General features: G+C 56.7%; 54 protein-coding genes (2 of these 54 running past the window's edge). 20 read left to right on the top strand and 34 right to left on the bottom strand.

All coding sequences use genetic code 11. The features are described 5' to 3' along the window. Positions 1 to 340, bottom strand: the start of a protein-coding gene (locus tag BTJ39_RS08325) for a YdgA family protein (RefSeq protein WP_078002219.1). Its footprint begins 1,157 nt before the window's first position; the window shows 340 of its 1,497 coding nt (coding positions 1-340); its start codon is at positions 338 to 340; its stop codon lies beyond the left edge, outside the window. Positions 341 to 463: 123 nt separating this feature from the next. Next, positions 464 to 1,639, bottom strand: coding sequence for a mannose-6-phosphate isomerase (gene manA, locus BTJ39_RS08320; protein WP_078002218.1), 1,176 nt, complete (start codon positions 1,637 to 1,639; stop codon positions 464 to 466). A gap of 195 nt (positions 1,640 to 1,834) precedes the next feature. Between manA and fumC the strand changes: the two genes are divergently transcribed. Continuing rightward, entirely contained in the window at positions 1,835 to 3,232 is a 1,398-nt protein-coding gene (fumC, locus tag BTJ39_RS08315; RefSeq protein WP_078002217.1) for a class II fumarate hydratase, read from the top strand. Between the two features lie 43 nt (positions 3,233 to 3,275). On the opposite strand, the gene tus is transcribed toward fumC, so the two are convergent. Next, the gene (gene tus, locus BTJ39_RS08310) at positions 3,276 to 4,205 is read right to left on the bottom strand and encodes a DNA replication terminus site-binding protein (protein WP_078002216.1); all 930 of its coding nucleotides are present in this window, start codon (positions 4,203 to 4,205) and stop codon (positions 3,276 to 3,278) included. 133 nt (positions 4,206 to 4,338) lie between these two features. Next, entirely contained in the window at positions 4,339 to 5,607 is a 1,269-nt protein-coding gene (locus tag BTJ39_RS08305; RefSeq protein WP_422386032.1) for an MFS transporter, read from the bottom strand. Positions 5,608 to 5,699: 92 nt separating this feature from the next. Here BTJ39_RS08305 and BTJ39_RS08300 point away from each other — a divergent pair, with 92 nt between their 5' ends. From BTJ39_RS08300 to bioD, 3 genes are all read left to right on the top strand, one after another. After that, entirely contained in the window at positions 5,700 to 6,599 is a 900-nt protein-coding gene (locus BTJ39_RS08300; protein WP_078002214.1) for a LysR family transcriptional regulator, read from the top strand. A 118-nt stretch (positions 6,600 to 6,717) separates the two neighbouring features. Further along, positions 6,718 to 7,935, top strand: coding sequence for a sugar metabolism global transcriptional regulator Mlc (mlc, locus tag BTJ39_RS08295; RefSeq protein ID WP_078002213.1), 1,218 nt, complete (start codon positions 6,718 to 6,720; stop codon positions 7,933 to 7,935). A 118-nt stretch (positions 7,936 to 8,053) separates the two neighbouring features. Next, positions 8,054 to 8,707 (top strand): dethiobiotin synthase, encoded by a 654-nt coding sequence (gene bioD / locus BTJ39_RS08290; RefSeq protein WP_078002212.1) that lies wholly within the window; start codon positions 8,054 to 8,056, stop codon positions 8,705 to 8,707. Positions 8,708 to 8,738: 31 nt separating this feature from the next. Here the strand turns inward: bioD and osmV are convergent, their stop codons facing one another. Genes osmV through BTJ39_RS08270 form a run of 4 tightly spaced genes read right to left on the bottom strand, consistent with a single transcriptional unit; the run spans position 8,739 to position 12,195 of the window. Beyond that, positions 8,739 to 9,875 carry an osmoprotectant ABC transporter ATP-binding protein OsmV gene (osmV, locus tag BTJ39_RS08285; RefSeq protein WP_078002211.1) on the bottom strand — a complete coding sequence of 379 codons (1,137 nt, stop codon included), beginning with the start codon at positions 9,873 to 9,875 and terminating at the stop codon, positions 8,739 to 8,741. Continuing rightward, positions 9,875 to 10,522, bottom strand: a complete 648-nt coding sequence (gene osmW, locus BTJ39_RS08280; RefSeq protein ID WP_078002210.1) for an osmoprotectant ABC transporter permease OsmW — start codon at positions 10,520 to 10,522, stop codon at positions 9,875 to 9,877. Before osmW ends, osmV begins: the two co-directional genes overlap by 1 nt. A gap of 9 nt (positions 10,523 to 10,531) precedes the next feature. Beyond that, positions 10,532 to 11,440: a glycine betaine ABC transporter substrate-binding protein gene (locus tag BTJ39_RS08275; RefSeq protein ID WP_176110278.1), complete on the bottom strand. Its 909-nt coding sequence runs from the start codon at positions 11,438 to 11,440 to the stop codon at positions 10,532 to 10,534. A 38-nt stretch (positions 11,441 to 11,478) separates the two neighbouring features. After that, on the bottom strand, positions 11,479 to 12,195 hold the full coding sequence (locus BTJ39_RS08270; protein ID WP_078002208.1) for an ABC transporter permease: 717 nt from the start codon (positions 12,193 to 12,195) through the stop codon (positions 11,479 to 11,481). 420 nt (positions 12,196 to 12,615) lie between these two features. Between BTJ39_RS08270 and BTJ39_RS08265 the strand changes: the two genes are divergently transcribed. Further along, positions 12,616 to 14,073, top strand: coding sequence for an MDR family MFS transporter (locus BTJ39_RS08265; RefSeq protein ID WP_078002207.1), 1,458 nt, complete (start codon positions 12,616 to 12,618; stop codon positions 14,071 to 14,073). A gap of 33 nt (positions 14,074 to 14,106) precedes the next feature. On the opposite strand, the gene BTJ39_RS08260 is transcribed toward BTJ39_RS08265, so the two are convergent. Continuing rightward, positions 14,107 to 14,403, bottom strand: coding sequence for a DUF1161 domain-containing protein (locus tag BTJ39_RS08260; protein ID WP_078002206.1), 297 nt, complete (start codon positions 14,401 to 14,403; stop codon positions 14,107 to 14,109). Between the two features lie 53 nt (positions 14,404 to 14,456). Further along, positions 14,457 to 14,804 carry a DUF1283 family protein gene (locus BTJ39_RS08255; RefSeq protein WP_241825888.1) on the bottom strand — a complete coding sequence of 116 codons (348 nt, stop codon included), beginning with the start codon at positions 14,802 to 14,804 and terminating at the stop codon, positions 14,457 to 14,459. A 99-nt stretch (positions 14,805 to 14,903) separates the two neighbouring features. Between BTJ39_RS08255 and BTJ39_RS08250 the strand changes: the two genes are divergently transcribed. Beyond that, complete coding sequence (locus BTJ39_RS08250) at positions 14,904 to 15,230, top strand: YnfA family protein (RefSeq protein WP_078002204.1); 327 nt, start codon at positions 14,904 to 14,906, stop codon at positions 15,228 to 15,230. Between the two features lie 45 nt (positions 15,231 to 15,275). Here the strand turns inward: BTJ39_RS08250 and ydfG are convergent, their stop codons facing one another. After that, on the bottom strand, positions 15,276 to 16,022 hold the full coding sequence (ydfG, locus tag BTJ39_RS08245) for a bifunctional NADP-dependent 3-hydroxy acid dehydrogenase/3-hydroxypropionate dehydrogenase YdfG (RefSeq protein WP_078002203.1): 747 nt from the start codon (positions 16,020 to 16,022) through the stop codon (positions 15,276 to 15,278). A gap of 105 nt (positions 16,023 to 16,127) precedes the next feature. Further along, positions 16,128 to 16,919: an SDR family NAD(P)-dependent oxidoreductase gene (locus tag BTJ39_RS08240; RefSeq protein WP_078002202.1), complete on the bottom strand. Its 792-nt coding sequence runs from the start codon at positions 16,917 to 16,919 to the stop codon at positions 16,128 to 16,130. A 188-nt stretch (positions 16,920 to 17,107) separates the two neighbouring features. Here BTJ39_RS08240 and BTJ39_RS08235 point away from each other — a divergent pair, with 188 nt between their 5' ends. From BTJ39_RS08235 to BTJ39_RS08215, 5 genes are all read left to right on the top strand, one after another. Beyond that, entirely contained in the window at positions 17,108 to 18,052 is a 945-nt protein-coding gene (locus BTJ39_RS08235) for a LysR family transcriptional regulator (protein ID WP_338418159.1), read from the top strand. 88 nt (positions 18,053 to 18,140) lie between these two features. Then, the gene (dcp, locus tag BTJ39_RS08230) at positions 18,141 to 20,270 is read left to right on the top strand and encodes a peptidyl-dipeptidase Dcp (RefSeq protein WP_078002200.1); all 2,130 of its coding nucleotides are present in this window, start codon (positions 18,141 to 18,143) and stop codon (positions 20,268 to 20,270) included. Positions 20,271 to 20,321: 51 nt separating this feature from the next. Then, complete coding sequence (bla, locus tag BTJ39_RS08225) at positions 20,322 to 21,206, top strand: class A beta-lactamase (RefSeq protein WP_078002199.1); 885 nt, start codon at positions 20,322 to 20,324, stop codon at positions 21,204 to 21,206. Between the two features lie 101 nt (positions 21,207 to 21,307). Continuing rightward, positions 21,308 to 21,943, top strand: a complete 636-nt coding sequence (locus BTJ39_RS08220; RefSeq protein ID WP_078002198.1) for a hypothetical protein — start codon at positions 21,308 to 21,310, stop codon at positions 21,941 to 21,943. 44 nt (positions 21,944 to 21,987) lie between these two features. Next, entirely contained in the window at positions 21,988 to 22,437 is a 450-nt protein-coding gene (locus tag BTJ39_RS08215; RefSeq protein WP_078002197.1) for a DUF441 domain-containing protein, read from the top strand. A gap of 72 nt (positions 22,438 to 22,509) precedes the next feature. Here BTJ39_RS08215 and pqqU read toward each other — a convergent pair whose 3' ends face one another. Next, the gene (gene pqqU, locus BTJ39_RS08210) at positions 22,510 to 24,648 is read right to left on the bottom strand and encodes a TonB-dependent receptor PqqU (RefSeq protein ID WP_078002196.1); all 2,139 of its coding nucleotides are present in this window, start codon (positions 24,646 to 24,648) and stop codon (positions 22,510 to 22,512) included. A 181-nt stretch (positions 24,649 to 24,829) separates the two neighbouring features. Beyond that, positions 24,830 to 25,231, bottom strand: coding sequence for a winged helix-turn-helix transcriptional regulator (locus tag BTJ39_RS08205; RefSeq protein WP_078002195.1), 402 nt, complete (start codon positions 25,229 to 25,231; stop codon positions 24,830 to 24,832). A 134-nt stretch (positions 25,232 to 25,365) separates the two neighbouring features. On the opposite strand from BTJ39_RS08205, the gene BTJ39_RS08200 reads away from it, so the two are divergent. Together BTJ39_RS08200 and BTJ39_RS08195 are read left to right on the top strand one after the other, a co-directional pair. Then, positions 25,366 to 26,223, top strand: a complete 858-nt coding sequence (locus BTJ39_RS08200; protein WP_078002194.1) for an SDR family oxidoreductase — start codon at positions 25,366 to 25,368, stop codon at positions 26,221 to 26,223. Positions 26,224 to 26,358: 135 nt separating this feature from the next. Further along, positions 26,359 to 27,174, top strand: coding sequence for a Cof-type HAD-IIB family hydrolase (locus BTJ39_RS08195; RefSeq protein ID WP_078002193.1), 816 nt, complete (start codon positions 26,359 to 26,361; stop codon positions 27,172 to 27,174). A 108-nt stretch (positions 27,175 to 27,282) separates the two neighbouring features. On the opposite strand, the gene BTJ39_RS08190 is transcribed toward BTJ39_RS08195, so the two are convergent. Then, positions 27,283 to 27,687, bottom strand: coding sequence for a VOC family protein (locus tag BTJ39_RS08190; RefSeq protein WP_078002192.1), 405 nt, complete (start codon positions 27,685 to 27,687; stop codon positions 27,283 to 27,285). Between the two features lie 77 nt (positions 27,688 to 27,764). Between BTJ39_RS08190 and BTJ39_RS08185 the strand changes: the two genes are divergently transcribed. Next, positions 27,765 to 28,478, top strand: coding sequence for a helix-turn-helix transcriptional regulator (locus BTJ39_RS08185; RefSeq protein WP_078002191.1), 714 nt, complete (start codon positions 27,765 to 27,767; stop codon positions 28,476 to 28,478). On the opposite strand, the gene BTJ39_RS08180 is transcribed toward BTJ39_RS08185, so the two are convergent. Then, positions 28,475 to 29,617: a porin gene (locus tag BTJ39_RS08180; RefSeq protein WP_078002190.1), complete on the bottom strand. Its 1,143-nt coding sequence runs from the start codon at positions 29,615 to 29,617 to the stop codon at positions 28,475 to 28,477. The two genes, BTJ39_RS08185 and BTJ39_RS08180, sit on opposite strands and share 4 nt — an antisense overlap. 334 nt (positions 29,618 to 29,951) lie before the next feature. Between BTJ39_RS08180 and zigA the strand changes: the two genes are divergently transcribed. Next, positions 29,952 to 31,166, top strand: a complete 1,215-nt coding sequence (zigA, locus tag BTJ39_RS08175; RefSeq protein ID WP_078002189.1) for a zinc metallochaperone GTPase ZigA — start codon at positions 29,952 to 29,954, stop codon at positions 31,164 to 31,166. A gap of 38 nt (positions 31,167 to 31,204) precedes the next feature. Here the strand turns inward: zigA and BTJ39_RS08170 are convergent, their stop codons facing one another. Beyond that, positions 31,205 to 32,593 (bottom strand): aldehyde dehydrogenase family protein, encoded by a 1,389-nt coding sequence (locus BTJ39_RS08170; protein WP_078002188.1) that lies wholly within the window; start codon positions 32,591 to 32,593, stop codon positions 31,205 to 31,207. 99 nt (positions 32,594 to 32,692) lie between these two features. Here BTJ39_RS08170 and ptrR point away from each other — a divergent pair, with 99 nt between their 5' ends. Then, entirely contained in the window at positions 32,693 to 33,571 is an 879-nt protein-coding gene (gene ptrR, locus BTJ39_RS08165) for a putrescine utilization regulator PtrR (protein WP_078002187.1), read from the top strand. A 14-nt stretch (positions 33,572 to 33,585) separates the two neighbouring features. Here the strand turns inward: ptrR and BTJ39_RS08160 are convergent, their stop codons facing one another. Then, positions 33,586 to 34,788 carry a MalY/PatB family protein gene (locus BTJ39_RS08160; protein ID WP_078002186.1) on the bottom strand — a complete coding sequence of 401 codons (1,203 nt, stop codon included), beginning with the start codon at positions 34,786 to 34,788 and terminating at the stop codon, positions 33,586 to 33,588. A gap of 10 nt (positions 34,789 to 34,798) precedes the next feature. After that, on the bottom strand, positions 34,799 to 36,385 hold the full coding sequence (gene malX / locus BTJ39_RS08155) for a maltose/glucose-specific PTS transporter subunit IIBC (protein WP_078002185.1): 1,587 nt from the start codon (positions 36,383 to 36,385) through the stop codon (positions 34,799 to 34,801). 190 nt (positions 36,386 to 36,575) lie between these two features. Between malX and malI the strand changes: the two genes are divergently transcribed. After that, on the top strand, positions 36,576 to 37,607 hold the full coding sequence (gene malI / locus BTJ39_RS08150; RefSeq protein WP_078002184.1) for a Mal regulon transcriptional regulator MalI: 1,032 nt from the start codon (positions 36,576 to 36,578) through the stop codon (positions 37,605 to 37,607). A gap of 99 nt (positions 37,608 to 37,706) precedes the next feature. Continuing rightward, positions 37,707 to 37,922, top strand: coding sequence for a DUF2767 family protein (locus tag BTJ39_RS08145; protein ID WP_078002183.1), 216 nt, complete (start codon positions 37,707 to 37,709; stop codon positions 37,920 to 37,922). Positions 37,923 to 38,052: 130 nt separating this feature from the next. On the opposite strand, the gene BTJ39_RS08140 is transcribed toward BTJ39_RS08145, so the two are convergent. The 10 genes from BTJ39_RS08140 to uxuA all read right to left on the bottom strand — a co-directional run bounded on the left by BTJ39_RS08140 (position 38,053) and on the right by uxuA (position 47,887). After that, entirely contained in the window at positions 38,053 to 38,535 is a 483-nt protein-coding gene (locus BTJ39_RS08140; RefSeq protein ID WP_078002182.1) for a hypothetical protein, read from the bottom strand. Between the two features lie 126 nt (positions 38,536 to 38,661). Further along, positions 38,662 to 39,123: a protein disulfide oxidoreductase gene (locus BTJ39_RS08135; protein WP_078002403.1), complete on the bottom strand. Its 462-nt coding sequence runs from the start codon at positions 39,121 to 39,123 to the stop codon at positions 38,662 to 38,664. Between the two features lie 31 nt (positions 39,124 to 39,154). Next, positions 39,155 to 39,889: a DsbA family protein gene (locus BTJ39_RS08130; protein ID WP_078002181.1), complete on the bottom strand. Its 735-nt coding sequence runs from the start codon at positions 39,887 to 39,889 to the stop codon at positions 39,155 to 39,157. Continuing rightward, positions 39,886 to 41,907, bottom strand: coding sequence for a protein-disulfide reductase DsbD family protein (locus BTJ39_RS08125; protein ID WP_078002180.1), 2,022 nt, complete (start codon positions 41,905 to 41,907; stop codon positions 39,886 to 39,888). Before BTJ39_RS08125 ends, BTJ39_RS08130 begins: the two co-directional genes overlap by 4 nt. Before the next feature lie 51 nt (positions 41,908 to 41,958). After that, complete coding sequence (locus BTJ39_RS08120) at positions 41,959 to 42,333, bottom strand: hypothetical protein (RefSeq protein ID WP_078002179.1); 375 nt, start codon at positions 42,331 to 42,333, stop codon at positions 41,959 to 41,961. Between the two features lie 84 nt (positions 42,334 to 42,417). Beyond that, positions 42,418 to 43,266, bottom strand: a complete 849-nt coding sequence (locus tag BTJ39_RS08115) for an NAD(P)-dependent oxidoreductase (RefSeq protein ID WP_078002178.1) — start codon at positions 43,264 to 43,266, stop codon at positions 42,418 to 42,420. Positions 43,267 to 43,477: 211 nt separating this feature from the next. Continuing rightward, positions 43,478 to 43,855 (bottom strand): copper homeostasis periplasmic binding protein CopC, encoded by a 378-nt coding sequence (gene copC / locus BTJ39_RS08110; protein ID WP_078002177.1) that lies wholly within the window; start codon positions 43,853 to 43,855, stop codon positions 43,478 to 43,480. A 134-nt stretch (positions 43,856 to 43,989) separates the two neighbouring features. Then, complete coding sequence (locus tag BTJ39_RS08105; protein ID WP_078002176.1) at positions 43,990 to 45,609, bottom strand: FAD-dependent monooxygenase; 1,620 nt, start codon at positions 45,607 to 45,609, stop codon at positions 43,990 to 43,992. A gap of 58 nt (positions 45,610 to 45,667) precedes the next feature. Beyond that, complete coding sequence (locus tag BTJ39_RS08100) at positions 45,668 to 46,543, bottom strand: aldo/keto reductase family oxidoreductase (RefSeq protein ID WP_078002175.1); 876 nt, start codon at positions 46,541 to 46,543, stop codon at positions 45,668 to 45,670. 168 nt (positions 46,544 to 46,711) lie between these two features. Beyond that, the gene (uxuA, locus tag BTJ39_RS08095) at positions 46,712 to 47,887 is read right to left on the bottom strand and encodes a mannonate dehydratase (RefSeq protein ID WP_078002174.1); all 1,176 of its coding nucleotides are present in this window, start codon (positions 47,885 to 47,887) and stop codon (positions 46,712 to 46,714) included. A gap of 422 nt (positions 47,888 to 48,309) precedes the next feature. On the opposite strand from uxuA, the gene pptA reads away from it, so the two are divergent. After that, positions 48,310 to 48,540, top strand: coding sequence for a tautomerase PptA (gene pptA, locus BTJ39_RS08090; protein WP_078002173.1), 231 nt, complete (start codon positions 48,310 to 48,312; stop codon positions 48,538 to 48,540). Between the two features lie 298 nt (positions 48,541 to 48,838). Then, positions 48,839 to 51,235 carry a membrane-bound PQQ-dependent dehydrogenase, glucose/quinate/shikimate family gene (locus BTJ39_RS08085; RefSeq protein WP_078002172.1) on the top strand — a complete coding sequence of 799 codons (2,397 nt, stop codon included), beginning with the start codon at positions 48,839 to 48,841 and terminating at the stop codon, positions 51,233 to 51,235. A 177-nt stretch (positions 51,236 to 51,412) separates the two neighbouring features. On the opposite strand, the gene BTJ39_RS08080 is transcribed toward BTJ39_RS08085, so the two are convergent. The 5 genes in view from BTJ39_RS08080 to BTJ39_RS08060 are tightly spaced (at most 22 nt apart) and all read right to left on the bottom strand, a layout consistent with a single transcriptional unit that may run on beyond the window. After that, complete coding sequence (locus BTJ39_RS08080; protein ID WP_078002171.1) at positions 51,413 to 52,531, bottom strand: M24 family metallopeptidase; 1,119 nt, start codon at positions 52,529 to 52,531, stop codon at positions 51,413 to 51,415. Next, positions 52,528 to 53,760 (bottom strand): M20 family metallopeptidase, encoded by a 1,233-nt coding sequence (locus tag BTJ39_RS08075; protein WP_078002402.1) that lies wholly within the window; start codon positions 53,758 to 53,760, stop codon positions 52,528 to 52,530. Before BTJ39_RS08075 ends, BTJ39_RS08080 begins: the two co-directional genes overlap by 4 nt. Before the next feature lie 22 nt (positions 53,761 to 53,782). After that, positions 53,783 to 55,414, bottom strand: coding sequence for a dipeptide ABC transporter ATP-binding protein (locus BTJ39_RS08070; protein ID WP_078002170.1), 1,632 nt, complete (start codon positions 55,412 to 55,414; stop codon positions 53,783 to 53,785). Positions 55,415 to 55,417: 3 nt separating this feature from the next. Next, positions 55,418 to 56,245, bottom strand: a complete 828-nt coding sequence (locus BTJ39_RS08065; RefSeq protein ID WP_078002169.1) for an ABC transporter permease — start codon at positions 56,243 to 56,245, stop codon at positions 55,418 to 55,420. Next, positions 56,238 to 56,373, bottom strand: partial view of an ABC transporter permease gene (locus BTJ39_RS08060; RefSeq protein WP_078002168.1) — the final stretch only. It continues 812 nt past the right edge of the window; only the last 136 of its 948 coding nucleotides appear in the window; its start codon lies off the right edge, out of view; its stop codon occupies positions 56,238 to 56,240. The genes BTJ39_RS08065 and BTJ39_RS08060 overlap by 8 nt, the downstream gene beginning before the upstream one ends.

Here is a 56,373-nt window from a genome sequence, read left to right as displayed (position 1 = left end):
GGATCAGGTTGAATTTCTTTAACTGGGCCAGCGGGAAGGGGCCATGATCGATCGTTTCCTGAAAAACGACGCTCTGACCGGGCTTCAACAATGCATCGTCGGTGGTTTGAGAGGTTGATTGTATGACCAGCTTCACGTGGCTGCTAAACAGGCCACGCTGGTAATCCTGATAGCTGACAGTCAGATGAGACTGCGGCAGCTGCTGTTGCAGCCAGCTGTTGACGTTTTGTAAAGCCTGGTCACGATTATCTTCCAGCTTTTTCCCTGTTAACCAGGCGCCGCCGATCCAGATTACACCGAGTGCTACCACCACGCCGACCGCTATCTTGGTCTTTTTCATCGCTACATCCTTTCCTTTCCGTCATGCCGGTGCGCCTTCCGGTTGTTGCTGGCTACTCCGGCGGGGTGTTTTATAAGTAATAGATTGAATGATAACAGCTATTTCAAAACCTGTCTTTTCGACCTAATCCAGCTGATTATAAACGCGCGCCACGCGTCCGGTGCCAGCGAGGGTCACCGGCGACTCGTTGGCGGCAATAAAGCAGGATTCGCCCGGCGCCAGCGTGATCCGCTGTTCTCCCTGCGCGACCACCGCCTTACCTTCAACGCAGAACAGGATTGCCGCACTCTCCTGGCTGATGGCGGCAGGTTCTGCGCTCAGGGTATGTAATGCAAAGGCAAAATCTTCAACCGGTATGGAGAAGATAAGGCTGTTGCCTGTGCTCTGCGGCTCGGTGCGCAAAGATGCAAAGGGTTTTGCCGTAAACTTGAGATTAGCTAACAGTTCCGGGATATCAATATATTTTGGCGTCAGGCCTGCACGCAGCACGTTATCAGAATTAGCCATCACCTCCAGCGCGACGCCGTTGAGGTAGGCATGGGGCGTTTCAGCGAATAAAAACATCGCCTCGCCGGGTTGCAGAGTAATAACATTCAGCAGCAGCGGTGAAAACAGGCCATTATCATGCGGATAATCAACGGCGATGGCGCGAATGGTTTCCCATGGCTCACCGTGCTGGCTATTCAGCGCGGCTTTTAGCACACCGAGCGCGAGGGATTTGCTGTCACCCTCCATGGAAAGCAGGCCGGCAAAAAGCTGTTTCAGGCGCTGTTCGTCGGGAGCCTGTAAAAAGTGGGCAATGGCGGGATGAGCACCGGCTACCGGCTGCAGCAGCGAAACCATTTCTGCCTGTTCGCGAAAACCGTTAATCGCTTTAAATGGCGTCAGCGCGAATACCAGCTCAGGTTTATGATTGGCATCTTTATAGTTACGTTCGGGCGCGTCCAGCGCAATGCCGGCAGCGTTTTCTTTGGCGAAGCCGGCTTCGGCGGCCGATTTACTGGGGTGAACCTGGATCGAAAGCGGTTGCGCTGCGCTCAGCACCTTGAATAAAAAAGGCAGTTCGCCAAAGCGGCGGGCGACTTTTTCGCCGAGCATCGCAGTGGTATTTTCGGCAATAACCTCACGCAGTGAGCGCTGGCCTGCCGGTGTCTCTATCTGCGACGAACTTTTCGGATGAGCGCCCATCCAAAGTTCGGCCAGCGGGCGATTATCGGGGTTGGCAATATGATAGAGTTCGGTTAAGGCTGTTTTACTGCCCCATGCATAATATTGCAGCGAATTGATTAATTTTTGCATGATAAGTACCCGTATTGGCAGTGAAATAATTGTGGAGTATTAAAACAGAAAGCCGGGAAAAAGGCATTCAATCAGCAATAACTTTGGCTGAGTCGCATAATGTAATGTTGATCTATGTCACTCTGTGCGGCGAACTTTCCGCCTGCTGCGGGAGGAACACCGTGAATACTCAATATTTGTGCTAAGGAGACAGTAATGGTAGCCAATCGCATTGAAAAAGACTCAATGGGGCCCATCGATGTACCGTCTGATAAGCTATGGGGCGCGCAGACTCAGCGCTCTCTGGAACATTTTCGTATTTCAACGGAAAAAATGCCGACCGCGCTGGTTCATGCGCTGGCATTGACCAAGCGTGCAGCGGCAAAAGTTAATCAGGATTTAGGGCTGTTAGCAGCCGAGCGTGCAGAAGCTATTGTCAAAGCGGCGGATGAGGTGTTGGATAATCAACACGGCGAGGAGTTTCCGCTGGCCATCTGGCAAACCGGTTCGGGCACGCAGACCAACATGAATATGAATGAAGTGTTGGCCAACCGCGCCAGTGAAATACTGGGCGGCGAGCGCGGCATGTCACGCCTTGTTCATCCGAATGATGATGTCAATAAAAGCCAGAGCTCTAACGACGTGTTTCCTACCGCAATGCACGTTGCCGCCGTTATTGCCGTGCGCGAGCAACTTATTCCGCAGCTGCAAACACTGAAGAAAACCCTGAGTGGGAAATCCGAGGCCTTCAAAGATATTGTGAAGATTGGTCGTACCCATTTGCAGGATGCGACGCCATTGACCCTGGGCCAGGAGATCTCCGGCTGGGTGGCAATGCTGGAACATAATCTCAAACATATTGAAAACAGCATTCCGCACGTGGCCGAGCTGGCGCTGGGGGGGACCGCCGTTGGCACCGGGTTAAACACTCACCCTGAATACGCCGTTCGCGTCGCTAAAGAGCTGGCAACGCTTACCGGCCAGCCGTTCGTTACCGCGCCGAATAAGTTTGAGTCGCTGGCCACCTGCGACGCGCTGGTGCATGCCCATGGTGCGCTGAAAGGCCTGGCGGCATCAATGATGAAAATTGCTAACGACGTGCGCTGGCTGGCTTCCGGTCCGCGCTGCGGCATTGGTGAACTGGCTATTCCTGAAAATGAGCCGGGCAGCTCGATCATGCCGGGTAAAGTAAACCCGACCCAGTGCGAAGCGGTAACGATGCTTTGCTGCCAGGTGATGGGTAATGACGTGGCGGTAAACATGGGCGGCGCTTCAGGCAATTTTGAATTGAACGTCTATCGTCCGATGGTTATCCATAACTTCCTGCAATCCGTTCGGCTGCTGGCGGACGGCATGGATAGCTTTAATCACCATTGCGCGACCGGCATCGAGCCTAACCGCGATCGTATCAGCCAGCTGCTAAACGAGTCGCTGATGCTGGTCACCGCATTAAATACCCACATTGGTTATGACAAAGCGGCGGAAATCGCTAAAAAAGCCCATAAAGAGGGGCTGACGTTAAAAGGCTCGGCGCTGAAGCTTGGGTATCTTACCGAAGAGGAGTTTGACGCCTGGGTGCGTCCGGAAGATATGGTTGGCAGTATGAAGCAGTAATCGCCGTTTTCCGCTGGGCTAAACCGGGCTGATGCCCGGTTTTTTACTGTGGGCGGTCGACAAACAGATGCAGGCGGGGGATCAGCGGCCATAGCGTTTGCGCCGCCGGTTTATGGCGGTGACTAATGTTGTTTTCATCATAGTTGAGTAGTTCGCCAAGGGCAGGTAGCTGGCTGGCATCCTGACAGATAATCAGCAAGGGGGAAGGGCAGGCCAGCTGGGTTTGCTTTTGCTTATCCGCCTGCCAGATTCGGGCTATCGGCTGGACCTTTACCGGCCGGCGAATTTTTAGCTGAACGTCGTCCGGTAGTGCTTCCAGTAAGGCTATTTCCTGTTGCAGATTCGCCGTCCAGCTTTCGCGATCCCAGCCCGCAGCGCTGCGGCCGCTTTTCAGACTCGCCAGCAGTTTTTCCCGCAGCTCAGCGCGGTTCACTTTTTTTATAATCTGCTTATTTGCCCAGCCGAAGCGGACGCTGTCCGGCGCCTCGAGCAGCGTAATGGCGCGATAGGCATTAAGGGTAATCAGCCCCGGTAGCTGCTGGTGGACAAACTCAAAGCGCTCCTCGGCGGCAACGCCGGATTCAATGGTAATTATCTGCTCCAGACGCCGCTTTAGCTGGTTAATATGCGCAACCTGACGACGTAAGTCTTCTGCCTGCGGCTGCTGGGCTTCCAGACAAAGCGCGCCGGGCAGCCTGACGGCGGATTTAGTGCTGCGCTGTGCCGATTGCTGCTGCATGAACAGCAGGCCGAAGTGATGCAGCGCTTGCGTAAGCGCCGCCTGCGCCAGCAGCTGGGTCACCTCTATTCGCGGGCGAGGGTTATGCTCCTTACCCCTGGCGACCTCAGGTAAGACGAAAACCCGGGCGGCGAGCAGGCGCAGTTGTTGCAGCTGCTGGCGCAAAACGCTCAGCGAGCGTTCCAGCTCGCCAATGGTGTGGTGCAGCTGTTCAATGGCCTGATAGCGCGACATGTGAACCCCGTATTTAGTTACAACATACAAAGGATTATTGAACAGTCAGTTCAGGATTGCAACGCCGCCGCGTATATTTATCAGGCAGGGGAAAATCGCGGTTACTCCGGCTGTGCGCAGCGCGCCAGCCGGTTCAGACAGCCCTTTTTTTCAGATGCAAGCCAATCAGCAGCGCAATGACCAATAGCGCGCTAATAAACATCGTGATGCCGGGCCAGCCAAAATTGTGCCAGAACAGACCGCCAGCGGTACCCGCAAGGCTGGAGCCCAGATAGTAGCTAAACAGATAAAGAGAAGAGGCCTGGCCTTTTGCCCGCCGCGCGCGCGGGCCAATCCAGCCGCTGGCGACCGAATGCGCCGCGAAGAACCCGGCGGAAAATAACATCATGCCCGGCAGAATAAGCCACAGCGAACTGAAGGCCGTCAGCAGAAGTCCTGCCAGCATCACGCCGGTTGAAAACAGCACCACCGTGCCGCGACCGTAGCGCGTGGTCATGGCGCCGGCTTTGGGTGAGCTCCAGGTTCCGGTGAGATAGACAATCGACAGCAGGCCAACAATGGCCTGATTAAGCGACCACGGCGGGCTAACAAGTCGGTAGCCGATATAGTTAAACAGGGTGACAAACGACCCCATCAGTAAAAAGCCTTCGGCAAACAGCAGCGGCAGCCCGCGATCGCGCCAGTGCAGACGAAAATTTATCAGCAGGCTTCTCGGCCGCAAAGATGACGGGCGGAAATGGCGTGATGGCGGCAAGATTTTCCAGAACATTAGCGCTGAAGCCAGTGCAAAGCAGCCGATGGTGGCAATCGCCACCCGCCAGGAGAAAAAGTCAGCAATGACCCCGCTGAGCAACCTGCCGCTCATGCCGCCGATTGAGTTACCGCTGATATAAAGCCCCATGCTGAAGGCAATAAAGCTGGGATGAATTTCCTCGCTGAGGTAGGTCATACCCACCGCCGCGACGCCGCTCAGCGCCAGACCCGTCAGCGCGCGCATCAGCAGAATGCCGTGCCAGCTCGCCATGGTGGCGGATAGCAACGTGCAGACCGACGCCAGCATCAGCGCGGTAACCATGACTGATTTGCGCCCAATTGCGTCGGAGAGCGGGCCGGTTATCAGCAAGCCCAGCGCCAGTAGCGCCGTGGAAACCGAGAGCGACAGGCTGCTGGCGGCGGGGGATACGCCAAACTCCTGTGACAGCAGAGGCAAAATGGGCTGCACGCAGTAAAGCAGGGCAAAAGTCGCCAGGCCGGCGGAGAATAACGCCAGTGTGACGCGGATAAACTGGGGGGTGCCGCGCTTAATGTATTGTGCTGAATGCTGCCGGGGGGCGGTGACTGAACGCGATTGTTGTTGTTCGGGCTGATCGAATGTTGATGGCGCAGAGATACGGCTCACGATTAATCCTTTACGACATTGCGGCGGCAATGCTTTAAAGCATAAGGATCGGTATGTATGATGTCTAATATATTAATTGTCTGAAATGATATTCTATGCATATCGAACTGCGTCATTTGCGTTATTTTATCGCCGTTGCCGAAGAGCTACATTTTGGTCGGGCTGCTCAGCGTCTTAATATCTCGCAGCCGCCCCTTAGCCAGCAGATCCAGACGCTGGAGAAGCAGATTAATGCTCGCCTGTTCGCCCGCAATAATCGCCGCGTCGAGCTGACGCCGGCAGGAGAGCAGTTTTTGCTGGATAGCCGGCAGATTCTTGCCAGCGTAAACCGCGCGGCGGAAAAAGCCTCGCGCCTGCATGCCGGCACCAGCGGTGAACTGCGTATTGGTTTTACCTCATCATCGCCCTTTATTTCACAGGTCTCTGAAGCGCTATCAAACTTCCGCTATCGCTATCCTGACGTCCATTTGCAGATGCAAGAACTGAATACGCGCCAGCAGCTGGAGCCGTTAAGTGACGGTCGTCTCGACCTGGGGGTAATGCGTAATACCGAGCTGCCTGATTCACTGGCCTGGCGTTTGCTGCTGCGTGAGCCGCTGTGCGCTTTATTACACCGCGATCATCCGTTAGCGCATGCGGCGCAGCTTTCGGTCAGTGAACTGGGCAGCGAGCCCTTTGTTTTTTTCGATCCTCACGTCGGAACCGCGCTTTACAGCGAAACCCTGGCGCTGATGCATCGCTATCAGGTCACACCGTGCATCACCCAGGAGGTGGGTGAGGCAATGACGATTATGGGGCTGGTGGCCGCCGGACTGGGAATCTCCATTTTGCCGGCTTCTTTTCGCCGTGTATCGCCGCCGGAGGTTATCTGGAAAACGCTGAAAGAAGCTGACGCGCGCTCTGAAGTCTGGCTGGTGTGGTCGCGTCAGCGTGAGCTAAGGGCGCCGCTGACGCAGATGATTGCGTTGCTTAGCGGTGAGCAAATAGTCGCCTGATGAGGCTGAATATGTGCAGCAAATCACAAAACGAATCAAATAGTTGACGATCGAATTTAACTGTTTCACCATACCGAAAGTTTTATTTTGAAGCGCGAAAATAACCGGAGCGTAACAGGTGTTGGGGGAGAATAAACCTGGTCATATCGATCAGATAAAAAAGGTAAACGCTGGGGTTGTATACCGCCTCATCGACCAACACGGACCCATATCGCGCATTGAACTGTCAAAAAAAGCCCAGCTGGCGCCGGCAAGTATTACCAAAATTGTGCGCGAAATGGTTGATGCGCAGCTGGTAAAGGAAACGGAATTTCAGGAAATGGCCAGCCGTGGGCGTCCGGCTACCGGGCTGGTTCTTGATACGCGCAACTGGCACTATCTGGCTCTGCGCATCGGCAACGGCGAGCTCATTCTGGCGCTACGCGATCTCAGCAGCCGCTGTATCGTTGAGGAAACGCAGCCGCTGCTGCTCGACGACGTCCGTCCATTGCAATTTCTGATCGCCGAGCAGATTGACGCTTTTTTTACCCGCAATCAGAGTAAACTGGAGCGGCTGACGGCGATCGCGATTACCTCTCCTGGCATGGTTAACGGCAGCCTTGGCGTCATCCACCGCATGCCGTTTTATACGGTTAAAGACCTTGCGCTGGCGCCTTTTTTAGCGGCGCGAATGGGGCTACCGGTTTATCTGGCACATGATATCTATGGCTGGACATTGGCTGAAGCGCTATTCGGCGCGGCGCGCGGCACGCGCGATGTTATTCATCTGGTGATTGATGACAACGTCGGCGCTGGCGTCATAACCGGCGGGCGAATTCTCCATCGCGGCACGTCATCGCTGGTGGAAATTGGCCATACGCAGATTGCGCCGCAGGGGCGTCAGTGCTACTGCGGCAACCATGGCTGCCTGGAAACGCTGGCCAGCATTCCACATCTGCTGGAGCGCGCCGCTGAGGGCATGGCGCGCGATACTGCCTCTGCGCTTCATCATCAGCCGTTGACGATAGAAACCCTCTGTCGCGCGGCACTGAATAGCGATCCGCTGGCGCGCTCGCTAATCCAGGAGGTCGGTGAAAGCGTCGGTCGTCTGCTGGCGGTGATGGTTAATATCTTTCATCCAGAAAAAATATTAATAGGTTCGCCGTTAAATCAGGCCTCTTCTTTACTTTATCCACTTATCAGCCGCACCATCATGCAGCAGTCCTTACCGTCGTATAGCGCCGCGCTGACTCTGGAGGCATCGCAGATTGCAGGGCGGGGAACGCTGCCCGGCGCCGCGCTGATTAAAGATGCGCTGTTTGAAGGTTCGCTGCTGATACAATTGTTACAAGGCTGATTTTTTCACGTTAACATTGCGCTAACGCAATCTCCGTTACTTTTATTCTGCTTACACTTTTTGCTCGCCCCGGTGATTTGGTTCTGTTGAGGGGTGTGGCACTCTGGGGGAGAATAGAATGAAAAGGGTATTCGTGACGGGAACGGACAGCGCAATCGGCAAAACCGTTGCCTGCTGTGCGCTTATGCAAAAGCTGTCCTCGCAGGGCAAGCGGGTGGTGGGATATAAGCCTATCGGCCGCAATAGTCTGCAAACCACCGAGGGTTTACGCAATCCTGATGCACTGGTTCTTCAGGCCGCGTCAACCCTGGAGATGTCCTATGAAGCGATCAATCCTCTGGCTTACGAGGATGACGAAGTTAGCGCGCAGCGCGGCAGCGCGGTCAATTATGCCGCGCTGAGCGAAGGACTGGCCGCGCTTTCATCGCAGGCGGATACGGTTATTATCGAAGGCACCGGCGGCTGGCGCAATTTGCTCAGCGATCTGCGTCCACTCTCCGAGTGGGTCGTGCAGGAACAGCTGCCCGTGATTATGGTGGTTGGTATCCAGAGTGGCTGTATTAGCCATGCGCTGCTGACCTCTCAGGCGATTCTGGCGGATGGCTTGCCGCTGGTGGGTTGGGTGGCGAATCGCATTAACCCGGGACTGGCGCACTACGCTGACATTATTGAGGTGTTAAGTGAGAAGCTTCCGGCGCCATTGCTGGGCGAAATACCGTACCTGCCGCGCCCGGAAAAGCGCGCGCTGGCAGATTATCTTTGCGGCATGTAATAAAGGTGGGGGGACGTCCCTGTCCGTGGCCTTAAACGCCCAGCTGGCGGCGGGTGCGTCCTGAGCTGAGATAGTCGGCGATGTAATCCTGCGAAATCTCGCCGCTGTAGCGTCCGTCTTCATCGACGATCGGCATCCAGGTGGTGTTGTGTTCATAAAGCTTAGACAGCACCACGCGCAGGTTCTCTTCTGCCCGGCCTGTCACTTTGAATGAGTGGGTCAGGTCGGCGCAGGTTCCCTCGGCATTACGCGCTTCCCGCCTTTTAACAAAGCCTAACGGCTTACCTTCTTCATCCACTACGGTAACGGAACGCATGTCATTATCATCCATAGTGGCAAAGGCTTCGTTAAGCGGCGTTGAACGTCGCACGGTAATAGTCGGCTGCTGATCGGTGACATCGCCAGCCGATACCAGCAGCAGGCGCTTCAGGGTACGGTCCTGACCAACGAAGGAGCCGACAAAATCGTTGCGCGGCTTAGCCAGCAGCTCGTCAGGGCTGGCGCATTGCACTATTTTTCCCTGGCCGAAGACCGCGATGCGGTCGCCGAGCTTCAGTGCTTCATCAATATCGTGGCTAACCAGCATTACCGTTTTCTTGAGCTGGCGCTGCATATCCAGAAATTCATTCTGAATGACTTCACGGTTAATCGGGTCGACGGCGCCGAAAGGTTCATCCATCAGCAGCACCGGCGGATCCGCCGCCAGCGCGCGGATTACGCCAATACGCTGCTGCTGGCCGCCGGACAGTTCACGCGGGTAGCGTTGCATATATTTTTTGGGGTCAAGGGCGACCATGCTCATCAGCTCGCGGGCACGCTCAACGCAGCGCTGTTTCTCCCAGCCCAGCATGCGTGGTACCACCATGATGTTTTCTTCAATGGTCATGTTAGGGAACAGACCGATTTGTTGAATAACATAGCCGATGTTGCGGCGCAGCGTGACCGTATCCTGGTCGCTGGTGTCTTCACCGTTAATGTAAATCTTACCACTGGTGGCGGGGATCAGACGGTTGATCATCTTCAGCGTTGTCGTCTTGCCACAGCCGGAAGGGCCGAGCAGTACACACATTTCACCTTCAGGGACGTTGAGGCTGACATTATCCACGGCGTTAAAAGTGCTGCCATTTTTCTGTGAAAAAGTTTTGGTGAGGTTTTCCAGTTTTATCATTATCGAATCCCCTTTGGAGTCAACGCCAGCTGCAGACGATGCAGCAGCCAGTCGAGAATAATTGCCAGTAAACAAATCATCAGCGCGCCGGAAATCAGCATGCGCACGTCGCTACCGCTGATACCATCAAGCAGCAGCAAGCCAAGGCCGCCTGCGCCGATAACCGCCGCAATTGCCATTACGCCAACGTTCATAACCACTGCGGTACGAATACCGCCGAAAATAACCGGCAGCGCCATGGGGATTTCAACCCAGCGCAGACGCTGCCAGAAGGTCATACCGATACCGCGACCGGCTTCGCGCAGCCCGTCGGGCAGGTTTTCCAGCGCCGTATGGGTATTGCGCACGATCGGCAGCAGCGAATAAAGAAATACCGCGGTAATAGCAGGGAGCACGCCGATACCCTGACCAATCAGCGAGAAGACAGGGATCATAATGCCGAACAGCGCGATAGACGGGATGGTCAGCACGATGGTTGCCAGACCCAGCACCGGCGTAGCCAGCCACTTAAAGCGCACAATGAGAATGCCGAGGGGAACGCCGATAATAATCGCCATGCCCACGGCCAGCGCAACCAGCCACAAATGCTGACCGGTCAACGTCATCAGGTACTGCCAGTTATCAATAATATAGTGAATGGTGTCCATCGTTCCCCCTTAGAGCAAGCCTTTAGATTTAAGAAAATCGCGAGCGACCTGCTGCGGTGATTGGTGGTCAATATCCACGCGTTTATTGAGTTCAGTAATGACATCATCGGTGATCAGCGGTGAAAGCTGATTGAGGGCATCGGCCAGTCCCGGATGCGAATCAAGGACCTCTTTACGCACTACCGGCGTTACGGCATAGCTGGGGAAAAAGTGCTTATCATCCTCCAGCACTTTTAAATCGAAGCCTTTAACCCGTCCATCGGTGGTGTAGATCAGGCCTGCGTCGACAAAGCCATCGCGCACCGCGTTATACACCAGACCGGGGTCCATCTGGCGAATTTGCGGGCGGTCGAGCGGCATATTGTAGGCTTTCTGAAGCGGCTTCATGCCGTCTGAACGTCCGGAAAACTCCAGGTCTAAGCCGAGCAACCAGTTATGATCGGGATCGTTCTTGCGCACCTCTTCAATTTTCGCTACCAGCTGTGACATGGTTGAAATATGCTCTTCCTCGGCGCGTTTTCGCGTCATGGCAAAAGCATAGGTATTATTCATCGGCGCCGGGTTAAGCCATACCAGACCCAGTTTGGCGTCGAGATTTTTTACCGTCTCGTAGGCCTCTTTTGGCGACATCGGCTTATTGATATGGTTAAAAATAATCAGCGAGGTGCCGGTATATTCCCACGTCATGTCAATCTGCTTATTAATCATTGCGTTGCGTCCAATAGTGGTCGCAATGTTGGTTTTCGGTTCGATCTGAAAACCTTTTTTACGCAGATACATGGTGGTCATGGCTGAAAGGATGTGCTGCTCGGTAAAGCTTTTGGTGGCGAATACGATAGGCTTGGCGGCCAGCGCCGAGGTACTTAGCGCCAGGGTTGCGCTTAACGCCAGCGCGGTATTACGCAGCCAGCGTTTCATATAAACAGGGGTTGCCATCACAGTCTCCTTATTGTTGTTTATACTGCCGTGTGCGGACTGAGCAAACGCCCAAGACCCGCCAGCAACATATCCAGAATTAACGCAAACAGCGCGGTGGCGACGGCACCCAGAATCAGCGTCGGGAAATCATTCAAATAAATACCCGGAAAGATAAGTTCACCGTAGCTGCTGGCGCCAATCAAGAAAGCCAGCGGCGCAGTACCCACGTTGATCGCCGTCGCGATACGCACCCCGGAAAGGATAACCGGCATGGCATTGGGCAGTTCGACCTGACGCAGCCGCTGCATTTTAGTCATGCCCAGTCCGTTCGCCGCTTCAATCATTGAGGGCGGTACGCCACTCAGCCCGGCATAGGTGTTACGCACGATAGGCAATAATGACGCCAGAAAAAGCGCGACAATAGCAGGCCGGTCGCCGATGCCGATAACCACCATCGCCAGCGCCAGAACCGCCAGCGGCGGCAGGGTATTGCCAATATTAAAAATCTGCATGACGTATTCAGCCCAGCGCCGGGCGGCGGGGCGGCTGAGAATAATCCCGCTGGGAATACCGACTAACAGTGCGAACAGCATTGACCAGAACACCAAAAGTAAGTGTTGTTTACCAAGGTAGACCAGGTCGACCTGGCGGCTCTTGAGGGTGTCGGCACCTAGTCCCGCAACCAGCAGACCGACCACCACAGCGATCAGCAGCAGCGCCATTATGGTACGCTTCCAGAGCGTCGAGTTTTGCATGGGTAAGACTCTCCCTGACATCCGTTTTAGGAAACTCGGGGGATGAGGATGCCGATGTTTCCCTTGTTATAAGTGAGGTAGCGAAGCGACAAAAGGCATGAAAAATTCGCTAATGCCTTCCAAAACCGGATTCGCCGTAAAGAGCGTTAACGTGATTCTGCCTGTGCATTTGATTAGCACGCAGAGTATTAATCGCCTATAAATCTATAGCAGCAGACCACGTTATTTGCCAACTTTACGCCATAAATCAGCATGATAGTTTGCGTGAAATTCAGCGTAACTCAGCGCCAGATAAGGAAATCTGACGATAAAAAAAATTCATCGAAAAGTTAGTGACAACGTCACACATGCCGCACTTATGGCAAATTGCCTGATACACTGATGGACTAGCCTGAGCGCAGGCTGAGAACAAGGAACCCCATGACGGACAATATTGCGCACCAAATCACCCATCGCCCGCTTATCCTGATTGCAGCCATGCTGGCAATGTTTATGGCCGCGATTGAGGTCACCATCGTCGCGACCGCAATGCCGAGCATTATTGCCGAGCTGGGCGGTTTCTCTCAGTTTGGCTGGGTGTTTTCAATCTACCTTTTGACTCAGGCCGTCTGCGTGCCGATTTACGGACGGCTGGCGGATATCTGGGGCCGGAAAAAAGTTTTTTTCCTTGGCACTTCGCTGTTTTTACTGGGCTCGGTGCTTTGTGGGTTCGCACCGTCAATGACCTGGCTTATCCTGTTTCGCGCCTTTCAGGGGCTGGGCGCGGGGGCGATTATGCCGCTGGCATCAACCATCGTTGCCGACGTTTACAGTCCGCAAGAGCGGGCGGGCGTTCAGGGGTGGTTATCCAGCGTCTGGGGCTTTGCTGCAATCACCGGGCCGCTGACCGGCGCCTGGATAGTGCTGCATTTCAACTGGGCGGTTATCTTTTGGGTTAACGTGCCGATCGGCATTATTTCTATGCTAATGCTGGCACGATGGCTTCCGGAAGCGGCAGAGAAGCATCAACACCGCCTTAATATTACCGGCAGCGCGCTGCTGATGATCGCCGTAACGGCATTAATCGGCGCCTTGCTGCAAGCGGAGCGATTGGGAGCATGGGTTGTGCTGCTGCTGGCTGTCGCTGTTGTCAGCGGCGGGTTGCTGTACCACCACGAGCGTCAGGTAAAAGAGCCACTTTTTCCGCTGGCAATCTGGCGCAGCCGCATCCAGCTTGCCGGTAACCTGGGCAACCTGATTATCGGCGCGGCGATGATGGGCATCAGCGCTTTTCTGCCAACCTGGATTCAGGGTGTTGACGGTGGGACGCCGCTGCAGGCTGGCAGCGCGCTGGCGATGATGTCCATCGGCTGGCCGCTGGCCAGCTCGCTCAGCGGGCGTATTATCGCCCGTACTTCATACCGTATCAGCGCCCTTATCGGCAGCCTGCTACTGATCGCTGGCTGCGGCGCGCTGCTGTTGTTACAGGCCGAGAGCGGCATCCTGACGGCGGCGGCAATGGCATTTCTGATTGGCACCGGAATGGGCATTACCAGTACCACCTTTCTGGTCGCGGTACAAAATGACGCCAGCTACCACATTCGCGGCATCTGTACCGCCTCGGTAATGTTCAGCCGTATGCTCGGCTCGGCGCTGGGTACGGCGGTGATGGGCGCGGTGCTGAATTATAATCTTTTGCAGCGCCTGCCAGATTTTCGCGATCCGGTTCAGCAGATGATGTCGCCAGCGCAGCGCGCGCTGCTGACGGATGATGCCCTGCAATTGCTGAGACAGCAGGTAGCCGGTTCGTTACACGGGGTCTTTTTCGTCGCCTTGCTGTTTGCGCTGGCCTGCGTTCTGGCTGCCAGAATGCTGCCGCGTCGCCAAAGCGAGGGGTAAAAAAAAGGACGCTGTAATCAGCGTCCTCAGGCGTTATTGCGCGGGAGAATCCTGGCTGGTGCCAGCGTTAGCGGGAACGCCGGTGTCGCTTTCGCTACCGTTGCGCTTATAGACGATTTTCTGCGTGTCGTTTTCGCAGTGTCCGACGACCTGGCCGCCGGCCTGGTCTGCCTGGTCATTTGGCACCACTTCAAGGGTAAAGCCGTTTTCCGGCACGCCGTTTTTGATAATTTTTTGGTTTATCTCATCTTTTACGGATTCGCAGGAAGCCTGCGCCAGCAGAGGGGCGGCCATTAACAGGCCAGTCAATATCCACTTGCTCTTTTTCATCGTTTTCATCCTTTTGCAGAAAGCCCGAGCTAACTATAGCATTCAATCAACGATCAGGGCGTTACCGGGCGTCCGGTGCGGCGGTCAAGGCAGCGCAACGTATTCGGTTCCCAATAGGCGTTAACGTTAAGGCTGCTTTCACAGGCATCGCGATTATCGAGGCCATTTGCCGCTTTATCGAACTGTTTTTCTACCCGTTGATTAACTTTATTTCGCAGGTTGCGCGTTGCATCCCATTGCTCTTTTTGTTCGCGGGCTTCCTCACGGCTCAATGGATTGCCGTTGCTGTCCAGAATTATGTGCTGAGTGTCAGCGTGCGCCAGCTGGCTCAGAGGAAGCGCCCCGGCGAACAGGGTCAGCAGCAGTAAAACCGGCGTAAAAGTTTTAACTGAAGTATTCATCTCATTCATTCCTTTTTTAGATCCGGCATAGTATATCATCAGGTGCTTTATTGCCCAATGCTACAGACTATTGATTAAGGAAGAAGAGAGGTTGCTGATATGGTGAAAATCACGCTGCTGTTTTTTGTCACGGCACTGGCGGAAATTACCGGCTGTTTTCTTCCCTGGCTGTGGCTGAAAAAAGGCGGGAGCAGCTGGTTATTATTGCCTGCGGCGACCAGTCTGGCGCTGTTTGTCTGGCTGCTGACGCTTCATCCGGCGGCCAGTGGCAGAGTCTACGCTGCGTACGGCGGAGTGTACGTGATGACCGCGCTAATCTGGCTGCGGGTGGTGGATGGCGTAAAGCTTAGCCATTGGGACTGGTTTGGCGGCATGGTGGCGTTAAGCGGTATGCTGATTATCGTTAGCGGCTGGGGCAGCAAATAAACCGGGAGCGGCAGCGCAACATCGTGCGCCGGCTCCCGGCGTAAATCAGCCTTTATGCACTTTCATGCCAGCGGTGGTCTGCACCACCGGCATCATTTCCAGCGTATTAATATTGACGTGTGCGGGCAGCGTTGCCACCCACCACACGGCTTCGCTGACGTCTTCGGCCGTCATCGGTTCGGTATTTTCATAGACGTCGCTGGCTTTCGCATCGTTGCCTTTATAGCGCACGTTGGAAAATTCAGTGCCGCCAACCAACCCCGGTTCGATATTGGTTACCCGCAGCGCAGTACCGTGTAGATCGGTGCGCAGATTGAGGCTGAACTGGCGTACAAACGCTTTGGTTGCGCCATAAACGTTGCCGCCCGGATAGGGCCAGTTACCGGCGGTGGAACCGATATTAATGATATGACCGCGATTGCGTTCGACCATGCCAGGCAGCAGCGCGCGGGTCATATACACCAGTCCCTTGTTGTTGGTGTCTATCATATTCTCCCAGTCTTCGATGCTGGCTTTATGGGCGGGTTCGACGCCAAGGGCCAGCCCGGCGTTATTCACCAGGATGTCAATGGCCTGCCACTGTTGCGGCAGACTCGCCAGCGCCTGCTCAATACCTGCCCGGTTACGCACATCAAGCTGCAGCGGCAGTAGGTTTGCGCCAAGTTCACTTTTAAGGTCGTCGAGCCGCGACTGACGGCGGCCGGCGGCGATAACCTTGTGGCCTTGTGCGATGAAACGTCGGGTGATGCTCAGACCAAATCCGGCGGTGGCTCCCGTAACAAATACAATCATCCTGCTAATCCTCAGCGCTATTCAGTTTGAGATATACCTCACCTTATCATGACGCTTTTGCTCTGTCCCCGGACATTAATCGCCGCTGGCCTCTGCGGCAGTCGTTTAAGATGGCGATTGATAACGATCGGCCAGCCGTGGCGCCTGACCGTTAAACGCCGCCAGACTGGCCTGTAACGCCGCCGTCATTAGCGCTGGATTATTGACTCCGGGCGCGCAGACAATTTCATCCAGCGCCAGGGCATGCAGGCTGGCGCTTACCACGTCATCAGCAGACATTCGCGGCAGGGCGCTTAAATCCATGCCCTGGCGCTGATGAAACTCGGTAGCAACAATGCCCGGGCAGAGAACCTGAAACTTAATTCCGGCGCCTTTAAACTCTTCATGCAGAGACAGGGTTAATGACAGCAGATAGCTCAGGGAACTCACGTATGCCGCGCGGCCTTGAGCCTGACCGAGTGGGGCTGTAGCACCAAAAGCCAACATCCCCGCTACGTTGATAACCGTTCCGCGTTTGCGCTCCGTCATGCCTGCGATGGCAGCCTGTGCCAGCATGGTTGGCGCGACAACTTTGACATGCAGCAGCTCTTGCGCTTTTTCAGCTGGCAACGAGGTAAAGCTCATATAATGGGCAACCCCGGCGTTATTCACCAGCAAGGTGAGTGGCTCGCTGCGGCATAGCTGCGTTACGGTATTTATCCCCTCTGGCGTACTGAGGTCGGCGACAACCGGTCGGATATAACGCTGAGGAAATTCACTGACCAGCGATTCCAGGCGCTCTTTGCGTCGCCCGACGGCAATCAGATCATAACCTTCGCTCAGCAGTCGGCGCGCAAACTGTAAGCCAATGCCAGATGATGCGCCGGTAACCAGCGCCAAAGACGAAACTTTATTCATATTTCCTCCTGCGGATAAAGGCTGATTCAACCAATGAGCGCCATCATACCCGTGGCATAACAGTCTGCATACGCACGGTGAACGTACAGGCTGTTCATTAAAACGTACAAAATGCCAGGCTGTGCATCTGTCAGGTTGAACAATGAAAACTTATACTGGCTATCAGCTATGCATCGGGAGGAATGTCGTTGGCGAAGAGAATGCAAGACGAGCTGGGTGACCTCAAGGCTTTTGCCAGGGTGGCGGGTGCTGGCGGCTTTCGTCAGGCGGCCCGCGAGCTGCAGGTCAGCGCCTCCGGGCTCAGTGATGCGGTGCGCAGACTGGAGGAGCGTCTCGGCGTGCGCCTGCTACACCGAACCACCCGCAGTATTTTGCCGACCTGGCAGGGCAAACAGCTGCTGGCGCGTATTGAGCCAGCCATTGCCGATTTGGAGCTCGCCCTGGCAACGGTGAGTTTAACCGGCGCGCAGGCGGCGGGGACTCTGCGACTGAACGTACCGGTAAACAGCGCCCGGCTGTTTCTTCCTCGCGTACTGCCCGCGTTTCTCCAGCGTTATCCGCGGGTAACCGTCGAAGTGGTGGCGCAAAGCGATGTGGTTGATGTGCTGGCCGCCGGCTGTGATGCCGGTATACGCTATGGCGAACGCCTTGAGCAGGATATGATCGCGCTGCCGGTCGGACCGAGAATACAACGCTTTGCCACGGCGGCGTCGCCGTCCTACCTTGACGCCAACGGGCGTCCGCAGCATCCGCAGGATTTACCGCGGCTCAACTGCCTGTGCGGGCGCTTTAGCAAAGGAGGGGCTGAGATCTGGCAATATCAGCAGGGCAGCGAAATCTGCCGCATTGTGCCGCAGGGATCACTGGTCTATAGCGCCGGGACTGCCGTCGATCTTGCCGTATCGGCAGCCGTCAGCGGACTTGGCGTCATCTATTTATTTGAAGAGTGGCTACAGCCTTATTTTGACAGCGGCGAACTGGAGCCGCTGTTGGCCAACTGGTGGCAGGCTTTTCCCGGTCCGTATCTCTATTATTCCGACCGTCGCCTGGTGCCGCCGCCGCTGCGTGCATTTATCGATTTTATTAAATCAGAGTCGAATGCGGGGCCGGGAAAACCAGACGATGAGCCTTAGGCCGACGCTTTTATTATTCTGAGGTCCCGAACGGCGGCAAACACGACTAAGATAAGGCCTCAGGCGAAGAACAGGAGAGCGGGGAGAGATGCGTATTTCAGTGACATTAATGCTTGCGATGGCGTTAACCAGCGTCCAGGTAGAAAGTAAGGAGAACGACAGCATGCAAGATTGGCAACAAAACCCTTTCAGTCAGCCGAGCGCGCTGCCTTTTCAGGCGCCGCCTTTCGATCGCATTAAAGAGAGCGATTACCGCCAGGCGCTGGATAAGGGCATTGAGGAAAAGCGCGCGGAGATTATTCACATTGCGCAGAACAGCAGCGCGCCGACCTTCGCTAATACCTATGAAGCGCTGGAGCGCAGCGGTCAGCTGTTGACGCGGGTCATTCTTCCCTTCAGCGCCATGACTTCCGCCAATACCAGCGATTCTCTGCAGCAGCTGGATGAACAAATGCAGCCCCGACTGGCCGCGCTGCAGGACGAAATCTATCTTAACGACAGGCTGTTTAAGCGTCTTGATGCCGTCTATCAGCAGCGTCAAACTCTAAAGCTCGATGTTGAGTCGCTGCGCCTGGTGGAGGAAACCTGGCAGGCGTTTCGCCTGGCGGGTGCCACGTTGAACGATGAGCAAAAGGCGCGACTGAAAGCGCTTAATCAGCAGGCGGCCACCCTCAGTACCCGCTTTACCAACCGGCTGTTGGCTGCCAGCAAAGCTGGCGGACTGCTGGTCAGCGATCGCCAGGCGCTGGATGGGCTGAGCGAGGGCGAAATCGCCAGCGCCCATGATGCGGCTAAGGCTCGTGGTCTCAACGGCTGGCTGCTGTCGCTGCAAAACACCACTCAGCAGCCCATGCTGCAGACGTTAAAAGATCGCAGCACGCGGGAGGCGCTATTTAACGCCGGCTGGCAGCGGGCGGAAAAGAGTGATGGCAATGATACCCGCAAAATTTTACTGGAGTTGGCCGACGTCAGAGCGCAGCAGGCCAAATTACTCGGTTACTCCAGCTATGCCGAATGGGGGCTGAAGGACCAAATGGCGAAAACCCCGGCGGCGGCCTTACAGTTTATGCGTAACATCGTTCCTGCTGCCAGCGCGCGGGTGAAGCGCGAAGCTGCCGATATTCAGGCGCGGATCGACCAGCAGAAGGGCGGTTTTACCCTTGCTCCCTGGGACTGGCAGTATTACGCCGCGCAGGTTAAGCAGGCCCGTTATCATCTGGATGATTCTCAGGTCCGGCCCTATTTTGAATTAAATAACGTACTGGAAAACGGCGTCTTTTACGCCGCAACCCAGCTGTACGGCATCACTTTTAAACAGCGACACGACATTCCGGTTTATCATCCGGATGTGCGGGTTTATGAAGTTTTCGACCAGGATGGCACGCCGCTCGGCCTGTTCTATGCCGACTTGTTTAAACGCGACAATAAAGGCGGCGGCGCATGGATGAGCAACTTTGTTGAGCAATCAACCTTACTGAATAGCAAGCCGGTTATTTATAACGTGGCGAATATTCCGCCTGCGCCAGCCGGGCAGCCGGTATTGCTCAGCTGGGATGAAGTCATCACGCTGTTTCACGAGTTTGGTCATGCGCTGCACGGTATGTTCGCTACCCAGCGCTATCCCAGCCTGTCGGGTACCAACACCCCACGCGATTTTGTCGAGTTTCCTTCGCAGTTCAATGAGCACTGGGCCAGCGAACCGCAGGTGTTCAACCACTATGCGCGTCACTGGCAGAGCGGTGAACCGATGCCCAAAGCGCTGCACGATAAAATACTCAGCGCCAGCCGCTTTAATAAGGGCTATGAGATGACCGAGCTGTTAGCGGCGGCGCTGCTGGATATGCGCTGGCATAGCATCGATGACCAGCACCAGCCGCAGGATGCCGATGCCTTTGAAAAACAGGCGCTGGCAGAAGAGGCTATTAATATTCCGGCAGTGCCGCCGCGCTACCGGTCCAGCTATTTCCAGCATATCTGGGGGGGTGGCTACGCTGCTGGCTATTACGCCTATCTCTGGACGCAAATGCTGGCCGATGATGGCTACACCTGGTTTAGCGAACACGGCGGCCTGACGCATAAAAACGGCCAAATCTTCCGTGATAAAGTCCTTTCGCGCGGCAATAGCGAAGACCTGAAAAAGCTGTATCACAACTGGCGCGGCCACGATCCACAAATCGAACCGATGCTGATAAATCGCGGCTTGAAAGAGACGCAGTAATCACCAGCCCGCGGCAGAGGTCGCGGGCTTTTTCATCTGACAAGGATATTTATGGCTCTTAATTTGACGCGCCGCCGCTTTCTCTGCGCTGCCGGCCTGTTGCCTGTAACGGCAGCGTTAGCGCCACTGGCCCGCGCCAGCGGAAGCTCCGACCTTCATCAGCAGCTGGAGGCGCTGGAAAAGCAGCATAACGGGCGGCTGGGAATGACGCTGATCGATACTGCCAGCGGTCACAGCCTGCAATACCGCGGCAACGAGCGTTTTCCGATGTGTAGCACCTCAAAGGCGCTGCTTGCTGCTGCGGTGCTGAACCTTAGCCTGCGTCAGCCGGATCTGCTCGAACGGCGTATTCACTGGGATAAATCGGAGAAGCTGTCATGGATGCCGGTGACTGAGAAGCATCAGGATAGCGGCATGACGGTCAGCGAACTGTGTCAGGCCATGATTCAGTACAGCGATAACCTGGCCGCCAACCTGATGTTGAAACTGGTTGGCGGGCCGGCTGCCGTCACCGCCCAGGCGCGAGCGCTCGGTGACCAGGTTACCCGTCTTGACCGAACGGAGCCCACGCTCAACAGCGCCATTCCCGGCGACGAGCGTGATACCACCACGCCGCTGGCGATGGCGCGCGATCTGCAAAAGCTGGCCTTCGGCAGCGGCCTGCCGCCGCGCGAGCGGCAGCTATGGATTGGCTGGCTGCGGGGTAATACCACCGGTAAGCAGTCGATTGCCGCCGGTGTACCCTCCGGCTGGCAGGTCGGCGATAAAACCGGCAGTGGGGATTATGGCACCACCAATGACGCCGCGCTGCTATGGCCGCCGCAGCGCCAGCCGCTGGTGTTAACGGTCTATTTCACCCAGCCGGAAAAAGCCGCGCCGTCAAATCGCGCGGTGCTGGCGGAGAGCGCACGGCTGACGCTGGCTGCATGGCGTTAAGGCCAAGGGTCCGTTGAACTTACTGGCCTGCGTTTTTAATTGGCAACGCAGGCTATTTTTGCGACAGTTAATTAACCACCGCTATCCTGAGAGACCGAGTTATGACCATCATCGCCTGCTTGCACGCAGCTCGTAGCAATATAGAGGTTTATGAGGCGGCACTTAAGGCTATGGATTACGAGGACGTGGAGTTATTACACCGCGTTGAAAGCGACCTGCTGCAGCTGGCAATAGACGCGAATGCCATTACCCCGGCGATAGCCGAAGCGACGCATAACTCGATTGATGAGCTTTGCAGCGCCGCCGATGCGGTGATCGTAACCTGCACCACGCTTGGCGTCGCCTGCGCCAGCGGGCGAACCTACGCTAAGCCGGTGCTACGAGTAGACGCAACGCTGGCGAAGCAGGCCTCACGCTATCATGGTCACGTGCTGGTGCTTTGCAGCGCGCCTTCAACCCTGGCGCCGACGAAAGCGCTGTTTGACGCCTGGCTGCCCGCCGGAAAATGTAGCGTCGAGCTGGTGCCTGGCGCGTGGGAAATATTTAACCGCGGTGATTTGCCGGGCTACTATCAGGCTATTGCCAATTATATCCAGACCCGGCCAGATGGCGCGCTGGCTTGTATCGTGCTGGCACAGGTTTCAATGGCGGGCGCGGCAGCCTGGATAAACACCACGCTTTCGGTGCTGACCGCACCGCAGATCACCCTGCAAGCCGCTATTGACGCGCTATCCTGAGGCGCCCACTGCCTGCTTACTGATGTTTTTGATGGAATGGAATCATGTTTGATTTGTCGTTTTTTATTCTGCTGGCGCTGGCTGCGCTCAGCGCTTTTAGCCACAACACCACCGTTACCCTGGCGATTATATTTTTACTGGTCCTGCGACTTATTCCTCCGCTAAACCAGGCATTTCCATGGATTGAGAAGCAGGGCGTTACTCTTGGTATCATTATTCTGACTATCGGCGTAATGGCGCCGCTTGCCAGTGGCAGCCTGTCCGGACCGACCCTGATACACTCTCTTCTCAGCTGGAAATCATTGCTGGCGGTCGCCATTGGTATTTTTGTTTCCTGGGTAGGCGGAAGAGGCGTTGCTCTGATGAGCAGTCAGCCAACGGTGGTGGGTGGGCTACTGATCGGCACCATCATCGGCGTTTCGCTATTTCGCGGCGTGCCGGTCGGGCCGCTGATTGCCGCCGGGCTGCTGTCGTTGTTAATCGGGCGTCAGTAGCGGCAGAAAGCCTTGATTAAAAGCGCCGTGCGCCACCTGCCGCCGACTGAACGTCGGGGCAGGTGATGAGCGTTAGTTAAAGGCGTAGCTCAGCGTGGCGCCGAGGCCATAATTGCGGCCAGGCGCGGATTCGTAATAGCGTCCGTTGCTTTCATTGACGATCACCGAGCCGATATAGTTGCGGTCAAACAGGTTGTCTACCCGGCCAAACACATCCAGCAGCCAGTTACCGCGGCGGAATTTATAGCCGCTGTTTAAGCCGACGGTGGTGTACGAGGGGGCGCTGACGCTGTTTTGATCATCCGCGGCGATATTGCTCATATAGCGCAGATCCGCCCCGGCGTACCAGCCGCTTTCCGGCTGATAGCCGAGCGCCACGTAGCCCATGTTGCGTGCAATACCCGGAATGCGGTTGCCGTTACAGTCTCCATCGCTGCACACGTTGCTGCGGTAGCGGGCATCAAGCAGCGTCCAGGCCATTTTTAACCGCCAGTCCCAGGCAAATTGCTGATCGAAACCGACTTCAAGTCCGCGACGGCGGGTTTTACCGGCATTTTTATAGCTTGTGCGTCCATCACTACTCCCATCCGACACAATTTCATTCTGACTGTCGGTCTCAAACAGCGCCGCGCTCAGCAGGCCGAAACCGATGCGCGTCTTGCTGCCCAGCTCGTAAGTATTGCTGGTAGAAGGTTTCAGGCCAAAGTTATTGCCGCCGCTGCTGCTGTAGGAGCGTTCGTTAAGGGTTGGCGTTTCAACGCCGCGTCCGGCAGAAGCATAAAGATTCCAGCCGTCGCTGACGGCGTACTTCAGCGAACCGGCAGGCAGCCACTGGTGGAAGCTGCTGCTATAGCTGTCATCACCGTTGCCGGCAACAATATAGTCATCGTTGGAATCAAAGTTTACCGTGCTGTAGCGCAGACCAGCGTCCAGCGTCAGCCGGTCGGTCAGCTGCCAGCTGCTTTGCAGGTAAGGATCGAGATTCCACACCAGATTACGCTCGTTGCGACGCATATTGCCCCGGTCGCCATAGCTGTAGCTGCCGTTGTTGACGGTGAAGTTTTCATAGCCTTTGCGCCGCTCGGTCATGGTTTCATAATCCAGCCCGGCGGTCAGGGTGACGGGCACGCTGGCAAGGGCGTCTCTGTGGGTCCAGCGGGTGTCAATTCCCTGATAATGGCGGGTCAAATCGATGACGCCGCCCGGATGGCCGGGCTTAGCCTGCGCGCTGACGGGAATCGACTGGTACTGGGTGGTTTCACGGATGCCGGCATACAGCATCACACTGAGGTCGTCATTTTCTGACATCTGACGCTGATAGCGCAATCCGCCCTGGGTCTGGCTGACGGTTTTGCGCGTATTGTACTGCGTGACGATCGGGACCACCTGGCGCGGATTCTGCCGCCACTGGTCGCGGGTTAATCCGCCCGGGTCCTGGGCATCAATATCAACGCTGTTAAACAGCAGCGTCAGGGTGCTGACGTCATTAATGCGTACGCCCAGTTTGGCGTTGCCGAGATTTTTTTGCGCCGCGCTGTGATCGCGCCAGCCGTGGGTGGTAAAGCGGCTGGCGGAAACCAGGTAGTTGACGTCGCCGGCGTGGGTGCCGTCACCGACGGCGCCGCTGGCTTTAACGCTGTTGCGCCAGCTGCCGTAGCTGCCGTAATAGCTGCCGTATTCAAGCGTTGGCGGCTGGTGTCCGCTCTGGGTGGTGATATTCACCACACCGCCAGCGGAGTTGCCATACAGTGCCGAAAACGGGCCGCGCAGTACGTCAACCTCATCAACCGAGTTAAGATCGATATTTGAAGTCTGCCCCTGACCATCCGGCATGGTTGCCGGGATGCCGTCAACGTAGATGCGCACGCCGCGCACCCCGAAGGAAGAGCGCGCCCCAAAGCCACGAACCGAAAGCTGCAAATCCTGGGCATAGTTCTGACGGTTCTGGATTTGCAGACCTGGCACGGCGCCTAATCCTTCCGACAGGTTGATGCGCGGCGTTGCCTGGCGTATCTCATTGCCGCTAACCGCGCTGATGGCGGCCGGGGTATCCAGCTCGGAGGGGGCGCCTGGCGCGGCGCTGACCACCATGGTCTGTTGCGGATCTTTGGCCTGTTGCTCAGCGGCGTAGGCGGTTAGCGAAATGCAAGTTAGTGAGGCGGAAAACAGCGCCAGCGGTCCCGGGGCGGTTTTAGTCAATCGCTTTTTCATTGGAGGATTATCCGTGAGTAAAGTCTGCCATCCTTAATAAAAAGGCGCTCAGGATAACGTCTCATGTCAATTTTTGAAAAGATTTTGTAATTGTAATTAACAAAAAATATCAACCGTCCCCGCCTCAGAGGGCCGGAACACTGTTATCGACATAGCGCACTGCTGAAAGTGGTCTTTTCATTTATAGCGGTTTATTTACCACGGGTCTTGCTGCACTGGCCTGCCGTTTTTCCATGATCCTGCTGAAATTATTTTCCAGCCAGTCTGCCAGCAGGGCGATACGCTCCTCGGCCTCGCAGCCGAGCGGAGTCAGATGGTATTCGACGTGCGGCGGCACCACATCGTAAGCGATGCGGCTAATAAAACCGTCCTCTTCCATATAACGTAGCGTTTGCGCCAGCATGCGTTCGCTAACGCCGCCAATGCGACGCCGCAGGGCGCTAAAGCGCAGGGTTTCATCTCTGAGAGCAATCAGCACCAGCAGGCTCCAGCGCCCGGTGAGCCGTTTCAGAACCTCACGCGATGGGCAATCGACGTTAAGTAACTCACCTTTTTTTAGCCTTTCATTCAATAGCTTAGTCATAAATAATTTATTTTCCTGACACTAACATTTCAGTAAGTAATTACTTTTTGTAAGTATAGCGCTTAAGCTGTTCTGGTGAAAAGCGCGGTGTTAATTTTACGCCGCCCGCCAACGTTAATTTAAAGAGGTTAATGATGATTGCTATAACGGGTGCAACCGGCCAGCTGGGTCGCCAGGTCATTGATACGCTGCTGAAAAGCGTCGCCGCGAAAGATATTGTTGCTGCGGTACGCTCGCCGGAAAAAGCCGCCGATCTGGCCGCGCGCGGCCTGCAGGTGCGTCAGGCAGATTACGCGCAGCCGGCAACCCTCAGTGGGGCGTTTGCCGGCGTGGAAAAACTGTTGCTTATCTCCTCCAGCGAAGTCGGCCAGAGGGAGGCGCAGCATCAGGCGGTGATCGACGCCGCGCGCCGTGCCGGGGTAAAGCTGATTGCCTATACCAGCCTGCTGCATGCCGACCGTTCTCCGCTCGGCCTTGGCGTTGAACACCGTGCAACCGAAGCGGCGTTACAAGCGTCAGGCATTCCTTTCGTTATCCTGCGCAATGGCTGGTACAGTGAAAACTACGCCGCCAGCATCGCACCAGCGATTGCGCACGGTGTGTTTGCCGGCGCGGCAGGAGAAGGTCGAATCGCTTCTGCGGCGCGTCAGGATTACGCCGAAGCCGCCGCCGCGGTGCTGGTGAAAGAAGATCAGGCAGGCAAGATTTACGAGCTGGCAGGGGACAGCGCCTATACCCTGACCGAGTTTGCCGCGCAGATAGCCGCCAGCAGCGGCAAGTCCGTAAGCTATCAGAACCTGAGCGAGGCCGATTTTACCGCGTTGCTAAAAGGCGCGGGTCTGCCGGATGGTCTGGCCGCAATGCTGGCAGATTCTGATGTGGGGGCTTCTCAGCAAGGCTTATTTGACGACAGTCATACCCTAAGCACGCTTATCGGCCGGCCAACCACGCCATGGCAGCAGACCGTAGAAGCGACAATTAAGCACTCATGATCGGCGGAGGTTAAGTATGCGCCCGGATGTCAGCATCGGCTGCCAGCCGGGCAAACAGCTGGTTTTGGAAGAGGACTTTTCCCCCCTCAGCCGCTATGCTTTGGGCAGTAAATCCAACCAGTAAGGAGCACCGACGTGAGCGTTAAACTGATTGCGGTGGATATGGACGGCACCTTTTTGCGTGATAATAAAACCTATGATACTGAACGCTTTGCCCGCCAGTATGCGCAGATGCAAGAGCAGGGGATTCGTTTTGTTGTTGCCAGCGGTAATCAGTACTATCAGCTGCGCTCTTTTTTTCCTGATATCCACGCAGAAATTGCTTTCGTTGCTGAAAACGGCGCCTGTGTCGTCGATCGGCAGCAGCCGCTGTTCGTTGCCGAACTGGGGCGGCAGGAGTGGGAAAAATGTCTGGCGGTGCTGGACCGCTACGATTTTATCAAAACCATTATCTGCGGTTTCCAGAGTGCTTATATACGTCGGCCGCTGAATGAAGGCTTTTTTAACAGCATGTCGCGGTTTTATCACCGATTGCAGGTAATTGATAATCTGAGTGAAATTAAAGATACCGTGTTTAAATTTGCCCTTAATATTGATGACGACCGGTTTGATAGCTTTATGCTGCACATCAGCGAGGAAATGGACGGGATGCTGACGCCGGTATCCAGCGGACACGGTTCGGCAGATATGATTATTCCCGGTATCCACAAAGCCAATGGCTTACGCATTTTACAGCAGCAGTGGGGAATTGCTGATGACGAAATGGTTGCCTTTGGCGACGGGGGCAATGACCATGAAATGCTGGATAAGGTGGGCAGGGGTTTTGTGATGGCGAACGCCGCGGATAACATGCGCAGGCCGGGTCGTCTGGACGCCGGTCATAACAATCAGGATGGCGTACTGGAGATGATCGACAACATACTGCTTGCTAAGGCGCCATTCCACAACTAAGCCGCGGGCGCAAGCCAGAAAAGCGCGGGCGTCAGGCGAATGCGAACGTCCGCGTTATCCGCTTATGCGCCGGCGCCGCGTGGTTTTACGCTGCGAGCGCGAAGCGTATTACTTGCATCTCTGCGCGAAGCGCTGCTTTGCCGCCTCGGTTACCGGCGTATAGAGTGAAACCAGCGTTCCGTCAGGATCGCGAAATTGCACCGTCCGGTTGCCCCATGGCATATCTTTTGGCTGATGAACCAGCTCAACAAGATGTTTTAAGCGAGTAAACTCCCGATCGGTATCGTCAACCATAAACTCGAGGATAACGGAACGATTCGAGGCTGGCTCAGCGCTTCCCGGCTTAAATAGCGCGACCGTTTCCACGCTGCCAATGGCAATGGTTGCCGCTGGCGTAACAATTTCGGCAAATAGTGGTGTTAACCAGTCAGCCTCACGCCCGGTAACCAGCTGGTAAAACTGGACAACCTCGCCGATGTTCTGCGTAATAATACGTACCGATGTAAACGTCATAACCGCTCCTTATTCGCTATCAATGTTGCCAGCTTACTCAGGCTGACTGACAGCGTGGTGGCAGCAGGATTAAAAAAATGCGCCGTGCCGATCGCTTGTTTCAGATAATCCAGATACTAAGACGCGCCAGGCTTCCGGTAACCGCCGCGCGGCTGGCCGGGGAGCTTGAGGTATCAACGCGGACGGTTTACCGGGATATCGCCGATCTGGTCGGACAAAGGGTTCCGATTGAAGGCGAGGCCGGGCTGGGCTATGTCCTCAGCGCCGATTACGACATGCCGCCGCTGATGTTTAGCGCAGAGGAACTGGAAGCGGTATTTCTGGGCGTTGAGCTGGTGCGCAGATTGCCGGATGCCACCCTTGCCCATAATGCCAGCGACGTGCTGGCAAAAATCGCCGCGGCCATTCCGGCGCGCCTTAACGCTTACCTTAATCAGTCCGCTGTGGCGCTAAAGCCGGGAGAAACCGGGGATGACAAACCCGATACGCGGCTAATCAGAGCGGCAATCCGTGCTAACAATAAGCTGCGGCTGCAATATTGCGCCGCCAGCGGCGATATTACCGACAGGATCGTCTGGCCGCTGGTGTTAGGCTACGACGAACGTCATTGCCTGCTGATCGCATGGTGCGAAACGCGAGGAGATTTCCGACATTTTCGCGCCGACCGGATATGCGGCGTTACCCCGCTGAATGAAAAAATCGACATCGACAGAACGCAGCTGAGGAGGCGTTGGGAAAGCTGGCGCGTGGATAACTACGCCCGGCAGGATCGCCGGGCGCAACAGGATTAGAAATCGTAGCGCAGACGGATCAGGTTCATATCGCCCAAATCGTCGGTTGATGAGGTGAAGACATGTTCGTAGTCGAGGCGGAAGCCATAATCGAACTGGAAGCTAATGCCCAGACCGTTATCAATGCGCTGATAGTTGCGATCGTTAACGTACTCCAGGCGGTCGCCCATAAAGTAGGGCTGAATGGACTTGACGGCATACTGGTTGATCGGAAATTTATAGCCGGCGAAATACTCGATGCCCCAGGCATCTCCGGCAAAATAGTTATGCACGTCGGTTTTTTTGCTGGTAAGAAAATTTTGATACCAGCCGCCGCCAACGGCAAAGGTCCAGTTATCTGGCGCCCAGCTTAGGGCTGTACCGACGATGTTCTGGTCATAGCTTTTGCCATCGCCGTTTGCCGGATTACGCATATCTGCACGGGTGTAGTTCCATGCGCTGCCCCAGCTTAAATCTTTGGTTATATGATAATTCACACCCAGCGATCCGCCGCCCTGACGCTTATAGCGTAAACCGTTGCCCGGTAAGTAATCATTATCGGCAAACAGATAAGAGGCGTAGAGGTCCACATCGCCAAAGCGATTGGTGTATTTGAGCATTTTGCGCGAACGGTAGGAGCCGTCATAGTCGCCGTTAATACCGTTACCCGGCCCCTGCGCGACCATATCGTAATCCCAGATATCGGTTTTAGCGCCAACGACGTCATAATAAACGCTGTTTTGCTGACCGAAGGTCAGAATGCCATAGGTAGCGCTTTTCAAGCCGGTATACAGCATGCGGCGGGAGGTATTTCTTGCGCCGGCTGCGTAGTGAGCATCCCAGTTGAATAATGCCGGGATATTAACGCCAAGCTCGTAATAATTTATCCAACTGATGTCGTCAAATAAATAATAATCGCTGGCAAAACGAAAGCGAGTGCCGCCATCAAATACATTATTCTTATAAGAGCCTTTATCTTTGTCGCCCGTCATACTGTTTATTTGCGGGCGAATGCTACCCCCTACGGTAAAATTAAGTCGACTGAGCAGGTCGTCCTGAGAACGGTCCTGCTTAATGACGGTGATTTCGGCCTGGGCCGCGCCCACTGCAGAGAGCGCGAGGGTGCCCGCGACCACTTTTGCAAGAAAGTTTTTTTTCATATTGTATTCCCGGTAATCCTGAAAGAACGCGTTGTCAGCGATAACCTTGCCGGATGGGTCTTATTGTTATTGCCATCTGTGCCTCAATGTCGGGGTTATTTCGCAGAGAATTAATTAATAACACAATGGTTCATTTTATTTCTAATTTTATTTTTTATTTTACTGAGTTAAAAAGCACGGAATTATAAGTAATTAATAAACTAAACACTGCGTGCTTTTTATTTTACTAATTAAGTCTCATTGATTGTTGGTTGATTTTTGATGCGTCTTATCTGAAGCTTGCTGCAAGTGTTGTTATGTTATAACATAACAACACTTGTAAAGAGGAGACGTTATGCCACATCCAGTATCCGTTACTGATAATGATAAGCGCCTGCCGGTTACCGTACTGTCAGGATTCCTTGGCGCGGGTAAGACCACGCTATTAAATCATATCCTCAATAGCCGCGAGGCGAGGCGCATTGCGGTTATCGTCAATGATATGTCGGAGGTGAATATTGACGCAGCGCTGGTGCGGGAAGGGGGCGCGGCGCTGTCGCGAACCGATGAAAGACTGGTCGAAATGAGCAACGGCTGCATCTGCTGTACTCTGCGCGAAGATCTGCTGCTTGAAGTAAAGGCGCTGGCTGAGGAAGGGCGCTTCGATCAGCTGGTAATCGAATCTACGGGTATTTCAGAACCGCTGCCGGTGGCGGAAACCTTCACCTTCACCGATGACTCCGGCGCCAGCCTCAACGAGGTTGCCCGGCTTGATACGCTGGTAACCGTGGTCGACGGGTTCAACTTTTTACGTGATTATCACAAGGCGGAAAGCCTGCAGTCTCGCGGCGAATCGCTGGGAGAGCAGGACCAGCGTTCGGTCGTTGATTTGCTGATCGAGCAAATCGAGTTCTGCGACGTGCTGGTGGTGAATAAAACCGACTTAATCAGCGAGGCGGAGCTGGATAATCTGATTGCCATTTTACGTACGCTGAATCCCCGGGCGCGTATTGAGCCGACCCACTTTGGCATCCTGCCGTTAGAACGGGTTCTGAATACCGGACTGTTTGACTTTGACCAGGCGGCGCAGGCGCCCGGCTGGTTGCAAACGTTGCGCGGTGAAGAGGTAGCAGAAACCGAAGAGTATGGCATCAGCCACTTCGTCTATCGCGCCCGGCGGCCGTTTCATCCGCAGCGTTTCTGGGCGGTGATGGGGCAGGATCTGGCGGGCGTAGTGCGCTCCAAAGGCTATTTCTGGCTGGCAAGCCGGCCGGTGTACGCCGGTAGCTGGTCGCAGGCCGGCGGTATGGCCCGGCAGGGGCTGGGCGGCTTATGGTGGGCCAGCGTGCCGCGCGAACGCTGGCCGCAGGATGAGGAGACGCTGGCTTTTATCCGCAGCAACTGGCAGCCGGATGTCGGTGATGCGCGCCAGGAGTTAGTCTTTATCGGCCATCTTATGCCGCAGGACAGGCTGCGTGCGGCGCTGGATAATGCTTTGTTGACGCCAGAGGAAATGGCTGCCGGACCGGAGCAATGGTTGCATTACCCCGATCCGGTTCCCGCCTGGTAACGGACGGCGGCGGGATGCCCCGGCATCCCGCCGGACGCTTATTTGCGATCCAGCCAGACGGTCTGGGCGTTGCAAAATTCCCGTACGCCAAAATGGGATAGCTCGCGGCCAAAACCACTTTTTTTAACGCCGCCGAAGGCGACGCGTGGGTCTGAGGCGCTGTAACCATTGATAAACACGCCACCGGACTCCAGCTGTTGCGCCATATTTTTAGCCAGTGCCACGTCCGCAGTATAGAGGGTGGCGCACAGGCCAAAATCGCTGTCATTGGCCAGCGCCAGCGCGTGAGCGGCATCCCGGGCAATGGTGATCGCCGCAACCGGGCCGAACAGCTCCTGACGAAAAGCGGTCATCTGCGGCGTTACGTTGCCCAGCACCGTTGGCGTATACCAGTTGCCGGCGCCGGCCACCTTCTCACCACCCAGCAGCAGAGTGGCGCCTTCAGCCAGTGAATCCTGCACCTGCTGATGCAGCTCGTCACGCAGATCTGCCCGCGCCATCGGGCCTATCCAGGTGTCTTCCTCCAGCGGATCGCCGACTTTTAGCGCGCTGGCGGCCGCAACAAAACGTTTGGTAAATTCTTCAGCAACCGGCGCTTCAACAATCATGCGCTTTGAGGCGGCGCAGACCTGCCCGCTATTCTGATAGCGCCCGGCCACTGCGGCGCGCACCGCCTCATCAAGGTCGGCATCTTTCAGCACGATAAAAGGGTCGGAGCCACCCAGTTCCAGCACGCATTTTTTGATCAGCGCGCCGGCCCGGCTGGCAACGGCGGAGCCGGCGCGGACGCTGCCGGTGAGGGTAACGGCGGCAATGCGATCATCGGCCATCACCGTTGAAACCGCTTCCGGGGTAACGTTGAGAATGCCGAGTGCGCCGTCGGGAAACGCCGCCTGCGCTATCCAGTCGCGGATAAGATAAGCGCAGCCCATCACGCCGGGAGCCGGCTTGAGTAGCCAGACGTTGCCGGCAATCAGGGCGGGAACCGCGCCACGTAGCACCTGCCACAGTGGGAAGTTCCACGGCATAATCGCCAACAGCATGCCCAGCGGGCGGTATTCGATTACCGCCTCGCCGTCATCCACCAGCGTCGGCTCAGCGGCCAGCATCGCTGGTCCGTGCTGTGCGTACCATTCGCAAAGCCGGGCCGATTTTTCTACCTCACCGCGCGCCTGGCCAATAGGTTTGCCCATCTCCAGCACGATCAGTCGCGCCATTTTCTCTTTATCGCGGCGGATCAGCGCAGCCAGGCGCAGCAGCGCGGCGGCGCGCTGCGCCAGCGGAACCTGACGCCAGGCAAGGAACGCCTGGTGGCCGGTTTCAAGTGCCTGCTGGATTGCATCCGGCGTATCCCACGGCCAGTCATTAAGCACTTCTCCGTTGGCAGGATTGACCGAACGGGCAGGAAGGGGGGTTGCGGTTGTCATCATCGCTCTCCTTACAAGGTGTGACCCCATTGTTATGGCTTGCCAATCAAATGAAAAATGAATAAAAATAACTAAACCTTTCACGTTTTGAGAATGGCTATGAACCTGACACAGCTGGAGATGTTTCGCGCCGTGGCTGAAACCGGCAGCATCAGCGCCGCGGCGGCGCGCGTTCATCGCGTTCCTTCCAATCTGACAACCCGTATTAAGCAGCTGGAGGATGAGCTGGGCGTGGAGCTGTTTATCCGCGAGAGTCAACGGATGCGCTTGTCAGCGGCTGGACGCCATTTCCTTGATTACAACAATCGCATTCTTGATTTAGTCAGCGAAGCTAAAAACGCCGTTACCGGCCATGAACCGCAGGGCGTTTTTCCGCTTGGCGCGCTGGAAAGTACTGCAGCGGTGCGTATTCCAACGCTGCTTGCACGCTATAACCAGCAGTTTCCTAAAGTAGAGCTGGCATTGAAAACCGGCCCGTCCGGCGGGTTGATTGATGCCCTGCTGGCGGGCGAGCTGGCGGCAACCTTTGTCGACGGTCCGGTGTTTCATCCGGCGCTGGAAGGCATTCCGGTCTATCGTGAAGAGATGATGATCGTCGCGCCGGCAGCGCATCAGGCCATCGCGCGGGCGCGTGACGTGCAGGGCGCAACGCTATACGCCTTTCGCGCCAACTGCGCTTACCGGCGTCATTTCGAAAGCTGGTTTCATGATGATGGGGTCATGCCCGGAAAGATTTATGAAATGGAGTCATATCACGGCATGCTGGCCTGCGTGATTGCCGGCAGCGGCCTGGCGCTGATGCCGCGTAGCATGCTGGAAAGCATGCCCGGCAGCAGTTCGGTAGCCGCCTGGCCGCTGTCAGCGCATTATCGCTATCTGAACACCTGGCTTATCTGGCGGCAGGGCGCTCAGGGCGGTAATCTGCGCGAATTTATTGCCATGACGCAGACGCAGGCTCACGCCGGGCTGGCGTCGTAGCCGACGCCAGCCTCTCAGTCTGGATAGCCGTTCGCCGAGGGCGCGGCACGGCACTGGCGCAGGGCGGCGATCAGCTTTTCGATGCCCTGCTGTAGCTTGCTGCGCGGGCAGCCAACGTTAATACGCAAGAAGCCGCGCCCTTCGTCGCCATAAGTGTAACCCGGCATAATGGCTACTTTATATTGATGGATAAGCGCATGTTGCAGCCGCTGATCATCAACGGCCAGCGGACGTAAATCGATCCAGGCGAGATAGGTGGCCTGCGGCGGCTGCAGATTCAGCTCAGAAAATGCCGCGTTAAGCGTGGCGGCAACGTAATGCAGGTTGGCATAAAGATAATCCCGCAGTGCGTCCAGCCAGGGCGCGCCAGCGCGATAGGCAGCGATATGGCCTGCCACCGCCATCACCGCCGGAGAGGAGAGGCCATCGGCATTCTTCAGCGCCTGAAACCAGGCGCTGCGGTCGGCGTCATCGGCAATCAGTCCGTAAGCGCCGGTCAGGGCCGGAATGTTGAAGCTTTTGGAAGCGGAGGTAAACAGCGCCCAGCGGCCGGTTCCGACCTCGCACCAGGGCGTATGTTGCGCCGCGGCAAAGGTCATATCCATATGGATTTCATCACTGATGACCCGCACGCCGTGGCGGGCGCAAAGTTCAGCCATGGTCGCCAGCTCGTGACGGGACCAGACCTTGCCGGTGGGATTATGCGGGCTGCATAGCAACATCACTTTGCACTGCGGGCGCGCCAGCGCGCGTGCCAGCTGCGCCATATCACATTGCCACTCTCCGTCGTTGGCCTGTAACGCCAGCTTGAGCACCTGACGCTGATTGCCTTCAATGACTTTGTAAAATGCATCGTAAGCCGGCGTGTGGATCAACACTTCATCGCCAGCCGCCGACCACAGGCGAATCATCTGCGCCACCATGTAGATAACCGAAGGGCCGTACACCAGCTGCTGCGGATCGATGGCGGTGGCGAAACGCTGCTGATACCAGCCGGAGACAGCGGCCAGAAAGTCCGCGTGCTGCCAGCGGCTGTAGCCGAATACGCCGTGATCGAGGCGCTGTTGCAGCGCCTCGCGAACGCAGGGGGCGGTGGGGAAATCCATGTCGGAAATGGTGAAGGGCAGTAAGCCCTCCACGCCGAAACGGTCAGCGACAAAATCCCATTGGGTACACCAGCTGCCGTGGCGGTCGGTGACCCGGTCGAAATCGAACATGTAAACTCCGTTATGCCGGCTGGCTTATCAGCTGCGCCATCTCATCTTTTACCGACTGCACCTGCGGGCCGATAACCACCTGCAGGCTATGAGCATTCAGATGCACCACGCCAATCGCGCCGTTAGCTTTCAGCACCGCGTCATCCACTTTGCTCATATCAACAATCGACAGGCGCAGGCGGGTCAGACAGTTATCCAGCGAGCTGATGTTTTCGCTGCCGCCGAGCGCCGCCAGGATCGCCGGCGTGTTGTAGCCGGACTTGCCCGCGCCGGCGCTGGCGATGCTTTTTTCCGCATCGCGGCTTTCCAGCTCGCGGCCGGGGGTTTTGATATTCCAGCGCATGATGGCGAAACGGAAAATAGCATAGTAACCAACAAACCAGATGGCAGCGACAACCGGCACCCAGTACCACTTAGTCGACAGGCCGTGCAGTATGCCGAACACCACAAAATCGATGACGTTGCCGTCAGTATTGCCGATCGTCACCCCCAGCAAAGCCATTACGGTAAAGCCGAGGCCGGTAAGCAGCGCATGGATCAGGTAAAGCACCGGCGCAACGAATAAAAACAGAAACTCGATCGGCTCGGTGGTGCCGCCGACGACGCAGGCGACCACGCCGGAAATCAGCAGCCCTTTAATTTTATGCCGGTTTTCCGGCCGTGCGCAGTGATACATCGCCAGCGCCGCGCCGGGCAGGCCGCCGAGGAACGCGGGCATTTTACCCTGAGACAGGAAGCGGGTGGCGCTTTCAGCAAAACCGCTGGTCGTCGGACAGGAAAGTTGCGCCTGGAAGATAGTCAGCGCGCCGCTGACGCTGTGACCGCATACGTCCATCGTGCCGCCGGCTTCGGTAAAACGGATAATCGCAACCAGGATGTGCTGCAGGCCGAAGGGCAGCAGCAGGCGCTCGCCGGTGCCGAAAATCATGGGGCCTAAGTTGCCGGCACTGTTGATAACCCAGCCCAGCCCGGTGATGCCTTTGGCGAAGAAGGGCCAGATTAACGGTACGACCAGGCCGACCAATCCCATTACCACGGTAGTGATAATCGGGACAAAGCGGGTGCCGCCGAAAAAGGCCAGCGCGTCCGGCAGGCGGATAGTATGAAAGCGCTCATGCAGGCGGTAGACGATGATGCCGACAATCACCGCACCGAGAATCCCCGTATCAATGGATTGAATCCCGAGGATTGTTTGGACGTTATTGGCTTTCAGCAGCGCGGCGTCGCCGTTTGGCAGAATGCCTTTAGCCGTCAGCCAGAAGTTGACGCTCAGGTTCATCACCGTGAAGCCGACGAAGCCTGCAAAGGCGGCAACGCCCTTATTCTCGCGCGCCATGCCAAGGGGGATGGCAATGGCAAACATGACCGGCAGGTAGCTGAAGGCAAATGAACCGGTTTTACTCATCCAGGTGAAAATGAGTTGCAGCACCGTATTGTCGAGAAAGGGGATCAGGGTCAGTACATCGTGGCTGCTCAGCGAGCTGCCGATGCCCAGCATAATGCCGCAGAACGACAGCAGAGCGACGGGCAGCATAAAGGTTTTTCCCAGACTCTGGAAAAACTCCCAGAGGGTAATTTTTTGCCGGTTTGTGGTCATATGCACTCCTTGGTACTGCCACTATTATTGTCAGATAGCCTACAGGTCAAAAGATGATAAAACGTTTTATCAACCTTTAATGCGCCCTGAATCACACATCGTTCTCACATAAGCATTTCAAATGAAGACAATGCAGTGTAACGTTTTATCTAGCCGGAACCTGTAGTTCCGGGCGGTCAGCGAGATGAGGATGTCACAGCGCAAAATCACCATTAACGAGGTTGCCGCCGCAGCCGGCGTATCGGTCAGCACCGTTTCTCTGGTGCTATCTGGGAAGGGGCGCATCTCCGAAGCGACCTGTGTTCGCGTTAACCAGGCGATAGAATCTCTTGGCTACGTGCGTAATCGCTCCGCCGCTATGCTGCGCGGTGGCGGCAGCGGGGTTGTCGGGCTGATTGTGCGCGATGTCTGCCAGCCGTTTTATGCCGAAATGACCGCCGGGCTGACCGAAGAGCTGGCAACGCAGGGTAAGGTGCTCTTTCTCACCCAAAGCGGCGCGCGCGGCGAACATTTGCAGCGCTGTTTTGATTCGCTACTGGCGCAGGGCGTTGAAGGGATCGTGCTCGGCGGCGGTGCCGACAATGCCGGCGATTTGGTGATGAAAGCCCGTGATGCGGAGATTCCGCTGATTTGCGCCTCGCGAGCCAGTGCGCTGGAAGAGGTTGATGCCATCCGCCCTGATAATGCCGCCGCCGCGCGGCTGGCGACCGAATATCTGATAAAACGCGGACACCGGCGCATTGCCTGGCTGGGCGGCTCCGGCACCTCGTTAACGCGTGCCGAGCGCATCGGCGGGTATTGCACCAGCCTGCTGCAATACGGGCTGCCATTTCGTCCTGACTGGATAATCGAGTGCGGCAGTCACCAGCGCGATGCTGCAGCGCTTACCAGTGAATTATTGCATCAGCATCCCGCCATCAGCGCCATTTTGTGTCACAACGCCTCGGTGGCGCTGGGCTGCTATTTCGGCGTGCTGCGCAGCGGGCGCACTGTCGGTCCGAAAGCGATGGATAGCTACTACAATCAGCAAACCGCGCTGGTCGGGTTTGGTGATGTGCCCGGCGCTGAGCTGACCGATCCGCCGCTGACTTTTATTCACAGCGCCGCGCGCCGTGTCGGACGCCAGGCGGCGCTGCATCTTGTTCAGCGCTTAGACAACCCAACGCTGGCGCCGCGTAATCTGATTATCCCGCCGGTATTAATTGAGCGAGAGTCGGCCTGATGTGCCGGTTTAGTAAACCATTTTTGCGACTAAATTCGGTACAACTCTTCAGATTGTCTAATCTTAATTAACCATCATAACAAACCACGGGAGCTTGCAATGGGACATGAAACCCTGTCGGAGGAATATTACGACGAAGTCTGTCGTGTGATCGGTGACGCGGTGGTGGTGCTGGCGGAAAATGGTTATGACACCAGCCGCACCACGCTGGTGGAATTGCTGCGTAAAACCCACGATACGCGCTCGCGCGGCGATCGCCCTGAGCAGAAAGTACTGGAAAATGCCATCCGGCTTATTAAGCACCAGGCCGGTTAACGCAGCCGCCGCCGTGGTTAAACCGCCTTTGGCTGCGATCGGACCTGGCGGCTGTCCGCCAGAAGCCAGCGGCAAAACCACGCCGAATCTTTACCCGCTGGGGGACCTTCAGGCCCCCGATGCAAGCCTGTCAAATAGCCCCACGTAAACCGCTAAACGACCGCAGGTTTAAATCATTAAGCAGCGGGTTCCGGTTAAGCTGATCATAAACACCAGGTTGGGGCGTGTTCTGCGCCAGCGCGGCGTTTTTCATTCCCGTTCCAGTCTGCTGTTGATTTTTTAGCATCGCCTCTGGCTGGCTGACGCTACATTGCCGTGTAGCAAAAGGCTTGAGGTTCAGTGCGCGCAGCGTCTCGTCTGCGTTCAGGCGCGCATAGGTGCTGCTGGGTTTAACCTGATTTGGCGTGCCGGCGCCGATCTCGCCTTCCCGGCGTGAATGATTGATTTGCTGCGCTGGAAAACCGCCGAAGCTATTACCGTGGCGGTTAAATATCAACGCGCAATTCCTGGCGGCGTTAACCGGCAAGGAGGGTGAGTTGATACCACGATGGGAAGAAGACTTGTGCGAAAAATAAATATCTTTAATTTCCGTCACGGTGGTAGAAAGGATCATATTATTTCCTGACGTTTTTTAAAAAACGTCATAATACAGAAATGACTTTTTTATAATTATAAAAAGCGCTTCTTTTGGCGCGGGGAACTGCCTGCCGCTGCATGGCCGCACCGGCAGGCATATTAACTACAAGCCTGCCCACCACAGCCTGAGTTTTATCAGGTAATAGCTGCTCCAGCCGCTGGTCGAACTGACTACTTTGCCTTTGTCGATAATCACCCAATCCGGCGTGACGCTGACCCGCCAGCTGGCTGAGTGCTGGCCCAGCGGGTCATTCACCACCGCAAAGCGCATCCCTTTTGCTTGCAGATAGCGCCTGATGCGCTGGTCATCGCCGGATCGCAGCGCGACGGTCAGGACGTTTTGTCCCTCCGCAGACAGCCTGTCAACCGTTGGCGTGGTATAGCGGCAAATCGCGCACCAGGTCGCCCAGAAATAGAGCAGCAGAGGACGTTCGGCGCTGAGTTGTGCCAGCGATATCTGTTTGCCGTCAAGGGTAGTAACCGGCCGGGCGGAAAAATCGTCCGGCGCGACCGGGGCGCGGAAGTAATCCACCCCCTTAATCACCACGACTGCCAGCAACAGCATAACAAGCCCCTCGCGCAGCCAGCGCCATAGCTTATTTTGCCGCACCGGCTTGCTCCAGCTGCGCGTTAACTATCGCTTCCAGCTGCTCGTAGGGAACGGCGCCGGAGACCAGATGATCGCCAATCAGAGTGGCAGGCGTCCCCTGAACGCCGAGCTTGCGCGCCAGCATCAGGTTTTGGTCGATTTCGCTGCGACTGGCAGCTGAAGAGACGTCTGGCGTAACGCCTGCCTTCTGTTCGGCGGCTTTGATGCTGGCGTCATCAAGCACGCCTTTTTTTGCCATCAGGCGCTGATGTAAAGCCCAGAATTTGTCCGGCTGGGTTTTCCACACCGTCAGCGCGTGCTGCGCGGCGCTCATAGAGCTTTCCCCCCGGAAAGGCAGCGGCTTAAGGATCAACGCCACATCCGGGTGGGTTTTAACGATTTTTTCCAGCAGCGGATCTAATTGTTTGCAGTAAGGGCAGTTGTAATCGGTAAACAAGACCATGGTCAGTCTGGCGTTTTTCGCCCCCATACGCGGGCTGGCCGCGTCATGAAACAGCGTATCTTTATTCGCGGCGACCACCTGTTGCAGCATCTGCTGCTGCAGTTGCTGCGACTGTTTATCATAGGCATCTGCCGCTTCGGCAAGAATACCTGGATTAGCAACCAGCGTTTCGCGGATCAGCTCGCGTATACGCGCCTCCTGCTGAGGGGTGAACGCCGGGGGCGTTGCCGCCATCAGCTGAGTTGAGGTGAGCAGCAGTGCAAAGACGATTTTTTTCATGGATGAACTCCTTTTGCCTGTTCAAGGGTTGTTAAGACCGACTCGGTGGTGAGCAGTGGCGATAGCACTTTGCCCTGAGGCAGGCCCGGTCCGTAAATTTGATTAAAGGGAATGGCAACGCTGTGGCGTGCCTGCAGGAAATGCTGAATGGTTTTCGATGGGCGCGTCCAGTCGCCGCGCAACGCCACCACATCCGGCGCCTGTAGCGCTTTTTGCACTTTACTATTGAGAATAACGTTGAATTTATTGGCTTTGCAGGTCACGCACCAGTCGGCGGTAACATCGACAAACACCCGCTTATGCTGCGCCAGCGCCTGGCTGATGGCCTGCTCCGACAGCGGTTGCCAGTGGATATTATCCTGCAACGGCTTATGCCCGCGCGAGGCGGCCAGTGAGCCAATGAGCAGCAGCAGGCCGGTGAAGCAAAGGGCGACAGCGCTGACCGCCAGCGCCTGGCGCGCGCCCTGTTGGCGCCAGAGCGCGGCCAGCAGGAATAGCAGCAGCACGCCGCCGCTAATCAGCGTTGCGCGCAGGCCAATATGTGCCGCCATCAGGCTTAACAGCCACAGGCATGAGGCCAGCATCATCAGACCAAGCACTATCCGCAGTGCATTCATCCAGCGCCCGGGGCGCGGCAGCCGCAGCGCCAGCGTTGGCCAGGCGGCGATGAGTAACCACGGCAGGCTCATGCCTGCGCCGAGTGCGATGAAGACCACCCACAGCTGCGGAAGGGAAGCCGCGAGGGCAAAGGCCACCGCCGTACCCAGAAACGGTGCTGAGCAGGGCGTTGCCAGTAAGGTGGCGAATACGCCCTGGAGGAAATGCGCGCCGTGACCGCTGCCCTGATGGGTCGCCAGGCGGGTGTTAAAACCTGAGGGCAGGCGGATATGAAACAGCCCGAACAGGTTGGCGCTGAATAACGCCGTGACGGCCACCATCAGCGCAATAAACCAGGGATTTTGAAACTGAATTCCCCAGCCCAGCGCCTGATTGCTCAGCCGTAGCAGAGTCATCAACAGCGCGAGGCCGATAAACGCCGCGATGATCCCGGCGCTTGAGGCCAGAAACTGGCCGCGTACTGCGCGGCGTTCGCGCTGCTGAATTTGCAGAATGCTACCGAGCTTCATCGCCAGCACCGGCAATACGCAGGGCATCAGATTGAGGATCAGGCCGCCTGCCAGCGCCAGTAACAGCATCTGCCATAGCGGTACCGCGCTGCCGCTAGCGATCGCCAGCGGCGCGCCGATAGTCAGGGTGCTCTGCTGGGCCATACCGCTGTCAGCCACGACCAGCGACAGTGGTTTGCCGCGCAGGTTGCCGGCGGGATCGCCCCATTCATCGCTCACCGGTATGCGGGCGCTGAGGGTATCACCGTCAATCTGTAACACCGGCTCGCCCACGCTGGTATCCGGGGGATTATCAAGAAACAGCGCCGGATGCTGCCAGCCCGCTGTGCGGCGCGCTTCAATCTGAATTTCGCCCGGTCGGTAGCCCGCTTGCAGCCGATCTGTCAGCCCGCTGGCGGCGGGGACATGGCCCATGGCCTGGGCAAAATCATAGCTGAACTGACCGTCAACGGGCTGGGCGAGGTTGAGGGTGAACGGGTAGTCGGTGAGAATACAGACGTTGCTACAGGTTGACAGCGTTAGCGTACCGCTGATCTTTCCCGCCGGGGCATCTTTCATTACCAGCGGGAAATTAACCTGATTGTGATATCCCTGCGTTGAGATGCCCGCGACGTCGAAACGCTGCGGCGTTGGCCAGTACCAGCGGGTTTTAATCTCAGGGGTGTCCCAGCGCAGGCTGGGAGGGATACCGCCTTCGCCCGGCGTACGCCAGTAGGTTTTCCAGCCCGGCTGAAGCTTAACCTCCAGCAGCAGCCGCTGGCTGTCGCCGCGTAGCCTGATGCTGGCATGGTCATTCTGCGGGCTTTGTAGCCAGCCGCTATCGGCAGCAAGCGCCGTCGGCAGCCAGAATATCAGCAGGGCGCATAGCCCGCTGCAAAAACGCGTTAACATAAATCTTCTCCGTAAATGATGAATATCCGGTGTTAGTCAGAACCGGATTAATCATTCACGCAGATTGCAGAACTCAAGATGCAGTCGACATCGCGGAGGAAAGATTTGTGGCGGTGGCGGCAGGCGGGTCATCAGCAGCAGCGGTAGCGCCAGCAATGTAAACAGCGCCAGCAGGATAGAGATAGCTGCTTCTGCCATCAGCGGCAGCGCACCTGAAAGCGATTTATGACTCAGATCGCAGCTTGATGTCGACGCGCTGGCCTGCTGTTGGTACTGACTTCCCGGGGTTAACTGCGTCGTGGCGGTCTGCGGAGCGGACGGTAAAAATAGCAGGCGCGGCGGCGCGACACGCTGTACCAGACAGGTGACGATTAACAGGCAGGCGAGAAATAAAAATCCTCTGGCGATGCGTTGTTGTTTTTGCATATCCGTTCCGCGCGACAAAGTATCGACGATCTTAGCGACGCGTTTATTTCTGACAAGTTAGCAGCGTGTAAAGTAACGTAATGGTTATTCCTTACGTTGCAAAAAGTCCGTCAGTAGCTGGGTGTAATCACCGTTGTCTCGCTGATTGTCCGCCAACTGGCGGCAAAAATCTGCCAGCGCCATATACAGGTTTTCACCAGGAAGCTCGCCCTGGTTGAGGCTGGCGATCTCTTCCATTTCCGGCGCCCAGCGCCAGGCTTTGCTATACATATCGGGAATGGCCTTGCGCAGGCGATCCATCAGTACCGGCTGGCTGGCGTTCATCTCCTGCCACAGCGCATCCGCTGCGCCAACCCGACTGGCATTTATTAGCATCAGGGCGCTGAGTAAGGTTATTCCCTTGTTGATACCGGCATAAGACATCTTCAGCGCCGATGCCGCACCAACCTGGGCTTCCTGCATCACCTTAACGCGCAGGCCGGCTCTCTCAAGGGCGCGGAGTTCAGCTGCGCGGCTCCCGGCAAACCAGAAGCAGGGGCCGCTATCATCGGCGGCGGCAGGCGGCAGGCCGATTATCGCGCCGTCGACAAACGCCGCGCCAGTCGCGACGATCGCCTCATTAACCTGTTTCACTCGCTGTTCACTGATGGCGTTACAGTCGACGTAAAGCGGTTTTACGCGGCTGTTCTTCAGCGTCGGCGCCAGGGATTCGGCCAGCGCCATTGCATTGGCCGGCGGCACGATGGAAAGAATGGCTTCAGCTCTCATCAGTTCATCAAGGTTAACGGCGATCATTCCCGCCTGGCGGGCGCGTTCGACGGAGCGCGGCGAGCGGTTGTCAAGCAGGGTCAGAACTTCCAGCTTATGGGATGTGAGCACCCCGGCGACGGCGGCGCCCATAGCGCCGGGAGCGATGATAGCGACTGTTTTCATAGTTAAACTCCTGCGGGTTGCTGACATAATAGTCAGTCAGTAACCCTGGTCAGTACACCTTGAAAGGGCCTGTCAGAGGATATAAGTAAAATAAAGCGTAAGGCGCTGAAAATAGCGCGCAAAGGGAAACAGCAGCAGCGGGAAACGTAATGACTTAATGTGACGTTGTCACATTGGGCCGGTAAACAGGGCGCCTGCGGCGCCCGGACGATTACTTCATGGTAAAGCTATAGTCGCCTTTCGTTTTATGCCCGTCGGTTGAAAGGACATGCCAGTCAACCTGATAAGCGCCCGCTGCCAGCGGGGCGGTCAGCGGCAGCACGATTTGCTTGCCGTTGCTCTTACTGACCACTGCCTTACCGGTTGGCACAACCGCGCCCTGGCTATCCTTGAGAACCACATCGCTGAATGCTGGCTCCAGCCCTTCAGTAAAGGTCAGGGTTAGCTGTTTTGGTGACGTTGTCACCTCGGTTTTTGCCGCAGGTTCAGATGATTTAAGGTGCGCGTGCGCCTGGGCCTGCTGTGCGCTGGCAAGAAGCGCCAGACCGGCGGTTGCAGCGAAAAACGTTTTCCTGATAGTCATTTTCATCGTGTTGCTCCTTGGTTATTGTTGTTCAGCCCGACGGCCTGTCATCAAAATGTTAGCAGCTTAATCACGCAGGTGGCGAATTAAAAGTAATTAACCGCACGCTGCGCGTCCGCGACGTCGGATCTGATGAAACATTAATTCGCCAGACCGAGGCTGGCCAGGAAGTCGCCGCAGCCGGCATAATCCAGCATATCGCTGCGCCAGGCTATGTAGCCGTCAGGTCTGACGACGATTAGCCCCTGGTCGTTATCTTCTTCCATTCCCAGTCGGCTAAAAACGTCGGGGCGTTCTACCGCTTCGGCATTGGCCGGTAGTCCGCCGTTTAGCCTCGCCGCAATGCGTACCTGAACGCGGTCGCTTTGCAAACCGCTTAGGGTTTGCTGCAGATCGCTGAAAACTGCCGGAGAAAGCGGCTGGCGCGACAGGGCCAGCAGGGTGAAGCAGCTGGCGTTGAGTAGCCCATGTAAATTCATCCGCCGCGAAAGCTGGGCGTCCGGCAGGCGCATACCTGCTCCCGGTTGCAGCCGGCTGCCGCCATCAAAACTGACGAGCGGGTTTTCTTCATAGGTCATATCCAGCTGAGCAAAGCGGCGAAACGCCCCCTGCTGAACGGTATCCAGCGCGGCGGTTGGCGCGGCGACCAGCGGCACCAGATGGTCGCGCAGCGTAGCCAGCCAGCCTTGCTGGCCCGCAGCGAAGCTAAACAGGCGGTCAGTGAAATCCAGTACGTCGCGCGCCACGGGAAGCCTTTCCTGCTGATAGGTATCCAGCAGGCTGGGTGGCGCTTCTTGCTTCAGCACAAGGGCAAGCTTCCACGCCAGATTAGCGGCGTCCTGTAGCCCGGTGTTCATCCCCTGACCGCCGGCTGGCGAGTGGATATGGGCGGCGTCGCCGGCAAGAAATATGCGCTCTACCCTGTAGTGGTCAACCATGCGATGCTGGGTTTGGAATTGAGCCAGCCATAGCGGGTCGCGCAAGGTCACATCGCATCCCGCAACCTGAGAAAACGCCTGGCTCAGCTGTTCAAGGCTCGGCGTGGCATCATCAGGTAATGCATCCTGCGCTGCGAGCGTGGTCATTACCCGCGCGTGGCTGGCGCCGTGCAGCGGCAGATAGAGGCCGATACGGTCGCCCTGTAAGAAGATCTGAAAACGGCTGGGATCGCGCTGCCAGTCTACGGCGACGTCACCTAACAGGAAACGTTGCGGATAGCGCTCACCGGCAAAATTAAGCGCCAGCTGATGGCGTACCACGCTGTGCGCGCCGTCTGCACCCAGCAGATAGCGACCCTGTATCTCCTCGTTGCCTGTCGGGTGCTGAAGCTGGACGCTGACGTGAGTGGCATCCTGATGAACCGCAGTGACCTCGCAGCTGCGCCTGACTCGCAGACCGGCAGCGTCAAGGGCTTCCAGCAGCACTTCTTCGGTTTCCGACTGCGGGATCATCAGCATAAAAGGGAAGGCGGTATCATCCGCTTTAGCCCGGTCATAGTCGAACCCGGCAGCGCGTTCACCGTTGATAATAAAGTCGATATTTGTGGTGATGGTGCCCCGGGCCAGCAGGGCGCCATCGAGGCCAAGTGAGGCGAAAAGCTCAAGAGATCGTGCGGTGACGATGCCAGCGCGTGACTCCTGAACCGGTGCGCTATTGCGGTCAAGTATCACCACGTCGATACCGGCCCGCTTGAGCAGCAGGCCCGCCATTAATCCGGTCGGGCCTGCGCCAACGATAATAACTTCAGTCTGGGTCTGCATTTACGGTTCCTCTGGCTGGCCGAACTTAAAGTGTAGCCCAGCGGGAGAAACCCTGATTTCAGTTTGCGCTAACCGCGATCGCGTTTAAGGTTGCCAGCGTCTCATCATCCAGTTGCACGCTGGCGGCCGCCAGATTCTGCTGCAAGTGCGCCACGGAAGAGGTACCGGGGATTAACAGCAGGTTCGGCGAGCGATGCAGGAGCCAGGCAAGGGCCACCTGCATTGGCGTTGCGCCCAGTTCGGCGGCGACGCTGTTGAGCTTGTCGGATTGCAGCGGTGAAAATCCGCCCAGCGGGAAGAAGGGCACGTAGGCGATACCGTCGGCGGCGAGGCTATCTACCAGCGCTTCGTCCTCACGCGTCACCAGGTTATACAGGTTCTGCACGCAGACGATATCAACGATCTTACGCGCATCATCAACCTGTTTTGGCGTCACGTTGCTCAGGCCGATATGCCTTACCAGACCCTGACGCTGAAGCTCAGCCAGGGTTTCCAGCTGTTCGTCCTGCGATCCTTCTGCCGGGCCGTGTACGCTGAACATCGCGCGTAAGTTGACCACGTCCAGTTGCTCCAGCCCAAGGTTGCGCAGGTTGTCGTGTACCGCCTGGGTCAGTTCGGCGGCGGAAAATGCCGGCAGCCAGGCGCCCTGATCGTCGCGTCTGGCACCGATTTTAGTGACGATCACCAAATCATCGGCGTAGGGATGCAGCGCTTCACGAATGAGCTGATTGGTAATATGCGGGCCATAAAAGTCGGACGTATCGATATGATTCACGCCGCTTTCAATCGCGGCGCGCAGCACCGCCAGCGCGGCGGCTTTGTCTTTTGGCGGACCAAAGACGCCTTTACCTGCCAGTTGCATTGCGCCGTAGCCCATGCGGGATACGCTGCGGTCGCCTAATTGCCAGTTACCTGCCGTTGTCTGCGTCGACATAGTTGTGCCTCAATGACGTAAGAAGAATAAACAGCATAGCCATTCGCGCTGACGCGGCATTTATAGTTTGTGCGGGAGTTGGGGTGACGCGGAAAGATTAGCGATTATTTCTGGCTGGCGGCGGCAGCGGAGCGTTTGTAAAAATACGCTCCGCCATGTAGCCAGATACTAGATACTACGCAGAATGCCCATTTCCAGGCCGCGCAGCTCCGCCAGACCACGCAGGCGGCCAATCGCTGAATAGCCCGGGTTTACCTTTTTATGCAGGTCGTCAAGCATCTGGTGGCCGTGGTCCGGGCGCATCGGAATGGGATGCGCGCTACCGGCGGCGGCGCGGCGCCGCTCTTCGTGCACCAGCGTTTTCACCACGCCGTACATATCCACATTGCCTTCAAGATGAGGGGCTTCATGAAACGAACGCGGGTTAGTTTCACGCTGGGTTGAACGTAAATGGGCAAACCAGATTCGGTGGGCGAACTCCGCAGCCATCGCCAGCAGATCGTTATCTTCACGCACGCCATAGGAGCCGGTACAGAAGGTAAAACCGTTGGCAGGGCTGTCAACCACCTGCGCCAGCCAGCGCATATCTTCTACGGTGGAAACAATGCGCGGCAGGCCGAGAATAGGGCGCGGCGGGTCATCAGGATGCACCGCCATTTTAACCTTAACCTCTTCCGCTACCGGAATAATCTGGCGCAGGAACCAGGCAAAATTTTCCCGTAGCTGCGCTTTATCGATCTGATCGTAGCGCGCCAGCTGCTGGCGAAACTGTTCAAGGGTATAGCCTTCTTCCGCGCCAGGCAGTCCGGCAATGATGTTATTGACCAACTGCTGTTTGTCATCGGCGCTCATGGTAGCGAAACGCGCTTTCGCCTCGTCGAGCTCCTCTGCGCTGTAATCGTTTTTCGCGCCCTGGCGCTGTAGCAGCAGGCAATCGAAGATGGCAAAGGCTATCTGGTCAAAACGCAGCGCTTTCGCGCCGTCCGGCAGCGTCCAGGCAAGATCGGTACGCGTCCAGTCAAGTATCGGCATAAAGTTATAGCAAACGGTGTAAATACCGCAGGCCGCCAGATTGCGGATGCTTTGCTGATAATTACGGGTCCAGCGCTGATAGTCGCCCTGGTGGGTTTTTATCTCTTCGTGGATGGGAATACTTTCCACCACCGACCAGCGCAGTCCGGCGTTGGCGATCATCTCTTTACGCGCCTGAATTTCCTCAATGCTCCAGACTTCGCCGTTGGCAATATGATGTAAAGCGGTAACGATGCCGGTTGCGCCGGCCTGTCGGATATCTGCCAGGGTGACCGGATCTTTCGGGCCGTACCAGCGCCAGGTCTGCTCCATGTTCTACCTCATGTTATTTGGTTGACCAATATAAGAACTAATGTGATTCAGAGCGGGTTACATGTCAATGTTGTTCGCCCGTTTGTTTAAGCTGGTCACAGCCTTTGTGATGGAAATGCCGGTTACCAGCGCGGCCAGACCGTTAAATAACGATGCACGGATTTTCGTCGTCCTGATGCGATTACACGATAATTGGTTAACCAATTATCACGCTTTGCGCTAAACCTGTCGCCGCCGGAAAAGCGGCCGGTTGTCAATTGCAGTCTCCTGGCCCATGCTGTCAGTCGCGCTGCGCGCTAATTGCCAGCAGCAGCGCACAGACGATGCAGTCGCGTTGCGCCGTAAACGCTATGCTGAAATCGCTGCGGAAGCTTTACCCGCAATCACGCGACTTGTTGAAAATAAGAGTAAGGAGCCTGCCCATGCCACACATCGAGTTATCATTCTTTCCCCGCGATCTTAGTGACGAACAGCAGCAGGCGCTGGCGAGCGACCTGTGTGAGGTGGTGAAAAAGCACTTTGGCTCGCGTGACGAATCGCTGTCGGTTGCGCTGCATGCCGTTGAAAAAGAAAACTGGAAAGCCCAGATGTACGACCCGCGCATTAAGCCTGAGCTGGAGAAACTGGCAAAAAAACCAGGCTACGAAATGTAATCCTGCCGTCGCTACTGATGACTATGCCCGCGCCCCGACGCGGGTTTTTTTATCGCCTTCAGCAGGCGGATATCCGTCAGCTGGCTGCTTGAATTTACAAAACTATATACTGCGACAGCAGATTTTTAGCGCCTGATATCCCTCCCGGCAGGCGTTTGTTTGCGGCTGGCGACTTTATGGTTTGCTTATCTTTAAGAACGGGAAAAGTTTGTTAACCAATATTAAATGTTTAAACTAAAGTTGAGTATTTGTAATTAATAAACAGGCGGCCTTATTCAACCGCCCTCGAGGGAGAAAAATGGTTAACAAAATAACCAGCGTCGTGATTGCGATTGTGGCGATCGCATTACTGTGGATGGGCGTCGAGCTGCTGCAAGCTGGCGGTACGCCCGTCTATGCAATTCTGGGGCTGGGTACGCTGATTACAGCTATCCTGCTGTTCTTTAATAAAAAGTCAGCGCTTTCACTGTATGCCGTTGTGATGTGGATAACGCTGTTCTGGATTATTCAGGAAGTGGGTTTCGATAAATGGCAATGGATACCGCGTGGCGATCTGTTCGGCCTTATCGGCCTGTGGCTGGCGATGCCCTGGGTGGTCAGAGGGGTATACAAAACGCAGGTTCGCCGCTTCCATCCTTTCCTCGGCGGTACCGTGATTATCATGATTGCTATGGTCGTGGCGCTGAGTTTTTACGATCCCTATCCCAAAGCGGGCACTATTACCAATCAGCGCGAAAATAGCGATGCGCTGCCGGCTGCCGGTGATGACTGGACTGATTACGGCGGTACGCCGGACGGGCAGCGTTTCTCCACGCTGAAGCAAATTAATCGCGGCAACGTGAAAAACCTTGAGGTAGCCTGGACCTATAACACCGGCGATCTGCGCGATCAGCAGAAGGACGCCACTGAATATACCTTTGAAGCAACGCCGCTGAAGGTTAATGACACGGTCTATATCTGTACGCCCCATGCGGAAGTACATGCGCTGGATCCGCAAAGCGGCAAGCTGAAATGGAAATATAATCCGGCCAAAGATCCGTCTTATATGCAACAGCATCAGACCTGTCGCGGCGTGAGCTATTTCGACGCCGACGGGCAGCAAAGCGGCGAGGGCGAGCAACCGCAGGCCAGCGCGACGCCAGCGGCGCCCACAGACTGCCGTAAACGTATCTTTGAAGCGACGCCGGATGCCCGGCTGGTGGCGTTGGATGCCGACAGCGGCCAGCTTTGCGCCAGCTTCGGTAATCAGGGCGTTATCGATCTGAAAACCAATATGGGCAAGGTTCGTCCCCATGCGCTGATGCAGACAGCGGCGCCGTTGGTTGCGGGCGGTCTGGTGATCGTTGGTGGTTCGGTGATGGATAACGGCTATGACCACGGTAACCCTTCCGGCGTGATCCGCGCTTATGATGCTATCAGCGGCAAGCTGGTATGGAACTTCGATCCGGGCCAGCCTGATCGGACGCAGCCTGTCGATGCCGGGCATGTTTATACTCAGGACACGCCAACCGCCTGGACGACGCTGAGCGCCGATGTGAAAAACGGTCTGGTGTTTGTGCCGTTCGGTAACGCCTCGCCGGATATCATTGGCACCCGGCGTGATGCGCAAAGCAACAGCGAGAAGTTTCGTGATGCCCTGGTGGCGCTGGACCTAAAAACCGGCAGCTTTAAGTGGCGCTTCCAGAGTTCTTATCATGACCTGTGGGATCGCGATAATCCGTCGCAGCCGTCGCTGTTGGATATCGATTATCAGGGGAGTAAGCAGCCAGTTGTTATTTTGCCGACCAAAACCGGCAACCTGTTCGTTCTCAACCGCCTGACCGGGCAGTCCGTCTATCCGGTAAATAATGTGCAGGTTTCCACCGAGGGGGGCATTCCCGGTGAGAAATTTTCACCGATTCAGCCAGTTTCAAACCTGAATTTTATTCCTGAACCGCTGACAGAAAAATCGATGTGGGGGATCTCGCCGTTTGATCAGATGGCCTGCCGCATCCGCTTTACCTCATCGCGCTATGATGGCAACCCCTGGACGCCGCCGACCGAAAAAGGCTCGGTGATTTTCCCGGGCAATATTGGCGTATTTAACTGGGGTTCGGTGGCGGTTGATCCCCAGCGCCAAATCCTGATTGCCACGCCTATCCGCATTGCGCACTACTACAATTTGCTCAAGCGCAACGAGAGCGATGAAAGTCAGCGCCTGGTTTCCAAAGACGGCACCGGCGTATGGAATGAGAACTTTGACGGCACTTACGCTATCAGCATTAAGCAGTTCGCTTCCAGCCTCGGCATTCCCTGCGTTGCTCCGCCCTGGGGACGGATGGTTGGCGTCGATCTTAAAACCGGTAAAACGCAGTGGATGCGCCGTATCGGCACCACCAAAAACCTGAAAACCACCTTCCTGCCGGGACGTTTCCCGCTGCCATTCCCGATGGGGATGCTGGCGCACGGCGGGCCGCTGATTACCGCAGGCGACCTGGTATTTGATGGCGCCACCGCTGATAACGCCTTCCGCGCTTATGACATCAATACCGGCGAGCTGCTGTGGCAAAGCGATCTACCGGCCGGGGGGCAGGCCACGCCATCCACTTACATAGGTAAAGATGGTAATCAGTACGTGATAATCGCCGCCGGCGGTCACGGATCGCTTGGCACCACGCCGGGCGATGCGCTGGTCGCTTACCGGTTGAAGAAGTAATCATTGAATCATGGCGCAGAGAAAGCTGCGCCAGCGTTAACGATACGGGGCGGCGGCAAGTTGATATCTTCTTGCCGCCGCCCCGTTTTATTTCGGCGCAGACGCCTGTAGCAACCCTCAACGGCTATTTACTGACTTCAGCAACGCCAGCAAGCCTGGCGGATAGCTGCTGAAAACCTAGCGCATAATCATCCCTAATTCTCTTGGCAACGCGCTGAGTCTTTTACCGCCCTGCGGGGTAACCACCACCGTTTCACTAAAGGCCAGCGACTGGGCGGAGATGTACATATGGAATACCATATTCTCTTCCAGCAGCCAGCGGGCTTGCGGTTGAAAGCAGTAAGAAAAGTCGCTGGGACGCGGCGTGCGGGCATACAGGCCGAGGGCGTAGCCGGTCACGTTATCGTAGCGCTGGCGCAGGCCTGCCACCAGTACCCCTTCACGGACAATGGCGTCTACCTCGCAGGCCACGGCGCCGGGACGCATCGCCGCCAGCTGCGCGTCCTGCAGGGCAATCAGCTGTGCTGCAACCTGCTGCTGGCGGGCGTCTGCTTTGCCGAGTACAAAGGGACGCATCAGCCGGGCGCTGTAGTGGCGGACTTTAGGAATCAGCTCCACGTGCAAAATATCGCCGGCCGTCAGGCTGTGATCGTGATCGCTGGCGTGCAGGAAGCCGTGATCGCCGCCGGCGGCAATCACCGGGCCGGTTTCGCCGCTATCGGCGCCGAGGCGTAAAAATCCCGCCGCCGCCAGCGCGGCCACGTCACGGATGCGCCAGCCGTGCGCCGTCTGTTCGCCAATGCAACGCATGGCGTCATCGGCGATCGCCGCCGCTGCCGACAGCGCCTGCAGCTCGTAATCAAATTTTACCTGGCGCAGCGCATCGCTGCTGCCTTCCATGGCGACCCAGCTAACCTGAGGTAGCAGGCGATTGAGCCGCTGCCAGCTTTGCAGCGTCATGCCGTACGAAGCCGGGTCGAATCCCAGCCGGGCGTTAGCCAGACCGCGGTTAATCAGGCTTTGCGCCACCGCCTGCCAGGGATCTTCGTGGTCGCTGAAGGTTTCCACCTGCTGCAGGCCGCTCACCGCCCGGCAGGGTGGTTCGTCCAGCTCGCGCAACACCATCCAGGGTTCGCCCGATGTCGGCACCAGGCAAGCACGGTAACGGGTCTCGGAGACGGTATAGCCGGTTAGCCAGGCCAGTAGCTCGCCATGATCGATAAGCATCACTTCGGCGCCGCTGGCGCTCATCGCCGCGCGCAGTCGCGCCAGTGCCGGAAGATAAGTGGGCTTCATACCAGCGGCTCCACCGGCTGGCAGATATCCAGTATGGTCAACAGGTAGATGCGCACCATATCAAGATAATCGTCAATATCGACCCGCTCATCCGGCATGGTATTGAATTTTCCGCCCGGTCCGCAAACGATGCCTTCCATGCCGGCGTGCTGATAAAAATGCGCCGCGTCGGTACCGTAAAAGGCGGGTGGGGTAATGACGCCGGTCGGCTGCGCTTCACCGCGTACCTGCTGGTAGGCACGATTAATGCTTTGTACGATCGGCGACTGCGGCGACACTTCAAACGGCAGCATGGTCGGGCGATCGCGTTCTCCATCATCGAACAGCTGATATTTAAGGCCAGGGAACTGCTGGCAGAGCTTATCGAGCAGGGCGCGGATATCGCTCAGCACGCTGGCAACGGTCTGGCCGGGGGCAAAGCGCGCTGAGCCTTTAAGGCGAACAAAGTCCGCCACCTGCGGCGGGCGCCACTCTTCCAGATCGCGCCCCAGCGCGCCGTGTACCGTACCCACGTGACCACGGTTAATTTTCAGATGTTCTTCGCTGCGTGCGCCGCTAAACGTCATGCTGTTGACCTGCGGGATCAGCGCGACCGCGGCGGCGATGGCGTCGATGGCCTGCTCACGCTTGGAGAGGTGACGGGTATCGCCGGTAAGTTCGATGGTGAACATCAGCGAGCCGGCGTGCATGGTCAGCGCTTGTAGATCGGTGGGCTCGGAGTTAATAAAGTAATCAGCGCGAACACCCTGGTTAATGGCGGCCAGCGAACCAATGCCGCCCTGTAGCTCACCAACGACATAGGTCAGAATGACATCGCCTTTTAGCTTTACGCCGGCATCAATCAGCGTTTTCAGCGCGCAGAAATAGGCGGCATCGCCGGCTTTCATATTGGAAACGCCGATGCCGTAGATAAACGCATCGTCGATTTTTCCTTCCCACGGGTCCACCGTCCAGCCTTCGGTCACCGGATTGGTATCCAGGTGACCGTTAAACAGCAGGCTGTGGCCGCCGTTGCCTGCGCCGCGCAGCAGGCCGATGGCATTTAAGCGATCGCCGGGCACCGGCGTCAGCTCGCTTTCGAGGCCCAGGGTACGCATTTGCTGCGCCATAAACTGTGCCAGAACGCGTTCACCCTCGGTGGCGCTGTAGCTTTTATGCTGCACCATGCGGGCAAGAAAATTGAGGCAGAACTCGGTATCAACAGACTGCAATAACGCTTCAGGTGTCATGATGATGGTTTCCAGTTGAATGTCAGGCAGCGGGCAGCTGGCGTTCGGGATCGTCAACCGCCGCCAGCAGCGCGCGGGTGTAGGGATGCTGCGCCGAGGCGCTCATGGTCTCGCCCGGCAGCACTTCCAGCAGGTCGCCGCGATACATCACCGCCACGCGGTGGGCGATCTGGCGAACCACGTTTAAATCATGAGTAATAAACAGATACGCCGTACCGTGGCGGCGGCGCAGCTCCAGCAGCAGTTCAATGACCGTGGCCTGTACCGAAACGTCGAGCGCCGCGGTTATCTCATCGCAAATCACCAGATCCGGCGGATGAGCAAAGGCGCGGGCAATGGCAACGCGCTGCTTTTGCCCGCCGGACAGCGCATGCGGATAGCGCCGGGCATAGTCAGCGGGCAGACGCACCTCCTCCAGCAGACGCGCCACCGCCTGGGCTTCCGTTTCACCTTTTGGCAGGCCGTAGAGTCGCAGCGGGCGGGCGATAATCTCGCCGATACGCTGGCGCGGATTGAGCGAGGCATCCGGATGCTGAAAAATCATCTGCACCCGGCGTCGATAGGCTTTATCCATCTGACTGCGGTTATCAATGCGACCGCCGGCAAACTCCAGGCTGCCGGTAAAAGGCACCAGTCCGGTCAGCGCTTTCGCCAGCGAGGATTTTCCGGAGCCGGACTCGCCGATAACGCCGACGATTTCGCCAGGATGGACGCTGAATGAGACATCGCGGGCGGCGCGGGTGGCATTGGCTTCGCGCCTGAGCAGCTTATCCAGCAAACCGTGATGACCATAATCAATATTTAACTGGCTGAGTTTCAGCAGAGGATCGCCGGGGGGCGGCGCATGCTGCGTTAAGCGCTTCGCCGGGTCGGGCACGGCGGCTACCAGCTTGCGGCTGTAGGGATGCTCCGGCGCGGCAAACAGCATTTTTGCTGCCGCCTGCTCAACGATGATCCCTTTTTCCAGCACGCAGACGCGATCGGCAACTTTGGCAACCAGCGCCAGATCGTGTGAAATATACAGCGCGGCGACGCCGGTTTTCTCACGCAGGCGGGCGAACAGCGCCAGAATTTGCGCCGAGCTGATGGCATCCAGCGCGGTAGTTGGCTCATCGAAAATCAGGCAGTCCGGCTGGCAGGCAAACGCCGTGGCAATCAGGATGCGCTGCTTCTCACCGCCGGAGACCTGGTGCGGGTAGCGGCGCATCATTTTCTCCGGCTGTTTAAGATCAACCTCCTGCATCAGGCTAACAGCCAGTTCCTGCGCCTGGCGCGGCGTCAGCTGGCGATGACGCAGCAGCACTTCGGTAATTTGCTCGCCAAGGGGGAGCGTCGGGTTGAGCGAGGCGCTGGGGTCCTGAAAAATCATTCCCAGTTTGCCGCCGCGCAGCCGTTCAATAACGCTGGCAGGCTGCTGACGCAAATCGTTGCCGTTAAGCACAATACGGCCTTCGATTTCGCGGGCGTTACCCGCCAGCCAGCGCATAATAGCCCAGCCAAGGGTGGTTTTGCCGGAGCCGGATTCACCCACCAGCCCGACCACCTCACCACGCGCCACCTGGAGATTGATCCCCTGTAGCACCGGCAGCACGCCGCCGTCGCCCAGACGATATTGCAGGCTGTAATTTTCAATACTCAGTACGGAATCCTGCATCAGTTAGTGGCTCCTTGGGTTGAGGACATCGCGCAGGCCGTCGCCCAGCAGGTTAAAGCCGATAGCCACCACGGCAATGGCGAGGCCGGGGATCAACATCATCCAGGGGGCGTTGAAAAAGTAGGCGCGCGCTTCTGACACCATCAACCCCCATTCTGGCTGCGGCGGCTGGGCGCCCAGTCCAAGAAAGCTGAGCGTGGCAAACAGCATAATGGCAAAGGCAACGCGAATGGTTGCTTCGACGATGATCGGCGCCACGATGTTCGGCAGCATTTCACGCAGTACGATCCAGCCAGCGCTTTCGCCACGGGCAATGGCGGCGTTAACGTAATCCTGCTGGCGGGCGGCCAGCGCAACGCTGCGGGCAATGCGCACCATGCCCGGCACGAAGGCAATGGTGATCGCCAACACCGCATTCCAGCTGCTCTGTCCGAGGGTGCTGATGATCAGCAGTGCGAACAGCAGGCTGGGGATCGACATAATCGCATCCATGGTGCGCATAATCGCCTCATCGGCGCGGCCGCCGAGAAAGGCACTGGCAGTACCGATAACCGCACCGATTACCATTGCCAGCGTGGTGGCCAGCAGCGACAGCACGATAGTGGCGCGCGCGCCGACCAGCACCCGGCTGAAGATATCGCGTCCCAGCTGATCGGTGCCGAACCAGTGTTCAGCGCTGGGCGCCTTATAGCGCGCTAGCAGGGAAATCGATTCGGGATCGTAAGGGGCAATGTGAGCGCCGGCGCATACCATAATCAGCGCCAGCAGCAAAATCACCAGCCCGGCAATGCCCTGCGGCGTACGGCAGAGGTGTTTGAGCATATCAGGCATACTGGATCCGTTTATCAAGCAGAGCATAGGCCAGGTCGGCCAGGAAGTTGACGATGGAGTAGGTGGCGGCAAGGATCATCACACCGCCCTGAATGGTCGGCAAATCGCGCGCTTCAACCGCCACGATC

The sequence above is a fragment of the Izhakiella australiensis genome, assembly GCF_002006995.1.
GTDB lineage: Bacteria > Pseudomonadota > Gammaproteobacteria > Enterobacterales > Enterobacteriaceae > Izhakiella > Izhakiella australiensis.
Note: the sequence above shows the minus strand (reverse complement) of the source record. Positions and strands in the feature narration are given on the sequence as shown.

Excerpts from the sequence above, each read along its gene's own strand:
- manA (WP_078002218.1), bottom strand. The coding sequence starts at position 1,639 with ATGCAAAAATTAATCAATTCGCTGCAATATTATGCATGGGGCAGTAAA.
- fumC (WP_078002217.1), top strand. The coding sequence starts at position 1,835 with ATGGTAGCCAATCGCATTGAAAAAGACTCAATGGGGCCCATCGATGTA.
- tus (WP_078002216.1), bottom strand. The coding sequence starts at position 4,205 with ATGTCGCGCTATCAGGCCATTGAACAGCTGCACCACACCATTGGCGAG.
- BTJ39_RS08300 (WP_078002214.1), top strand. The coding sequence starts at position 5,700 with ATGCATATCGAACTGCGTCATTTGCGTTATTTTATCGCCGTTGCCGAA.
- bioD (WP_078002212.1), top strand. The coding sequence starts at position 8,054 with ATGAAAAGGGTATTCGTGACGGGAACGGACAGCGCAATCGGCAAAACC.
- osmV (WP_078002211.1), bottom strand. The coding sequence starts at position 9,875 with ATGATAAAACTGGAAAACCTCACCAAAACTTTTTCACAGAAAAATGGC.
- osmW (WP_078002210.1), bottom strand. The coding sequence starts at position 10,522 with ATGGACACCATTCACTATATTATTGATAACTGGCAGTACCTGATGACG.
- BTJ39_RS08275 (WP_176110278.1), bottom strand. The coding sequence starts at position 11,440 with ATGAAACGCTGGCTGCGTAATACCGCGCTGGCGTTAAGCGCAACCCTG.
- BTJ39_RS08270 (WP_078002208.1), bottom strand. The coding sequence starts at position 12,195 with ATGCAAAACTCGACGCTCTGGAAGCGTACCATAATGGCGCTGCTGCTG.
- BTJ39_RS08265 (WP_078002207.1), top strand. The coding sequence starts at position 12,616 with ATGACGGACAATATTGCGCACCAAATCACCCATCGCCCGCTTATCCTG.
- BTJ39_RS08260 (WP_078002206.1), bottom strand. The coding sequence starts at position 14,403 with ATGAAAAAGAGCAAGTGGATATTGACTGGCCTGTTAATGGCCGCCCCT.
- BTJ39_RS08255 (WP_241825888.1), bottom strand. The coding sequence starts at position 14,804 with ATGAATACTTCAGTTAAAACTTTTACGCCGGTTTTACTGCTGCTGACC.
- BTJ39_RS08250 (WP_078002204.1), top strand. The coding sequence starts at position 14,904 with ATGGTGAAAATCACGCTGCTGTTTTTTGTCACGGCACTGGCGGAAATT.
- ydfG (WP_078002203.1), bottom strand. The coding sequence starts at position 16,022 with ATGATTGTATTTGTTACGGGAGCCACCGCCGGATTTGGTCTGAGCATC.
- BTJ39_RS08240 (WP_078002202.1), bottom strand. The coding sequence starts at position 16,919 with ATGAATAAAGTTTCGTCTTTGGCGCTGGTTACCGGCGCATCATCTGGC.
- dcp (WP_078002200.1), top strand. The coding sequence starts at position 18,141 with ATGCGTATTTCAGTGACATTAATGCTTGCGATGGCGTTAACCAGCGTC.
- bla (WP_078002199.1), top strand. The coding sequence starts at position 20,322 with ATGGCTCTTAATTTGACGCGCCGCCGCTTTCTCTGCGCTGCCGGCCTG.
- BTJ39_RS08220 (WP_078002198.1), top strand. The coding sequence starts at position 21,308 with ATGACCATCATCGCCTGCTTGCACGCAGCTCGTAGCAATATAGAGGTT.
- BTJ39_RS08215 (WP_078002197.1), top strand. The coding sequence starts at position 21,988 with ATGTTTGATTTGTCGTTTTTTATTCTGCTGGCGCTGGCTGCGCTCAGC.
- pqqU (WP_078002196.1), bottom strand. The coding sequence starts at position 24,648 with ATGAAAAAGCGATTGACTAAAACCGCCCCGGGACCGCTGGCGCTGTTT.
- BTJ39_RS08205 (WP_078002195.1), bottom strand. The coding sequence starts at position 25,231 with ATGACTAAGCTATTGAATGAAAGGCTAAAAAAAGGTGAGTTACTTAAC.
- BTJ39_RS08200 (WP_078002194.1), top strand. The coding sequence starts at position 25,366 with ATGATTGCTATAACGGGTGCAACCGGCCAGCTGGGTCGCCAGGTCATT.
- BTJ39_RS08190 (WP_078002192.1), bottom strand. The coding sequence starts at position 27,687 with ATGACGTTTACATCGGTACGTATTATTACGCAGAACATCGGCGAGGTT.
- BTJ39_RS08185 (WP_078002191.1), top strand. The coding sequence starts at position 27,765 with ATGCGCCGTGCCGATCGCTTGTTTCAGATAATCCAGATACTAAGACGC.
- BTJ39_RS08180 (WP_078002190.1), bottom strand. The coding sequence starts at position 29,617 with ATGAAAAAAAACTTTCTTGCAAAAGTGGTCGCGGGCACCCTCGCGCTC.
- zigA (WP_078002189.1), top strand. The coding sequence starts at position 29,952 with ATGCCACATCCAGTATCCGTTACTGATAATGATAAGCGCCTGCCGGTT.
- BTJ39_RS08170 (WP_078002188.1), bottom strand. The coding sequence starts at position 32,593 with ATGACAACCGCAACCCCCCTTCCTGCCCGTTCGGTCAATCCTGCCAAC.
- ptrR (WP_078002187.1), top strand. The coding sequence starts at position 32,693 with ATGAACCTGACACAGCTGGAGATGTTTCGCGCCGTGGCTGAAACCGGC.
- BTJ39_RS08160 (WP_078002186.1), bottom strand. The coding sequence starts at position 34,788 with ATGTTCGATTTCGACCGGGTCACCGACCGCCACGGCAGCTGGTGTACC.
- malX (WP_078002185.1), bottom strand. The coding sequence starts at position 36,385 with ATGACCACAAACCGGCAAAAAATTACCCTCTGGGAGTTTTTCCAGAGT.
- malI (WP_078002184.1), top strand. The coding sequence starts at position 36,576 with ATGTCACAGCGCAAAATCACCATTAACGAGGTTGCCGCCGCAGCCGGC.
- BTJ39_RS08145 (WP_078002183.1), top strand. The coding sequence starts at position 37,707 with ATGGGACATGAAACCCTGTCGGAGGAATATTACGACGAAGTCTGTCGT.
- BTJ39_RS08140 (WP_078002182.1), bottom strand. The coding sequence starts at position 38,535 with ATGATCCTTTCTACCACCGTGACGGAAATTAAAGATATTTATTTTTCG.
- BTJ39_RS08135 (WP_078002403.1), bottom strand. The coding sequence starts at position 39,123 with ATGCTGTTGCTGGCAGTCGTGGTGATTAAGGGGGTGGATTACTTCCGC.
- BTJ39_RS08130 (WP_078002181.1), bottom strand. The coding sequence starts at position 39,889 with ATGAAAAAAATCGTCTTTGCACTGCTGCTCACCTCAACTCAGCTGATG.
- BTJ39_RS08125 (WP_078002180.1), bottom strand. The coding sequence starts at position 41,907 with ATGTTAACGCGTTTTTGCAGCGGGCTATGCGCCCTGCTGATATTCTGG.
- BTJ39_RS08120 (WP_078002179.1), bottom strand. The coding sequence starts at position 42,333 with ATGCAAAAACAACAACGCATCGCCAGAGGATTTTTATTTCTCGCCTGC.
- BTJ39_RS08115 (WP_078002178.1), bottom strand. The coding sequence starts at position 43,266 with ATGAAAACAGTCGCTATCATCGCTCCCGGCGCTATGGGCGCCGCCGTC.
- copC (WP_078002177.1), bottom strand. The coding sequence starts at position 43,855 with ATGAAAATGACTATCAGGAAAACGTTTTTCGCTGCAACCGCCGGTCTG.
- BTJ39_RS08105 (WP_078002176.1), bottom strand. The coding sequence starts at position 45,609 with ATGCAGACCCAGACTGAAGTTATTATCGTTGGCGCAGGCCCGACCGGA.
- BTJ39_RS08100 (WP_078002175.1), bottom strand. The coding sequence starts at position 46,543 with ATGTCGACGCAGACAACGGCAGGTAACTGGCAATTAGGCGACCGCAGC.
- uxuA (WP_078002174.1), bottom strand. The coding sequence starts at position 47,887 with ATGGAGCAGACCTGGCGCTGGTACGGCCCGAAAGATCCGGTCACCCTG.
- pptA (WP_078002173.1), top strand. The coding sequence starts at position 48,310 with ATGCCACACATCGAGTTATCATTCTTTCCCCGCGATCTTAGTGACGAA.
- BTJ39_RS08085 (WP_078002172.1), top strand. The coding sequence starts at position 48,839 with ATGGTTAACAAAATAACCAGCGTCGTGATTGCGATTGTGGCGATCGCA.
- BTJ39_RS08080 (WP_078002171.1), bottom strand. The coding sequence starts at position 52,531 with ATGAAGCCCACTTATCTTCCGGCACTGGCGCGACTGCGCGCGGCGATG.
- BTJ39_RS08075 (WP_078002402.1), bottom strand. The coding sequence starts at position 53,760 with ATGACACCTGAAGCGTTATTGCAGTCTGTTGATACCGAGTTCTGCCTC.
- BTJ39_RS08070 (WP_078002170.1), bottom strand. The coding sequence starts at position 55,414 with ATGCAGGATTCCGTACTGAGTATTGAAAATTACAGCCTGCAATATCGT.
- BTJ39_RS08065 (WP_078002169.1), bottom strand. The coding sequence starts at position 56,245 with ATGCCTGATATGCTCAAACACCTCTGCCGTACGCCGCAGGGCATTGCC.